This window comes from Pseudomonas sp. HP_08 (assembly GCF_055284095.1).
This window is the reverse complement of the sequence record NZ_JBTOQC010000015.1, coordinates 1-54,466: the sequence shown is the minus strand read 5'-3', so window position 1 is coordinate 54,466 and position 54,466 is coordinate 1. Positions and strand designations below refer to the sequence as shown.

Genomic DNA, 54,466 nt, shown 5'->3' with positions numbered 1-54,466 from the left:
GCGCAGAACGGACAGTGCATGGTGGCAAGCCACTGGATAAAGAGGAGCGCCATGGTAGCGCATCCCGCCGGCAAGACAAGCCATGTGGGGATGCATCAGGGGATGGACACGCGAGCACGGCGATATGAAACTGCCGCTATTGATCCATACTGCCTGCCGGAGCCGCTTTATGCTCCCTTACCGTTTCGCTGGAGCCTTCATGACACCAAGACGTATTTTGCTGCTAGGTTTTGCGGCCCTGCTGGCCGCCTGCAGCAGTAACGATGCCCCCAAACAGCCGGCGGCGCCCACGACAGTGCCGGTGATCAAGACCCCGGAAGGCCCGGGGCCGTTGCAAGCGCACCAGCGCGAGTTGAGCGGCCAGTTGCTTGGCGTACCGGCCGGTGCCGAGGTCGAGCTGGCCATGCTGGTCATCGACGAACGTAACCGCCCGCAAAAACTGCTGACCAACACGCTGCTGAAAGGCAACGGCCAGTCGCTGCCCTTTCAGTTACGTTTCAACCCTGAGGCCTTCCCGCAAGGCGCTCGGGTCGAGCTGCGCGGCCGCGCCAGCCAGTCGGGGCAGCTGATTCTGCACTTGCCGTCGCTGCGCATCGACCAGCCGGTGACCCAGGCACTGGGACCCTTGCAGTTCGTCAAGGCACCGTGAAACGGTTGCAACAGGCGCTGAGCGAGTTGCTTGGCGATGCGCAACTGGTCGCCACGCCATTGCCGGACACCGATCTGCGCCTGTGGCTGATCGATGCCGACAATATGGACCGGGCCTTCAGCCCCGAAGAAACCCGGCGCATCCTCGAAGAGCCGCCGTACTGGAGCTTCTGCTGGGCCAGCGGCCTGGCCTTGGCGCGCTTTCTGGCCGCGCAGCCTGAATGGGTGGCCGGCAAGCGCGTACTGGATTTTGGTGCCGGTTCGGGTGTGGCAGCGATTGCTGCGGTCAAAGCCGGCGCGCTGGAAGTGGTGGCCTGTGACCTGGACCCGCTGGCGCTGGCGGCGTGTCGGGCCAATGCACAACTCAATGGCGTGACGCTGGGCTATTCGACGGATTTCTTTGCCGAGGCTGACCGCTTCGATCTGATTCTGGTGGCCGATGTGCTCTACGACCGCGCCAACCTGCCGCTGCTCGACCAGTTTCTGAGCCGCGGCCGCGAAGCGCTGGTGGCCGACTCGCGGGTACGTGATTTCCAGCACCCGGCGTATCGACGGCTGGCCAGCTTGCAGGCGCTGACCCTGCCGGATCTGGCCGAGCCGTACGAGTTTCGCAATGTGAGCCTGTATCACGCCAGCCGCTAAAGCCCCGCGCCGCTTTCGGCAAAGTCTTGTGACCTTTATAGTTGGCGGCATTACGATTTTGCGAGGCGTGCAATGAACCAGGACACTTCCTATATCTACGACGTCACTGTCGCCACCTTCGATCAACAGGTCATCGAGAAGTCGTTCGAGCAACCTGTGCTGGTCGATTTCTGGGCCGAGTGGTGTGCGCCGTGCAAGGTACTGATGCCGCTGCTGGCGCAGGTGACCGAGAGTTACCAGGGCAACCTGATCCTGGCCAAGGTCAACTGCGATACCGAGCAGGACATCGTCGCTCGCTTCGGCATCCGCAGCCTGCCGACCGTGGTGCTGTTCAAGGACGGCCAGCCGGTGGACGGTTTCGCCGGTGCCCAGCCGGAATCGGAAATCCGCAAGCTGCTTGAGCCGCATGTCGCGCTGCCGGCCCCGGTCAGCGCCGACCCGCTCAAACAGGCACAGACCCTGTTTGCCGAAAGCCGCTTCGCCGAAGCCGAGGCGCAGCTCAAGGCACTGCTGAGCGAAGACAACAGCAATGCACTGGGCCTGATCCTGTATGCGCGCTGCCTGGCCGAGCGTGGCGAACTGGGTGAAGCGCGCACCGTGCTGGACGCGGTCAAGAGCGAGGACGCGCACAAGGCCGAGCTGGCCGGTGCCAAGGCACAACTGACGTTCCTGGCCCAGGCCGCGCAACTGCCTGAAAGCGCTGAGCTCAAGCGCCGCGTGGCGCAGAACCCGCAGGATGACGAGGCGGTTTACCAGTTGGCGATTCAACAACTGTCGCGCCAGCAGTACGAAGCGGCGCTGGACGGCCTGCTCAAGCTGTTTACCCGCAACCGCAGCTACAGCGAAGGCCTGCCGCACAAGACCTTGCTGCAAGTGTTCGAGTTGCTGGGCAACGATCACCCGCTGGTGACCACCTACCGGCGCAAGCTGTTTGCGGCCTTGTACTAACCCTCAGGCTTGGGCAACCCAGTGATACAGCGGTGCATCGGCGCCGCTTTCGACCTTGACGTTGGCACTATGGCGCAGGCGCACCAGCAGGCGCTTGGCGGCGGCCGCGCTGCCGGTCAGGGTCTCGAGCTGGCTCAGCAGGTCCGGGCCATTCAGGCTGCCGGCGGTTTGCAGCAATTGCTGTGCGCCCTGCCAGAGCCGGTCGTCCTGGGTAGCCGGGCTGCGCGGGGCGGGCTCGGGCGGCGTTTCAGGCGCCATTTCAGGTGCTACGGCCTTGAGGCCCGCGCCTAACTGCGCCCAGTCACTTTCATCCAGCTCAATGGTCAGATCGACCGGCCACTGGCCAATGCTTCCGCGAATCCGCAACATGCTCTGCTCCTTTGACAATCAGGCGCCCATGCTCCCATATCTGCCGTGTGCCTGCTCACGACGGTGGTTAAGGAAGCGTTCAGAAAAAAACCGGCCTCTGGCCAGCCTATTGTTATAAGATCACATTACATTTCAAGCCACCCTGTCCGGAGTCCCTTATGCGCCGTCTGCTGCTCGCCCTGCCTTTTGCCCTGCTGCCCCTGACTTTTGCCCAGGCGGCACCTGAGCACGATCACGACCATGATCACGAACACGGCAGCCTGGGCGCGCATGAACATGGTGTCGGGCGTCTGGACGTGGTGCTGGAAGGCAAGACCCTGGAAATGCAATTCGAAAGCCCGGCCATGAACATCGTCGGTTTCGAGCACGTGGCGACCAGCGACGAAGACAAGGCCAAGGTCGCCAAGGCCCGCGAGCAACTGCTCAAGCCCAACACCCTGTTCAGCATTGCCGAGGCCGCGCACTGCTCGGCGCGCTCAGTGAAGCTGGAAAGCCCGCTGTTCGGCGACAAGGACGACGACCATGACCATGAAGAAGCCGGCAAGGCGGACGAGCACGATCATGAGCACAGTGAAATCCACGGCAAATACATCTTTACCTGCGATGCACCGGCGATCCTGAAAAAGCTCGACCTGACCCAGATCTTCAAGACCTTCCCGGCCACCAAGAAGCTGCAAGTGCAGTTGATCTCGCCGGGCGGCCAGTCAGGTGCCGAAGTGATCGCCGCCAACCCGACCGTCAAGTTCTAAGACCATGAGCCAGGCACTGATCGAGCTGTCGGACCTGCGTTTCAACTGGCCGGGCCAACCCGCGTTGCTGGACATCCCGGCGTTTCGCCTGGAAGCAGGCGAGACGCTGTTTCTCAAGGGCCCCAGCGGCAGCGGCAAAACCACCCTGCTCGGCCTGCTGGGCGGTGTGCAGACGCAAGGCAGCGGCAGTATTCGCTTGCTGGGCCAAGAACTCAAAGACCTGTCGGCCAGTGCCCGCGACCGCTTTCGGGTCGATCACACCGGCTATATCTTCCAGCAGTTCAACCTGCTGCCGTTCCTGTCGGTGCGTGAAAACGTCGAGCTGCCGTGCCACTTCTCCAAAGTCCGCGCCGGCCGCGCCGGTGATCGTCATGGCTCGGTGGCAAAAGCCGCCGTCGCCCTGCTTGAGCACCTGGGCCTCAAGGACCCGGCCTTGCTGGAGCGGCGTGCCGATTCATTGTCGATCGGCCAGCAACAGCGTGTCGCGGCTGCCCGCGCCTTGATCGGCCAGCCGGAACTGGTGATCGCCGACGAGCCAACCTCGGCGCTGGACGCCGATGCCCGCGAAGCCTTTCTGCACTTGCTGTTCGCCGAATGCCGCGCCGCCGGGGCCAGCCTGTTGTTCGTCAGCCATGACCAGAGCCTGGCACCGCTGTTCGACCGCAACCTGTCGCTGGCCGAGCTGAACCGCGCCACCGTCGCCGTGGAGAATTGAGATGTATCTGTTTCGCCTGGCCATGGCCAGCCTGGCCAACCGCCGTTTCACTGCCTTTCTGACCGCCTTCGCCATTGCCCTGTCGGTGTGCCTGCTGCTGGCCGTGGAGCGGGTGCGCACCGAGGCGCGGACCAGTTTCGCCAGCACCGTCAGCGGCACCGACCTGATCGTCGGCGCCCGTTCTGGCTCGGTCAATCTGCTGCTGTATTCGGTGTTTCGCATCGGCAATGCCACCAACAATATTCGCTGGGAAAGCTTCGAGCACTTCGCCAATCACCGGCAGGTGAAATGGGCCATCCCTATTTCGCTGGGCGACTCGCATCGCGGCTACCGGGTGATGGGCACCAATGCGTCGTACTTCGAGCATTACCGCTATGGCCGCCAGCAACCGCTGGAGCTGGCGCAAGGCCGGCCGTTCCAGAGTGATCCGTTCGAGGTGGTACTGGGCGCCGAAGTGGCCGAGGCGCTGAATTACAAACTCGGCGACAAACTGGTGCTGGCCCACGGCGTGGCGGCGATCAGCCTGGTCAAGCATGACGACAAGCCGTTTACCGTGGTCGGTATCTTCAAGCGCACCGGCACGCCGGTGGACCGCACGCTGCACATCAGCCTGGGCGGCATGGAAGCCATCCATATCGACTGGCATAACGGCGCGCCGGCGCGAGGCAATGAGCGAATCAGCGCCGACCAGGCACGCAACATGGACCTGACGCCGACCGCCATCACCGCCGTCATGCTGGGCCTGAACAGCAAGATTTCGACCTTCGCCCTGCAGCGCGAGATCAACGAATACCGGGGCGAGCCGCTGCTGGCGATTCTGCCGGGTGTTGCCCTGCAAGAGTTGTGGAGCCTGATGGGCACTGCCGAGAAGGCGCTGTTCGTGATTTCGCTGTTCGTGGTGCTGACCGGCCTGATCGGCATGCTCACGGCGATCCTCACCAGCCTCAACGAGCGGCGCCGGGAAATGGCTATTTTGCGCTCGGTGGGCGCGCGGCCCTGGCATGTCGCCAGCCTGTTGATTCTGGAAGCCTTTGCCCTGGCGTTGATCGGTGTGATTGCGGGGCTGGCGCTGCTGTATCTGGGCATCGCGGTGGCGCAAGGCTACGTGCAGTCGGAATACGGCCTGTATCTGGCGCTTTCGTGGCCGAGCCAATATGAATGGACGCTGCTTGCTGGCATTCTTGGCGCTGCGCTGGTGATGGGTGTGGTGCCCGCCTGGCGCGCCTATCGACAGTCTCTGGCCGATGGGCTGTCGATTCGTTTATGAGGATGTTGACCATGCGGCGCCTGCTTTCCCTGCTGCCTGCCTTGCTGCTGTGCCTGCCCTTGTCATCCTGGGCCGCCGAGCCACGGGTGTTGACTTGGGCCGAGATGATTCCGCCGGACGCTCCGGTGGTGGCGCCGGTGACCCAGCCATTGCACGACATGTCGAAATTGTCCGATGCGCTGGCCATGGAAGCGGCGCCGGCGGCCAGCCAGGTGGCGCCCGACGCGCCGGTCGTCCAGGCGCTGGACGGCAAGCAGGTGCGCCTGCCGGGTTACATCGTGCCGCTGGAGGTCAGCGAGGAAGGCCGGGTGACGGAGTTCTTGCTGGTACCGTATTTCGGCGCCTGCATCCATGTGCCACCGCCGCCGGCCAACCAGATCGTGCATGTCACCAGCGAGCTGGGGGTCAAGGTCGAAGAGCTGTACCAGCCGTACTGGATCGAAGGGCCGATGCAGGCCAAACATACGACCAGCGAGCTGGCCGAGGCCGGTTACCAGATGGTCGCCGACAAGATTTTTGTTTATGAGTTGTCGGATTCTTAAACAGAACAGGGGCTGATCGCGATTTCATTGAGCTGAGTCAAAGCCGCGTTGCAGACGCACTTTTACTATGACTCCAGCACTTTTTAATCGCTCTGGAGCCCCCATGAACAAGTCCCTGCTGTGCGCCTCGCTGTGTGCACTTGCCCTCACCGTCCCTGTCGCCGCACAGGCTTACCAGCCGGGCGACTTCATCGTGCGCGCCGGTGTGGCGCACGTTGACCCGCACGAAGACAGCGGCGAACTGCGTCTGGACGGCACGCGGGTTTCGGGCACCAAGGCGTCGGTAGACGGTGAAAACCAGCTGGGCCTGACCTTCGCCTACATGCTCACCGAACATGTCGGCCTCGAACTGCTGGCCGCCACCCCGTTCAGCCACACCGTTTCGGTCAGCGGCCTGGGCGCCGGTCTTGACGGCAAGCTGGCCGACATCAAGCAACTGCCGCCGACCCTGTCGCTGCAGTACTACCCGATGGCTGCCTCTTCGCCCCTGCAGCCTTATGTCGGCGTAGGCATCAACTACACCAAATTCTTCGACACCGACCTGACCGGCAACCGCAAGGATCAGGGCTTCAGCAACCTGAAGCTCAAGGATTCGGTAGGCCTGGCCGGCCAGGTGGGCGTGGATTACCTGCTGACCGATAATTTCTTGCTCAACGCTTCGGTCTGGTACGTCGACATCGACACCAAGGCCACGGTTGATGGGCCTTCGGCGCTGAGCATTGGCAAGACCAAGGTCGATGTGGATATCGATCCGTGGGTATACATGGTGGGTGTGGGTTACAAGTTCTGAGTCGACAGACACGCACTGAAAAGCCCCGCACGGAGTAATGTTCGTGTGGGGCTTTTCAGTGCGGCCCAGGCGCCAGGGCAATGCGAAACGTACCGGGCGTTATGAGGGTGACTACCAAGGCCTGATCGCAATAGCGACCGTCAGGCATTTTCAGGCGCCAGGCTTGTAACAGATACGACTCGGCATCCATGGTCGGGTCGGCACGCTGGAAGCCGAGCCAGCTGCCGATCGTGATAAACAAGAAGCCAACACTGATGATCGGAGTGGAGATAATCCGGATCATATCGAAGAACGCGAGGCCATCAGGTCCAACCTGAATCGTTGAGGGCCCACTTGCTCCCGTCAAACCGACAAGAACAAACACGGCAGCGATAATATAAAAAAATCTGCCGAGGTTCTTGCTGGACGTCTCATCATCCAGAGCGGCTTGCAAATAGGCCCTGTAGTTCTCTGTAAACCATGGAACCTCATACTCACCCGGCAATTGAGTCAATACGACATTGCCGTTATAGCCGCGTATATATTTAGCTGACATGCGCCCTCCTCGCCTTGATTCATGAACATGAGTCACAAGGGAAGTTTCAGTAAAAGCTCAACTGTCCGACTCCGTTGAAATAGCAATCCGAAAAGTATCAGGCGCGATTAACTTGACCAGCAAGGCCTGCTCGCAATCGTGACCACACGACATTTTTATACGCCAGGCTCTTAACAGATATAACTCGGCATTCATCACAGGATCGGCACCTTGCATAGCGATCCAGCTGCCGATCGAGAGCAAAAAGAAACCGATGCTGATGATGGGGCCGGGGAAAATCTGAATCATCTCAAAGAAGGTAGGACCGCTTGGGCCAACCTGAATGACTGAAGGGCCGGCAAGCCCTGTAAAACCGACGAACATAATCACGACAGCGATAATCTGCAAAATCATGCCAAGGGTCTTGCTAGACTTTTCATCATCCAGAGCGGTTTGCAGATAGGCCGCGTAGTTCTCGGTAAAATCCGAAAACGTATATTCCCCCGGCAGCTCACCCAATACTATATCGCCATGATGGCCGCTGATATATTTCTGTGACATGAACATCCCCTCCTTCATTAAGGGCGGGGAATATCAGACAGATTTATGACTCTTTCAAGCGGCCACTATCCTGATTAACTTAATAAAGAAAAGTCCTACACGACTTTCTTAAAAAGATCACACCACCCTCTCTCACGGACTACCTGCACAAGGAAAGTGCGTGATGCAGAGGGTCGGTAGCGTTTCAGCGGCCCAGCAGTTTTGCCAGTCCTTCACCCAACGGTGTAGGGGTTTCCAGCGTGAAACGCTCCAGCAGGCGCTGGTTGTTGGCGCGTGAGTGGCGGATATCGCCCTGGCGTGGCGCCTGATAGGTCACTGGCGGCAGGCTGCCGAGCACCTCGTTGAGCGCGCTCAGCAACTGGTTGAGCGAGGTGGTGCGGTTCAGGCCGACATTGATTGCGCCTTGCTTCGGCGCGGGTTGCTCCAGGGCCTGGAGCAGCAGCTTGGTCAGGTCGCCGATGTAGAAGAAGTCGCGGGTCTGCTCGCCGTCGCCGAAGACAGTGATCGGCCGGCCCTGGCTTGCGTAGTCGGCGAAGATGCTGATGACGCCCGAATACGGCGAGGACGGATCCTGGCGCGGGCCGAAGATATTGAAGAAGCGAAACACCACCGGCTCAAGGCCATGCTCGCGGCGATAAAAGTCCAGGTATTGCTCGCTGGCCAGTTTATCGACCGCATAAGGCGTCAGCGGCGCCTTGGGAGTGTCTTCGCCAATCGGCTCGCCTTCGCCGTTGTTGCCGTATACCGCGGCGCTTGAGGCAAACAGCACGCGCTTGATGCCGGCCTGGCGCATGGCTTCGCAGACATTCAGGGTGCCGATGAAATTGCTCTGGTGAGTGTGCACCGGGTCGTCGACCGAGGCCTGCACCGAGGCCACGGCGGCCAGGTGCACCACGGCCTGACAGCCCTGGGCTGCACGGTTCAGCAGTCCGGCGTCGGCGACATCGCCTTCAATCAGCTCAAGCCGCGGGTTATCCAGCGGCAGGTTGCTGCGCTTGCCGGTGGACAGGTCGTCGACGATGCGCACTGCATATCCCTTGGCCAGCAGGGCGTCGGTCAGGTGCGAGCCGATGAAGCCGGCACCGCCCGTGATCAGGATTGGAGCGTCAGACATGTCGATAATACCGGTCGAGCAGAACAGGCAACCCGGCGCGCCAGGCACGCGGCTTGATGCCGAAGGTGTGGAGGATTTTCTTGCAGGCCAGTACCGCGTGCTGCGGCTCTTCGTTAGCGTCCGGCTGCGCGGCATGCGCCTGCGCCGTTGGCGACTCGATGGCCAGCGCATGCAGCAAGCGCGCCTCGGTCAGCACGGCCTGGCCCAGCGCCAGCGGCGTGGTGGCTTCGTGGCCGGCATAGTGATAAGTGCCCCACAGCGGCGCTTCGCAATCGAGTTGCTTGAGGACCGAAAGCAGCACCCGGGCGGCATCGTCGACCGGCGTCGGGTTGCCGCGCCGGTCATCGGCCAGCAGCAACTCGTGCGGGGTTTCGGCACGCTTGAGAAAGCGTCCCAGCACACCGTCGGCGCTGTCGTCGAGCAGCCAGCCAAAGCGCACCAGCACATGCTGCGGGCAGGCCGCACGCACGCTTTGCTCGATGCGCCACAGCGCCTGGCCACGCAGGCCGAGCGGCACTGGCTCGTCTTTTTCGCTATAGGCAGTGGCGCGCGAGCCGTCGAAAACCCGGTAGCTGGAAGGCTGCAGCAGCATGATGTTGTGGTGCTGGCACAGTTCGGCCAGGCGCTCTACGGCGCGCTCCTGAGCATTCAGGCGCGTCTCGCTTACGGTGCCGGCCTGGAACCAGTCGAAATAGTAGGCCAGGTTGATCAGGGCATCGGGACGGGTGTCATCGAGCAGTTGCGTCAGGCTGGCAGCATCCCAGCCATCTTGCGGCGGACGCGGGGCAAGGAAGCCAACGTCTTCCTCGGCACCCAGGCGTATCAGCGCCTGCCCAAGGGCATTCCCGCCGCCCAACAGCATAAGGCGCATTCGCATAAAGTCAGCAGGCTCGGTATCGAATTCATCAGTTCATTGGAATACAAACGCCTGCAAACATATCACGTTGCCCGCGCAGGCCCAACAGTTGCACGGTGTCGGCGCCCGCCGGGCCTTATGTCACCCTTGCATCACCCTGCACCGTTGGTTTTGGCCGGTGCCGGCGGACCTTCGATGCCGACCGGCTGAGGATTGACATGAGCGGCCCCCGGATTCATGACCACCTGTGGATAAGTCTGCGCGAAGCTGACCTTCGGATGCTGGTCGACCCGCTTCTTGAGCCGCTCGTTGAACGCCCGGCCAACGCTGTATTGCCCGCCCGACGAGGTGCGGAACTGCGCGGTAAGAACCACGCCGTTGAGGTCCATGCGGTCGACGCCGAACACTTCCAGCGGGCCTTGCAGGTTGTGCTTGAGCAGAATGTCTTCGCTGATCGAATGGCCGGTCTCGCGAATCAGCGCCAGCGCTTCGTCGATATCGGTGTCGTAGGTGAACTGCACCGAGAAGAACGCATAGGCAAACTGGCGGGACTGGTTAGTGACCGCCTTGATCTGGCCGAACGGCACCGAATGCACAAACCCCTTGCCGTCGCGCAGGCGCACGGTGCGGATGGTCAGGCTTTCGACGGTGCCGGAATGCCCGGTGCTGAGCACCACCCAGTCGCCGATCGAGAAGGTGTCTTCAATGATAATGAACAGGCCGGTGATCACGTCCTGCACCAGTTGCTGGGAACCGAAACCGATCGCCAGACCCACGACACCGGCACCCGCCAGCAGCGGCGCGACGTTGATGCCCAGGTTGGCCATGGTGGTAATCGCGCAGATCACCACCAGGATGATTTTGATCGCGTTGCGCAGCAGCGGCAGGATGGTCTTGGTCCGCGTGCTCGGCGCCCGGCCCGAGCGCTGGTTGACCGGCGGCTTGAGCGCTTCCTGAATCGCGGTGTCGAGCACCACCCAGAGCAGCCAGGTGACCAGGAAGATCAGGCCGATGCTGCTCAGCGAGTCACTGATCGCCCGGCCCAAGGTATTGCGCTGGGCGAACTCGAACAGCGAGAAGCCCCAGATCCGCCCAAGTATTTCAATGAATGTCACGGCCAGGCCAATGCGCAGGCAGGCATACAGCAAGCTGAGCAGGCGCGCCTTGTAGGCATGCTGGCGGCGCCCGTCCGGGTCGACCGGCTGCTTGAAGAAATGCTGGAACACGGTGCTGAGAAACACCGTGGCAATCAGCAGCAAGGTGGTGAACAGCGCGCAACGCAGGGTTTCCTGGCTGTCCTCGCCGGCACCGATCAGGTTGATCGCCGAGACCAGGATCATCAGCAGAATCGGCAAGTGCCACAGGTTGGAGAACACCTTGAGCGACTGTTGCAAGGCCGGCTGTTGCTGGCGGCTGCCCAGCCCGCGGTTGCGGATCAGGTGCGCGACCGGGCGGCGCATGCGGATCACCAGCATGCAGAACACCGCCGAGGCGAACAGGCCGGTGAACACCGCCACGCTGGTGGTCACGTTGCTGCCGAACTGGCGGGCGATCTGCGGGCTGGTCAGGGCATCGCTGAGGGCGGCCAGAAAACCGATGATGAACAACGGCCGCGGCGCGTACTGACGCAGAATATGCACCGCCGCACGCTTGTGGCCGCCATTGAACATGACGATGACGCACAGCACCACAGAGGTTGAGACGATACCGCTGCTGGTCGCGTAGGCAAAACACAGCGCCAGCGCCCGGCCGACCGAAGACGGCAGCATCTGGCTGATGTACAGGGTCAGCGGCAGGCAGATGATCGCCGGTATCGTGAACGGCAAGATGTAGCGCAGCAGCGCCTGAATACGCCCACGCTTGCGCATGAACTCACGTCGATTCAGGCGGCTGGCGAGAAAACGCCCGGCGAAAAACAGCACGGCGAACGCACCCATCCACACCAGCGACAACAGCAGGAAATCGCCGACCATCTCCCACGCCGAGCGCTCGGACGGCTTGTTGACCAGGCGATTCAACTCATTGGCGGCGCGATCGGTGCGTACCCGCCAGGTGTCGACCAGGTTGTCGTTGAGGTTCAGCGCCTCTTTCACATCGCCGATGCTGCTGCTCAGCGCGCCCAGCAGGCCGCCTTCAAGCAGGATCTCGGGTTGTGCGGGCTCGGCAGGCTTTTCAGCGACGTCCGGCTTGTCCTCGGCGGCGTCTTTCTTGTCTTGTGCGGTGTCTTTGTCAGACGTTTTCTCGGCAGGCCCGGAGGCGGCCTTGTCATCGGGCTTGTCGGCCGCTGCAGCCCCCATTGGCAAGGCCGGCACTTCGGCGGCTTGCAACGGCAGGCTGCCGGCAAAGGACAACACCATTAACAGAATCAAGGTTTTCAACTGAGCCGCCACGCCATTGCTCCTGTGTGCAGATTTCCAGAGAGAGGATTTCTAGGGGGTGGGTTTCGTCTACCCAGAAACTGATCCCCGTTTGTCCGCCAAAGTTCGACCGGGCAGGCAACAAATTGCCCGGTGTTCAGGTTCGCAATGTGTCTGGCCCAGGTAAAAGAGTCATCAGACGCGGCATCGTGGCGACCAGACCGAGCGCCTGACCTTGTTGCCGGAGCGCACTGAGCCGGGAGCGGGAAACGCAGTTATCCACAGGCCCGCCGCTGGCGAATTCGATCAGTTCGACGTGATGATCAATCCAGGCGCATTACCATCATGAACAGACCCCAACGCGGCACGAACGGCCACAGGATGTGTGGCTTAGCGGCGGTTTAACCACTGCGGCAGATCGGCGATTGAAGCCAGGCAGTGACTGTTATCCACGGCAATGCCTGCCGACTTGCCGGTCAGCACCCGTAACGAGTCGGCGCCGATGCTCGCGGCTCCGGCCATATCGGTCGAAGGGTCGTCGCCGATGACCAGGACCTGATGCGCCTCACAACCCAGCGCCTTGAGTGCCATGTCGAAAAACAGCCGGGACGGCTTGCCCATGACCTGAGCAGTCTGCTGGCTGGCGAACTCCAGTGCTGCGACAAACGCGCCGCAATCCAGGCTCGGGCCATCGGCGTCGAGCCAGAAGGGATTCTTCTGCAAGGCAATCAGCCGTGCGCCGTTGCGCAGCATACGGAACACCGGGTTCAGACTGTCGTAACTGAACGCCTTGCCGATATCGCCGATGACCACATTGTCCGGTTTCTGGTTGTCGGTGGGCACGCCGTCGAATAAGCCACGCACGCTGTAAGGCACCAGCAAGTAGCTGGTTTCGCCTTGCTGAGACTTGAGGTATTCCACACAGGCGCTGGTGGCGGTCTGGATATGCAGTGCAGGTACGTCCAGCCCCAATGCGCTCAACTCGGCGCTGATCATTTCAGGCGAGCGGGCGGTGATGTTGGTCAGCAGACGGTATTGCAGGCCTTGCTTGCGAACCCAGGCCAATGCCTCGGCAGCACCGTCTATAAGCTGGCCTTGATGAGTGAGGGTGCCGTCGATGTCGATCAGTAGAGCCTGGTAGTTCATGTCATGAGATCCGGTGTGAAGCGGCTGGATGTAAACACCTTCGAAACTATGCCATAAGGGTGGCCAGGACGTTTCTTGAGAGCCATTTACATGGAACATCAACACCCGCCGGTGTGGGATTGCACAGACGAAATACCCCGGGAAGGATCCTTGGGCACTGTGCTGTATGTCGTGGCGTTGCTGCTGGCCTTGCCGGTCTACGCGCTGGTAGTGATCGTGATTGATCGGTTTTATGCTGAACCCGGCACGATGAGTGCCTACCTGGATGTTATCGACAGCGCTATAGCCCTGATGGTGATAATCGTCGGTACGGTACTGGCAGGTTGTGTGCTTTGCTGGCTCGCTGGCGAGCCTGAAGGGATGGGCTTCTGCTTTGACGAGCGCCAGCAACGCTTCACCTTCACCCAGCGCCGTCCTGCCCGGGCGCCTACGCAAGGCTCAGTGCCGTACAGCGATATCGATCAGATAATGCCCTGCCAGATGACCGCCTTCTCCCCTATCTCTCATATTGAGGTGAGCTTTAAGGATGCCAATGGCACGCCGGTCTATCTGCAGTTCTCGATACATGTGTCAGAGAAGGACATGGCATTTCATGCCGCGTGGCTGAGAGAGTCGTTTGGCGAGCGGATGCATGAGGTGCTGGATCTGGATAAATAAAAAACCCCAAGCGCCAAGCGCCTGGGGTTTTTGGGGAATACGTTACAGACAGGGTCTGAAGCGTTTCCTCAGAACGGAATATCGTCATCGAAGCTGTCGAAATCCGCTGCCGGCTGAGGCGCCGGTTTTGGCGCCGGGCGCGACTGCTGCGGCTGCTGACCATAGGACTGCTGTGGCGATTGATCGTAAGACTGCTGCGGTGCCTGTTGTGGCGCCGGACGCGACTGCTGTGGACGAGGTGCGGACTGGTTGTAGTTGTTGCCGCCGCCCTGGCCTTGCTGGTCGCCCTGTGGACGGCCGCCCAGCAACTGCATGGTGCCCTGCATGTCGACGATGATTTCGGTGGTGTAGCGCTTGATACCGTCTTTTTCCCACTCGCGGGTCTGCAGCTTGCCCTCGATGTAGACCTGCGAACCCTTGCGCAGGTATTCGCCAGCGATTTCAGCGACCTTGCCGAACATGGACACGCGGTGCCATTCGGTTTTCTCGACCTTCTGGCCGCTTTGCTTGTCGGTCCACTGCTCGCTGGTTGCCAGACTCAGGTTGGTCACGGCGTTGCCGTTAGGCAGGTAACGGACTTCGGGATCCTGGCCGCATGTACCGACCAATATGACTTTGTTAACCCCACGGGCCATAACGTTCTCCTAGGCTTCGCACGTTTGAGTGGCTGGATTGTTGACCAGCCTTTCGAGCGACGCACGATCCAATAGTTTTGAATCAAGTTTGATATAGATAGCTGCTTCTTCGGCCACGACCACCGCATCGGTCACACCCGGTACGGACTTCAGGCGCTCTGCCAGGCCTGCTTCGCGCTGCGCCTGGGCCGACAACGGCAGGCGCAGGCTGGTCACGTAGGGCGGTTCGCGCATGCTCAGGGCAAAGATCAGCCAGACGCCAGCCATGGCGGCGCAGCCGAGGAACACAACGTCCAGTCCACCTTGCTGATACAGCCAGCCGCCGAGAATCCCGCCGACTGCCGAACCCAGGAATTGACTGGTGGAGTACACCCCCATCGCCGTGCCCTTGCCGCCTGCCGGTGCCACTTTACTGATCAGTGATGGCAGTGTGGCTTCCAGCAGGTTGAACGCTGTGAAGAATACCACGCTGCCGATCACCAGAGTCCGCAGCGTGTCGCCAAAAGCCCAGAAGAATATTTCAGAGAGCATCAGCACCGCGACCGCGCCCACCAGCACCCGCTTCATGCGGCGTTTCTTCTCGCCATAGATGATGAACGGCACCATGGCGAAGAACGACACCAGCAATGCTGTGAGGTACACCCACCAGTGCTGCTCCTTGGGCAGGCCGGCTTTTTCGACCAGCGCCAGCGGCAAGGCGACGAAGCTGGACATGAGCATGGCGTGCAACACGAAGATACCCAGGTCCAGGCGCAGCAGGTCCGGATGGCGCAGCGTGGCGCCCAGCGCCTGCCTGGCGACGCCCGACTCGCGGTGCATCAACGGACCGCTGGCCTTGGGCACGACGAAGGCGACAATCAGAATACCCACCAAGGCCATGACGCCGGTGGCCAGAAACAGCCCCGACAGGCCAAAGGCGCTGGTCAGCAACGGGCCGATGACCATGGCGATGGCGAACGACAGACCAATGGTCATGCCGATCATGGCCATGGCCTTGGTGCGGTGTTGTTCGCGGGTCAGGTCCGAGAGCAGCGCCATGACCGCCGCCGAGATCGCCCCGGCACCTTGCAGCACGCGGCCGAAAATCACGCCTTCGATCGAGTGTGCGTTGGCGGCCACCAGGCTGCCGAGGGCAAAGATCAGCAGCCCCAGGTAGATCACCGGGCGCCGGCCGATGCGGTCGGATATGAAGCCGAGCGGAATCTGCAGGATGGCCTGGGTCAGACCGTAGGCGCCAATGGCCAGACCGATCAGCGCAGGCGTCGCGCCGGCCAGGTCCATGCCGTAGGTCGACAGGACCGGCAGGACCATGAACATGCCAAGCATACGGAACGCGAACACCAGCGCCAGACCGCCTGCCGCGCGGGTCTCGACGCCACTCATGCGTTCGCTATGGGGATCTTGCATGGAAAAACCTCGTGTGAACCGGCGGCGATTCTACCAGTCCCATCGTCATACAGCACATACGCGGCGCTTTGCCGCGCAATGTCATGCAGCCGTATACTCCGTCGTTTATGCCCGCCAAGCGAGGCCGTAGTGGACAAAATCCTGATTCGTGGGGCTCGAACCCACAACCTGAAAAATATCGACCTGACCCTTCCTCGCGACAAACTGATCGTCATTACCGGGCTTTCGGGCTCGGGCAAGTCGTCGCTGGCGTTCGATACATTGTATGCCGAGGGCCAGCGCCGCTACGTCGAGTCGCTGTCGGCCTATGCCCGGCAATTTCTGTCGATGATGGAAAAGCCCGACGTCGATACCATCGAAGGCTTGTCGCCGGCGATTTCGATCGAGCAGAAATCCACCTCGCACAACCCGCGCTCGACGGTCGGCACCATTACCGAGATTTATGACTACTTGCGCCTGCTGTATGCGCGGGTCGGTCAGCCGCGTTGCCCGGATCACGATATCCCGCTTGAGGCGCAGACCGTCAGCCAGATGGTCGACCTGGTGCTGGCGCAACCCGAAGGCCGCCGGCTGATGCTGCTGGCGCCGGTGGTGCGCGAGCGCAAGGGCGAGCACCTGTCGGTGTTCGAAGAGCTGCGTGCCCAGGGCTTCGTGCGGGCACGGATCAACGGCAAGCTGTACGAGCTGGACGAAGTGCCGAAGCTGGATAAACAGAAGAAGCACTCCATCGATGTGGTGGTCGACCGCTTCAAGGTCCGCGCCGATCTGCAACAGCGGCTGGCCGAGTCGTTCGAGACCGCCCTGCAACTGGCCGACGGCATTGCCTGGGTCGCGCCGATGGACGACGAGCCCGGCGAAGAGATGATCTTCTCGGCGCGCTTTGCCTGCCCGATCTGCGGTCATGCCATCAGCGAGCTGGAACCCAAGCTGTTTTCGTTCAACAACCCGGCCGGCGCCTGCCCGACCTGCGATGGCCTGGGCGTGAAGCAGTTCTTCGACGTCAAACGCCTGGTCAATGCCGAACTGACCCTGGCCGAGGGCGCAATACGCGGCTGGGACCGGCGCAACGTGTATTACTTCCAGATGCTGGGCTCGATGGCCCAGCACTATGGCTTCAGCCTGGAAGTGCCGTTCAAGGAACTGCCGGCGGATATCCAGAAGGTGTTGCTCAGTGGCAGCGGCACGCACAGTGTCGAGTTCCGCTACCTCAACGACCGCGGCGACATCGTCAAGCGTTCGCACCCGTTTGAAGGCATCGTGCCGAACCTTGAGCGCCGCTACCGCGAAACCGAGTCGAGCAGCGTGCGTGAAGAGCTGGCCAAATTGCTCAGCACCCAGGCCTGCCCGGATTGCCGTGGTACGCGCCTGCGTCGTGAGGCGCGGCATGTGTGGGTCGGCGACAAGACCCTGCCGGCGGTGACCAGCCTGCCGATTGGCGATGCTACCGACTATTTTGCCGCCCTGACGCTGACCGGACGGCGCGGCGAAATCGCGGCCAAGATTCTCAAGGAAATCTGCGAGCGCTTGCAGTTTCTGGTCAACGTCGGCCTGGATTACCTGACCCTGGACCGCAGTGCCGATACGCTGTCGGGCGGTGAGGCGCAGCGGATTCGCCTGGCCAGCCAGATCGGCGCCGGGCTGGTGGGCGTCATGTACATCCTCGATGAGCCGTCCATTGGCTTGCACCAGCGTGATAACGATCGCTTGCTGGGGACGCTGAAACACCTGCGCGATATCGGCAACACGGTCATCGTGGTCGAACACGACGAGGACGCCATTCGCCTGGCCGACTACGTGGTGGATATCGGCCCGGGTGCCGGCGTGCATGGCGGGCAGATCGTGGCCGAGGGCACGCCTGACGAGGTCATGGCGCACCCTGATTCGCTGACCGGCAAGTACCTGTCGGGCCGGGTCAAGATTGCCGTGCCGGCCAAGCGCACGCCGCGCAACAAGAAGCTGTCGCTGACCCTCAAGGGCGCGCGCGGCAACAACCTGCGCAATGTGAACCTGGAGATCCCGATTGGCCTGCTGACCTGCGTGACCGGTGTTTCCGGCTCGGGCAAGTCGACGCTGATCAATAACACCCTGTTCCCGCTCAGCGCCACGGCCCTTAACGGCGCCACGACGCTGGAAGCCTCGGCGCATGACAGCATCAATGGCTTGCAGCACCTGGACAAGGTGGTCGATATCGACCAGAGCCCGATCGGGCGCACGCCACGTTCCAACCCGGCGACCTATACAGGTTTGTTCACGCCGATCCGCGAGCTGTTTTCCGGGGTGCCGGAGTCGCGTTCGCGCGGCTACGGCCCGGGCCGTTTCTCGTTCAACGTCAAGGGCGGACGCTGCGAAGCCTGTCAGGGCGACGGCTTGATCAAGGTCGAGATGCACTTCTTGCCCGACATCTATGTGCCGTGCGATGTGTGCAAGAGCAAGCGCTATAACCGCGAGACGCTGGAGATCAAGTACAAGGGCAAGAACATCCACGAGGTGCTGGAAATGACCATCGAGGATGCCCGCGAGTTCTTCGAAGCGGTGCCGGCGCTGGCGCGCAAGCTGCAAACGCTGGTCGATGTCGGGCTGTCGTACATCAAGCTGGGGCAGTCGGCGACCACGCTGTCGGGTGGTGAGGCGCAGCGGGTCAAGCTGTCGCGCGAGCTGTCCAAGCGCGATACCCGCAAGACCCTGTACATCCTCGACGAGCCGACCACCGGCCTGCACTTTGCCGATATCCAGCAATTGCTCGATGTGCTGCATCGCCTGCGCGACCACGGCAACACCGTTGTGGTGATCGAGCACAACCTGGACGTTATCAAGACCGCCGACTGGCTGGTCGACCTGGGGCCGGAAGGCGGTTCACGCGGCGGGCAGATCATTGCGGTCGGCACGCCCGAGCAGGTGGCCGAGATGGAGCAGTCGTATACCGGGCATTACCTGAAACCGCTGCTGGAGCGGGATCGCGCGTAAACCGGCGACATGAAAAAGCCCCTGTCACGGTAAGTGCAGGGGCTTTTTTACAGGCGTCGACTCAGAACTGCGATTGCAGGTAGTTCTGCAGGCCGATGGACTTGATCAGGCCCATCTGCTGCTCCAGCCAGTAGGTGTGATCTTCTTCGGTGTCGGCCAGTTGGGCGCGCAGGATGTCGCGGCTTATGTAGTCGCCATGTTGCTCGCACAGTGCGATGCCTTTGCACAGTGCGCCGCGGACCTTGTATTCCAGGCGCAGGTCACTGGCCAGCATCTCCGGCACGGTGGTGCCGACGTCCAGATCATCGGGACGCATGCGTGGAGTGCCTTCGAGCATCAGGATCCGACGGATCAACGCATCGGCGTGTTGCCCTTCTTCTTCCATCTCATGGTTGATGCGCTCGTAGAGCTTGGCGAAACCCCAGTCTTCGTACATGCGCGAATGGATGAAATATTGATCGCGGGCGGCGAGCTCGCCGGTGAGCAACGTGTTGAGATAATCGATTACGTCTGGGTGGCCTTGCATCGCCGTCCATCTCCTGCTGAAAGGCTGTATTTTGAACCAAGGCGTCTCCAAGGTCACGACCGTTGGCGCAATAATTCGATAAAAAGCAGCGAAAATCGGGCATCCAGATGCGAAAAACCGCCCAAATGCGGGCGGTTCTGTTTATCACTACGACTTAGCTCAAGGTTACGCCCAGCGCTTTGGCAACGCCTTCGCCATAAGCGGCGTCAGCCTTGTAGAAGTGCTGCAACTGACGCTGCACCACATCGCTGCTGACCCCGGCCATCGCACCGGCGATATTGTTGATCAGCAGGGCTTTCTGATCGTCGTTCATCAGGTTGAACAACTTGCCGGCATGGCTGTAATAGTCGGTGTCTTCGCGGTGATCGTGACGATCGGCCGTGCCACTGAGCGCCAGTGCAGGCTCAGCGTAGCGAGGCGCTTGCTTGGGTGCATCGGCGTAGCTGTTGGGCTCGTAGTTGGGCGCTGCACCACCGTTGTTGCCCAGGGCCATCGCGCCGTCACGCTGGTAAGTGTGCACAGGGCTTTGCGAGGCGTTGATCGGCAGGTGCTGGTGATTGGTGCCTACGCGATAGCGATGCGCATCGGCATAGGCGAATACACGGCCTTGCAGCATGCGGTCTGGCGACAGGCCAACACCCGGCACCATGTTGCTCGGCCCGAACGCCGCCTGCTCGACTTCGGCAAAGTAGTTGAGCGGGTTACGGTTGAGCTCCAGCTCGCCGACTTCGATCAGCGGGAATTCTTTCTGCGACCAGGTCTTGGTCACATCGAAAGGGTTTTCGTAGTGATTGGCCGCCTGCTCTTCAGTCATGATCTGAATGCACACCTGCCATTTCGGGAAGTCACCGCGCTCGATGGCACCGAACAGATCACGCTGGGCATAGTCCGGATCTGTACCGGCCAGGCGCGCCGCCTCGACCGGTGGCAGGTTCTTGATGCCTTGTTTGGTCTTGTAGTGCCATTTGACCCAATGACGCTCACCGGCCTCGTTGATCAGGCTGTACGTGTGGCTGCCGAAGCCGTGCATGTGGCGATAGCCATCCGGGATCCCACGGTCGGAAAACAGAATCGTGACCTGGTGCAACGCTTCAGGCGAATGCGACCAGAAATCCCACATCATCTGACCGCTTTTCAGGTTGCTCTGCGGCAAGCGCTTCTGGGTGTGGATAAAGTCGGGGAATTTCAGCGGATCGCGGATAAAGAACACCGGCGTGTTGTTACCCACGATGTCCCAGTTGCCTTCTTCGGTATAGAACTTGATGGCGAAACCACGAGGATCGCGCTCGGTATCCGCCGAGCCACGCTCGCCACCGACGGTGGAGAAACGCAGGAAGATCGGCGTCTGTTTGCCGACCGACTCGAACAGCCTGGCGTAGCTGTATTGAGTGATGTCGCGGGTGACCGTGAAAGTGCCGTGGGCACCCGAACCCTTGGCGTGTACACGACGCTCAGGGATGTTCTCGCGGTTGAAGTGCGCGAGCTTCTCGATCAGGTGAAAGTCTTCAAGCAGCAAGGGACCACGTGGGCCTGCAGAACGAGAGTTCTGGTTGTCGGCGACAGGAGCGCCGCTGGCGGTTGTAAGCGTTCTGTTCTGGCTCATCTAATTATCTTCCTCAGGCTTGGTGCAGCCGGCTAATGGGCTTGGGGAAGATTATTGTCCAAAGTCTTTACAATCGTAAATTGATTGATTGTTAAACGTTGATAGGGATTGCCAATACCAGACAACAAAAAACCGGGCACTAGGCCCGGTTTTTTGTGATCAGACTGACGTCTTATTCGGCAGCTTCTACAGCGCCGCCAACAGGACGATCAACCAGCTCGACGTACGCCATTGGCGCGTTGTCGCCAGCGCGGAAACCGCACTTCAGGATGCGCAGGTAGCCGCCCTGACGGGTGGCGTAGCGCTTGCCCAGATCGTTGAACAGTTTGCCAACCATTTCTTTCGAACGAGTACGGTCGAAAGCCAAACGGCGGTTAGCAACGCTGTCTACCTTGGCCAGGGTGATCAGCGGCTCGGCAACGCGGCGCAGTTCCTTGGCTTTCGGCAGGGTAGTCTTGATCAGCTCGTGCTCGAACAGCGACACCGCCATGTTCTGGAACATGGCTTTGCGGTGGGAGCTGGTACGGCTCAGGTGACGTCCACTTTTACGATGACGCATGGTTCATTCCTTACCAAACTCTCGTTCGGTGATTACGACGATCAGGCCGTGGCCTTGTCGTCCTTCTTAAGACTTGCCGGCGGCCAGTTGTCGAGGCGCATGCCGAGTGACAGACCACGGGAGGCCAATACGTCCTTGATCTCGGTCAGGGACTTCTTGCCCAGGTTCGGAGTTTTCAACAGCTCTACTTCGGTGCGCTGAATCAGGTCGCCGATGTAGTAGATGTTCTCCGCCTTCAGGCAGTTGGCCGAACGTACAGTCAGTTCCAAATCGTCAACCGGACGAAGCAGGATCGGATCGATCTCGTCTTCCTGTTCGACTACCACTGGCTCACTGTCACCTTTGAGGTCGACGAACGCAGCCAACTGCTGTTGCAGGATGGTTGCAGCGCGGCGAATGGCCTCTTCAGGATCCAGAGTACCGTTGGTTTCCAGATCAATAACCAGCTTGTCCAGGTTAGTACGCTGCTCGACACGGGCGTTTTCCACCACGTAAGCGATACGACGTACCGGGCTGAACGAAGAGTCAAGCTGCAAGCGACCAATGCTGCGGCTTTCGTCTTCATCGCTCTGACGCGAGTCTGCCGGCTCATAACCACGACCACGAGCTACGGTGAGCTTCATGTTCAGGACGCCGTTGGACGCCAGGTTAGCGATTACGTGATCGGGGTTGACGATCTCGACATCGTGATCCAGCTGAATATCGGCAGCGGTAACCACCCCCGAACCCTTTTTAGACAAGGTCAGCGTAACTTCGTCTCGACCGTGCAGCTTGATAGCCAGGCCCTTGAGGTTCAACAGGATTTCAATGACATCTTCCTGTACACCTTCGATCGCGCTGTACTCGTGGAGTACACCGTCGATCTCGGCCTCGACTACTGCACAGCCGGGCATGGAGGACAACAGAATGCGACGCAGCGCGTTGCCCAGGGTGTGGCCGAAGCCACGCTCGAGAGGCTCGAGCGTGATTTTGGCGCGGGTTGGACTGACAACCTGCACATCAATATGGCGGGGTGTCAGGAACTCATTTACCGAACTCTGCATGGATGCACCTATTTTCTAGCCCTTACTTGGAGTAGAGCTCGACAATCAGGCTTTCGTTGATGTCGGCGGATAGATCACTGCGAGCAGGAACGCTTTTGAAAACGCCCGATTTCTTCTCAGTGTCTACGTCTACCCATTCTACGCGGCCACGTTGGGCACACAGATCCAGAGCCTGGACAATACGCAGTTGGTTCTTAGCTTTTTCACGCACAGCAACGACGTCGCCAGCACGTACCTGATACGAAGGTACGTTAACGGTCTGACCGTTTACGCTGATGGACTTGTGCGAAACCAGTTGACGGGATTCGGCACGCGTCGAGCCGAAGCCCATGCGATATACGACGTTGTCCAGACGGCATTCGAGCAGTTGCAGCAGGTTTTCACCGGTTGCACCTTTCTTGCTAGCGGCTTGCTTGTAGTAGCCGCTGAACTGACGCTCGAGAACACCGTAGATACGACGTACTTTTTGCTTTTCACGCAGCTGGGTGCCGTAATCGGACTGACGACCGCGGCGCTGACCGTGGATGCCTGGAGCTGCTTCGATGTTGCACTTGGACTCGAGTGCGCGAACACCGCTCTTCAGAAAGAGGTCGGTGCCTTCACGGCGAGCAAGTTTGCATTTTGGACCAATGTAACGAGCCATTTCTTACAGTCTCCTGGATTACACGCGGCGCTTCTTCGGCGGACGGCACCCGTTGTGCGGGATTGGCGTCACGTCGGTGATGCTGGCGATCTTATAGCCACAACCATTCAAAGCACGAACGGCAGACTCACGACCTGGGCCTGGACCCTTGACGTTGACGTCGAGGTTCTTCAGACCGTACTCCAGCGCGGCTTGACCAGCACGCTCGGCAGCTACTTGAGCCGCGAACGGGGTGGACTTACGCGAACCACGGAAACCCGAACCGCCGGAGGTAGCCCAAGACAGCGCGTTACCTTGACGATCGGTGATGGTGACGATGGTGTTGTTAAAAGACGCGTGGATGTGGGCGATGCCATCAACCACTGTCTTTTTGACTTTCTTACGAGGACGAGCAGCAGGTTTTGCCATGACTATATTCCTGTCGAAACGCTGGAGCGATTACTTGCGGATCGGCTTGCGCGGACCTTTGCGAGTACGTGCGTTGGTCTTGGTACGCTGACCGCGTACTGGCAGACCGCGACGATGACGCAGACCGCGGTAGCAGCCCAGGTCCATCAAGCGTTTGATCTTCATGTTGATTTCGCGACGCAGGTCACCTTCAGTGGTGATCTTCGCCACTTCGCCACGCAGTTGTTCGATCTGCTCGTCGCTCAGATCCTTGATCTTTGCGGCCGGGTTTACCCCGGTAACTGCACAGATTTTCTGCGCAGTGGTGCGACCAACACCGTAGATGTAGGTCAGCGAGATAACAGTATGCTTGTTATCCGGAATGTTAACGCCTGCAATACGGGCCATTCAGTGGAACTCCAGTTGACAGCTACCTACGCCCCGGAAGCCAAGAAATAGGGCGCGAGATAATATCGCTGTAGTAACAAATAATCAACCCAGCAGCGCACTAGCTGCTGGGCTTAAACACAGCTCACAATCAGCCTTGGCGCTGCTTATGACGTGGTTCCGCGCTGCAAATTACTCGAACGACACCTTCGCGGCGAATAATCTTGCAGTTGCGGCACAGCTTTTTCACCGATGCACGAACTTTCATCACCAACTCCTCGAACCTTATGGGTCTCTCAGCGCAGCATGTTGCTGCCGCCGTAGCCCTTCAGGTTGGCTTTCTTCATCAGGGATTCATACTGGTGCGAAACGAGGTGCGATTGTACTTGCGACATGAAGTCCATCACAACCACGACCACGATCAGCAACGAGGTCCCGCCAAGGTAGAACGGAACGTTGGCCGCGACCACCAGAAACTGGGGAAGCAGACACACCGCCGTCATATAGAGAGCACCGAACAGGGTCAAACGGGTCAACACGCCATCAATGTAGCGGGCCGACTGTTCGCCTGGACGGATACCCGGAATAAAGGCACCGGACTTTTTCAGGTTTTCCGCTACGTCTTTCGGATTGAACATCAACGCCGTATAGAAGAAGCAGAAGAAAATGATCCCTGCACTAAACAGCAGAATGTTCAACGGCTGACCAGGAGCGATCGACTGCGAGATGTCCTGCAACCAGCCCATACCTTCGGACTGACCAAACCAGGAACCCAACGAAGCCGGGAACAGCAAAATGCTGCTTGCGAAGATGGCAGGAATAACGCCTGCCATGTTCACTTTCAACGGCAAGTGGCTGGTCTGCGCAGCAAAGACCTTGCGGCCCTGCTGACGCTTGGCGTAGTGCACAGCAATACGACGCTGGCCACGCTCGATGAACACCACAAAACCGATGATCGCTACAGCCAGCAACCCGATGGCGACCAACGCGAAAATGTTGATATCGCCCTGACGTGCAGACTCGAAAGACTGCCCGATCGCCCTCGGAAGACCGGCAACAATACCTGCGAAGATCAACATCGAGATACCGTTGCCAACACCGCGCTCGGTAATCTGCTCGCCCAGCCACATCATGAACATCGCCCCCGCCACAAAGGTGGTGACGGCCACGAAGTGGAAGCCGAAGTCTGCAGAGAACGCAACGCCCTGACCCGCCAGGCCGACGGACATGCCGACAGCTTGAACCAGGGCCAGGATGACGGTGAGATAGCGGGTGTATTGGCTGATCTTGCGACGACCAGCCTCACCTTCCTTCTTCAACTGCTCCAGTTGCGGACTGACGGCGGTCATCAGCTGCATGATGATCGATGCCGAGATATACGGCATGATCCCCAGTGCAAAGATGCTCATCCGTTCCAGTGCGCCACCGGAAAACATGTTGAACAAGCTAAGAATGGTCCCCTCATTCTGTCGAAACAGTTCGGCCAGCCGGTCCGGGTTGATACCTGGCACTGGGATATGCGCACCGATCCGATAGACGATAATCGCCAGGAACAGGAAACGCAGTCGAGCCCAGAGTTCGGACAACCCGCCTTTGCTGAGCGCTGAGAGAGCACCTTGCTTAGCCATTTATTCCTCGAACTTGCCGCCAGCTGCTTCGATAGCCGCACGTGCACCTTTGGTGACGGCGATACCCTTGATAGTGACAGCGCGAGTAACTTCGCCCGACAGCATGATTTTCACACGCTGTACGTTCTGGTTAATCACGTTGGCATCTTTCAAGGTCTGCACAGTAACGATGTCGCCTTCCACTTTGGCCAGCTCGGACAGACGCACTTCTGCGCGGTCCATGGCTTTCAGGGAAACGAAACCGAACTTCGGCAGACGACGATGCAGGGGCTGTTGGCCACCCTCAAAGCCCGGAGCAATGGTGCCACCGGAGCGGGAGGTTTGACCTTTGTGGCCGCGGCCACCGGTCTTGCCCAAACCGCTACCGATACCACGGCCCGGACGATGCTTCTCTGGGCGGGAACCCGGAGCAGGACTCAGATCATTGAGTTTCATCGATTAACCCTCGACGCGCAGCAGGTAGTAAGCCTTGTTGATCATCCCGCGATTCTCGGGAGTATCAAGGACTTCTACGGTGTGACCGATGCGACGCAGACCCAGACCCTTAACGCACAGTTTGTGGTTAGGGAGACGGCCGGCGGTGCTTTTGATCAGCGTTACTTTAACGGTAGCCATGATCAGACGATCTCCTCAACACGCTTGCCACGCTTGGCAGCAATGGACTCAGGAGACTGCATGCTCTTCAGACCCTTGAAAGTGGCGTGAACCACGTTTACAGGGTTAGTCGAGCCGTAGCACTTGGCCAGAACGTTCTGGACACCAGCGACTTCCAGTACGGCACGCATCGCGCCACCGGCGATGATACCGGTACCTTCGGAAGCAGGCTGCATGTACACCTTCGAAGCGCCGTGGGCGGACTTGATAGCGTACTGCAGAGTGGTGCCGTCCAGATCAACCTGGATCATGTTGCGACGAGCAGCTTCCATAGCTTTCTGGATAGCAGCAGGTACTTCGCGGGATTTGCCGCGACCGAAGCCAACACGGCCTTTGCCATCACCCACCACGGTCAACGCGGTGAAAGTGAAGATACGACCGCCTTTGACGGTCTTGGCAACGCGGTTAACCTGGACGAGCTTCTCGATGTAGCCTTCGTCGCGTTTTTGGTCGTTATTTGCCATAACTTAGAACTCCAGCCCGCCTTCACGAGCAGCATCAGCCAGCGCTTTGACACGGCCGTGGTACTTGAAGCCAGAACGGTCGAAAGCAACTTGCGATACACCAGCGGCCTTAGCACGCTCAGCAACCAACTTGCCAACCTTAGTGGCCGCCTCGATGTTGCCGGTGGCAGCATCACGCAGTTCTTTGTCCAAAGTCGAAGCGCTTGCCAGGACTTTGCTGCCGTCGGCCGAGATGACCTGGGCATAAATGTGCTGCGAAGAGCGGTGCACGCAGAGGCGCACGACTTCGAGTTCGTGCATTTTCAGGCGTGCTTTGCGAGCGCGACGCAGTCGGGTAACTTTTTTGACGGTCATTTGCTATGCCCTACTTCTTCTTGGCTTCTTTACGACGGACGACTTCGTCCGCGTAACGCACACCTTTGCCTTTGTACGGCTCAGGACGGCGGAAGTCGCGGATCTCAGCGGCCACTTGACCAACCAACTGCTTGTCGATACCACGAATAAAGATATCGGTCTGGCTGGGGGTCTCAGCGGTGATGCCATTTGGCAGTTCGTAATCCACCGGGTGCGAGAAGCCAAGTGCCAGGTTCAGGACCGAGCCTTTAACTTGCGCCTTGTAACCAACACCGACCAGCTGGAGCTTGCGCTCGAAGCCTTGGCTTACGCCTTGGACCATGTTGTTGACCAGGGCACGGGTGGTACCGGCCATTGCGCGAGTTTGTTGATCGCCGTTGCGAGCAGCAAAACGCAGCTCACCGGACTCTTCAACAATTTCAACGGACGAATGGACGTTCAGTTCAAGAGTACCCTTGGCACCCTTCACCGAAAGCTGCTGACCGACGAGTTTGACTTCGACGCCCGATGGCAGCTTGACGGGGTTCTTAGCTACGCGTGACATACCTATCCCCCCCTTAGAACACTGTGCAAAGCACTTCGCCACCGACACCGGCAGCGCGTGCAGCACGATCCGTCATCACACCTTTGTTGGTGGAGACGATAGACACACCGAGACCGCCACGAACTTTTGGCAGATCGTCGGAGGACTTGTACTGACGCAGGCCTGGACGGCTGACGCGTTTGACTTCTTCGATGACTGGACGGCCTTCGAAGTACTTCAGCTCAATAGACAGCGAAGGCTTGACTTCGCCGCTGACCTGGTAATCCGCAATGTAACCTTCGTCCTTCAGGACTTTGGCTACAGCCACCTTCAACGTGGAGGATGGCATGCTTACAACGGGCTTTTCGGCCATCTGGGCATTACGGATACGAGTTAGCATGTCCGCTAACGGGTCCTGCATACTCATGGGCTAGACGCTCCTGATACAAATAAAATTAGCCTCGCGGCTACAGCATGTCGCCGAACGACTCCGGTCATAAAAACACGGGCTCAGGCGAGCCGGCAATTCTAGACCTACGCCAGAAATGAATCAAGCCCCAAAAGGGGCTTGATTCAATCTCGGGGTTCGCGCTGACCGACGGTTTGACCCGCCGGCCTTGCGACACGAGAAAGGTATTACCAGCTGGCTTTAACCAGACCTGGTACGTCACCACGCATTGCAGCTTGACGCAGCATGTTACGGCCCAGGCCGAACTTGCGGTACACGCCGTGCGGACGACCAGTCAGGCGGCAACGGTTACGCAGGCGCGCAGCGCTGGCGTCACGTGGTTGCTTCTGCAGGGCTACGGTAGCTTCCCAACGTGCTTCTGGACTTGCGTTCAGATCCACGATGATTGCTTTCAGCTCTGCACGCTTCTTGGCGTACTTGGCAACGGTGAGCTGACGCTTCAGCTCACGGTTTTTCATGCTCTTCTTGGCCATTAGTCCTACTCCAATCAGTTGCGGAACGGGAATTTGAAAGCACGCAGCAGAGCGCGGCCTTCTTCATCGTTCTTGGCAGTGGTGGTCAGGGTAATGTCCAGACCGCGCAGAGCATCGATCTTGTCGTAATCGATTTCCGGGAAAATGATCTGCTCTTTCACGCCCATGCTGTAGTTGCCACGACCATCGAAGGACTTGGCATTCAGGCCGCGGAAGTCGCGAACCCGAGGCAGGGAGATCGACAGCAGACGATCCAGGAACTCGTACATACGATCACGGCGCAGAGTAACCTTGACGCCAATCGGCCATCCCTCACGGACTTTGAAGCCCGCGATGGATTTACGAGCGTAAGTCACAATGGCTTTCTGACCGGTGATCTTTTCCAGATCAGCCACAGCGTGTTCGATGACTTTTTTGTCGCCGATCGCTTCGCCCAGACCCATGTTCAGGGTGATTTTTGTAACGCGCGGAACTTCCATCACGTTCGCCAGCTTAAGATCTTCCTTAAGCTTGGGAGCGATTTCCTTCCGATAAATCTCTTTCAGTCGTGCCATGGTCTTCTACCTAGCAGTGTTCAAGCATCAACCGCTTTTTGGGTCGACTTGAAGACACGAATTTTTTTGCCTTCTTCAACTTTGAAGCCTACGCGATCAGCCTTGCTGGTTTCGCTGTTGAAAATGGCTACGTTGGAAGCGTGCAGTGGCGCTTCTTTCTCGACGATACCGCCCTGTACGCCCGACATCGGGTTAGGCTTGGTATGGCGCTTGACCAGGTTGATCCCACCAACGACCAGACGGTCGTCAGCGAGCACCTTCAGCACCTTACCGCGCTTACCTTTGTCTTTGCCGGCGATCACGATGATCTCGTCGTCACGACGAATCTTTTGCATGTCGGATCTCCTTACAGCACTTCAGGGGCGAGCGAGACGATCTTCATGAACTTCTCACCGCGAAGTTCACGAGTCACTGGCCCAAAGATACGGGTACCGATCGGCTCTTGCTTGTTGTTCAGCAGAACAGCAGCGTTACCATCGAAGCGAATGATCGAACCGTCGGCACGGCGAACGCCGTGACGGGTACGGACTACAACAGCAGTCATTACCTGGCCTTTCTTCACTTTACCGCGAGGAATTGCTTCCTTGACGGTTACTTTGATGATGTCACCGATACCAGCGTAACGACGATGGGAACCACCGAGCACCTTGATGCACATCACACGGCGAGCGCCACTGTTGTCGGCCACATCGAGCATGGATTGAGTCTGAATCATAAAATTTCTCCGACCCCTAGCCCTTAGACTTCCACAGCGCGTTCGAGGATCTCAACCAGCGCCCAGGACTTGGTCTTGGCTACCGGACGAGTTTCACGAATCGTGACCTTGTCGCCGATATGGCACTGATTGGTTTCGTCGTGCGCGTGCAGCTTAGTCGAACGCTTAACGTATTTACCGTAGATCGGGTGCTTTACGCGACGCTCGATCAGTACGGTGATGGTCTTGTCCATTTTGTCACTGACGACACGGCCGGTCAGCGTACGGACGGTTTTTTCAGCTTCAGCCATGATCACTTACCTGCCTGCTGGTTGAGCACAGTTTTCACGCGAGCGATGTCACGCTTAACTTGCGAGAGCAGGTGCGACTGCCCCAACTGACCAGTTGCTTTCTGCATACGCAGATTGAACTGGTCGCGCAGCAGGCCGAGCAATTGCTCATTCAGCTGCTGTGCTGATTTCTCACGAAGTTCATTCGCTTTCATCACATCACCGTCCGCTTAACAAAGGAGGTGGCGAGTGGCAGCTTTGCAGCAGCCAGGGCAAAAGCCTCACGCGCCAACTCTTCAGAAACACCCTCGATCTCGTACAGGACTTTGCCTGGCTGGATCTGGGCAACCCAGTATTCTACCGAACCCTTACCTTTACCCATCCGCACTTCAAGAGGCTTCTTGGTTACAGGCTTGTCCGGGAATACACGGATCCAGATCTTGCCGCCACGTTTTACGTGACGGGTCAGGGCACGACGTGCCGACTCGATCTGACGGGCGGTGAGACGACCGCGGGCAACAGCTTTCAGCGCGAATTCGCCGAAGCTGACTTTGCTACCGCGCAGTGCCAGACCACGGTTGTGGCCAGTCATCTGCTTGCGGAACTTCGTACGCTTTGGTTGCAACATTTGGCGTACCCCTTACTTGGCAGCTTTTTTACGAGGCGCTGGTGCTTGAGGTTTCAGCTCTTCCTGGCGACCACCAATTACTTCGCCTTTGAAGATCCAAACCTTTACACCGATCACACCGTAAGTGGTGTGAGCTTCGTAAGTGGCATAGTCGATGTCGGCACGCAGGGTGTGCAGTGGCACACGCCCTTCGCGATACCATTCAGTACGTGCGATTTCAGCACCGCCGAGACGACCGCTCACCTGGATCTTGATGCCTTTGGCACCAATGCGGATGGCGTTCTGTACGGCGCGCTTCATGGCGCGACGGAACATCACACGACGCTCCAGCTGCTGAGCAACGCTCTGGGCAACCAGCATACCGTCGAGTTCCGGCTTGCGGATCTCTTCGATATTGATGTGCACAGGCACACCCATTTGCTTGGTCAGGTCCTGACGCAGTTTTTCAACATCCTCACCCTTCTTGCCGATCACGATGCCGGGACGAGCGGTGTGGATGGTGATGCGTGCTGTCTGAGCCGGACGATGGATATCGATACGGCTTACGGACGCGCTTTTTAGTTTGTCTTGGAGATACTCACGCACTTGCAGGTCTGCCAACAGGTAGTCTGCATAAGTGCGGCCGTCTGCGTACCAGACGGAGGTGTGCTCCTTGACGATTCCCAGGCGAATGCCAATGGGATGTACTTTCTGACCCATCTCTTCGACTCCGTTACTTGTCAGCAACCTTGACAGTGATATGGCAAGACCGCTTGACGATGCGATCAGCACGGCCTTTGGCACGTGGCATGATGCGCTTCAGCGAACGCCCTTCGTTGACGAAAACGGTGGAGACCTTCAGGTCATCAACGTCTGCGCCTTCGTTATGCTCGGCGTTGGCTACGGCCGACTCCAGCAATTTCTTCAGGATCTCAGCGGCTTTTTTGCTGCTGAAAGCCAACAGGTTGAGCGCCTCGCCCACCTTCTTCCCGCGAATCTGGTCGGCGACCAAGCGGGCTTTCTGGGCGGAGATTCGAGCGCCCGACAACTTAGCGGCTACTTCCATCGTTCCTTACCCCTTAACGCTTGGCTTTCTTGTCTGCCACGTGCCCGCGATAAGTACGGGTACCGGCAAACTCGCCCAGTTTATGGCCGACCATATCTTCACTTACCAGAACTGGCACGTGTTGGCGACCGTTGTGTACTGCGATGGTCAGACCGACCATTTGTGGCAGGATGATCGAACGACGAGACCAGGTTTTAACTGGTTTGCGATCGTTCTTCTCCGCCGCCACTTCGATCTTCTTCAGTAGGTGAAGATCAATAAAAGGACCTTTTTTCAGAGAACGTGGCACTGTCGTATCCCTCTATTTACTTGCGACGACGGACGATCATTTTGTCGGTACGCTTATTACCACGAGTCTTCGCACCCTTGGTTGGGAAGCCCCATGGCGATACCGGATGACGACCACCGGAGGTACGACCTTCACCACCACCATGTGGGTGGTCAACCGGGTTCATGGCAACACCACGAACGGTTGGGCGAACGCCACGCCAGCGTTTGGCACCAGCTTTACCCAGCGAACGCAGGCTGTGCTCGGAGTTCGAGACTTCACCCAGCGTTGCACGGCATTCAGCCAGTACTTTACGCATTTCGCCGGAGCGAAGACGCAGAGTCACGTAGACACCTTCACGAGCGACCAGCTGAGCCGAAGCACCAGCGGAACGTGCGATCTGAGCGCCTTTACCAGGCTTGAGCTCGATAGCGTGAATGGTGCTACCTACCGGGATACTGCGAAGCTGCAGAGTGTTACCAGGCTTGATTGGAGCCAGGGCACCCGAGATCAGCTGGTCGCCGGCACTCACGCCTTTAGGGGCGATGATGTAACGACGCTCGCCGTCTGCATAACGCAGCAGGGCAATGTGAGCAGTACGGTTTGGATCGTATTCGATACGCTCAACGATGGCAGCGATGCCATCCTTGTCGTTGCGACGGAAGTCGACCAGACGGTAATGCTGCTTGTGACCACCACCGATGTGACGAGTAGTGATACGACCATTGTTGTTACGACCACCAGACTTCGATTTTTTCTCGAGCAGCGGTGCGTGAGGAGCGCCTTTATGCAGCTCCTTGTTGACCACCTTGACCACAAAACGGCGGCCAGGGGAAGTCGGTTTGCATTTAACGATTGCCATGATGCACCCCTTCCTTACTCAGCACTGCTGCTGAAATCGAGATCTTGGCCTGGCTGAAGGGAGATTACTGCCTTCTTCCAGTCATTACGCTTGCCCAGACCGCGAGCAGTGCGCTTAGTCTTACCCAGAACATTCAGGGTAGTGACGCGCTCTACCTTCACGCTGAACAGCGCTTCGACAGCCTTCTTGATTTCAAGCTTGGTTGCGTCGGTCGCCACCTTGAATACGAACTGACCTTTCTTGTCAGCCAGAACTGTGGCCTTCTCGGATACATGCGGGCCAAGCAGAACTTTAAATACGCGTTCCTGGTTCATCCCAGCAGCTCCTCGAATTTCTTCACGGCCGACACGGTAATCAGAACCTTGTCGTATGCGATCAGACTGACCGGATCGGAACCCTGTACGTCACGTACATCGACGTGCGGCAGGTTACGAGCAGCCAGGTACAGATTCTGGTCAACGGCATCGGACACGATCAGAACATCGGTCAGACCCATGTCGTTCAGCTTGCCCAGCAGGTCTTTGGTTTTCGGCGCTTCAACAGCGAAGTCCTGAACCACAACCAGGCGATCAGTACGTACCAGCTCGGCGAGGATGGAGCGCAGTGCTGCGCGATACATCTTCTTGTTGAGCTTTTGCGAGTGATCCTGAGGACGCGCTGCGAAAGTGGTGCCGCCGCCGCGCCAGATTGGGCTGCGGATAGTACCGGCACGAGCACGGCCAGTACCTTTCTGACGCCAAGGGCGCTTACCGCCACCGGATACGTCGGAACGGGTCTTTTGCTGCTTGCTGCCCTGACGACCGCCAGCCATGTAGGCCACGACTGCCTGGTGCACCAGCGTCTCGTTGAATTCGCCGCCAAATGTCAGTTCGGAAACTTCGATTGCCTGAGCGTCATTTACGTTTAATTGCATGTCAGCTTCCCCTTAACCGCGAGCCTTGGCTGCTGGACGTACAACCAGATTGCCGCCAGTAGCGCCAGGAACGGCACCCTTGACCAGCAGCAGGTTGCGTTCAGCGTCCACGCGCACTACTTCGAGGGACTGCACGGTCACGCGCTCAGCGCCCATATGACCGGACATTTTTTTGCCCTTGAATACACGACCAGGAGTCTGGCACTGGCCGATAGAGCCCGGGACACGGTGGGAAACCGAGTTACCGTGGGTGTTATCTTGGCCGCGGAAATTCCAGCGCTTGATAGTACCCGCGAAGCCTTTACCCTTCGACTGACCGGTAACGTCTACCAGTTGGCCTGCGGCAAAGATTTCGGCATTGATCAGATCGCCAGCCTTGTATTCGCCTTCTTCAAGACGGAATTCCAGGACGGTACGACCTGCAGCAACGTTAGCCTTGGCGAAGTGACCCGCCTGAGCTGCGGTCACACGCGAAGCGCGACGCTCGCCGACAGTGACTTGCACTGCACGATAGCCATCGGTTTCTTCGGTTTTGAACTGAGTGACGCGATTCGGCTCGATCTCAATGACCGTGACCGGAATGGAGACACCTTCTTCGGTGAAAATGCGGGTCATCCCACACTTACGCCCGACTACACCAATAGTCATGTTATAAACCTCATGAGTGTACGGGGCTTTCACCCGCTATGGCCGCCCATTTCAGAGCGTTACACGACTAAGACCCGAGTCTTAGCCGAGGCTGATCTGTACTTCCACACCGGCCGCAAGATCAAGCTTCATAAGAGCGTCAACGGTTTTATCCGTTGGCTGGACGATGTCCAGAACGCGCTTGTGAGTGCGGATTTCGTACTGGTCGCGCGCGTCTTTGTTGACGTGCGGGGAAACCAGAACGGTGAACCGCTCCTTACGGGTAGGCAGTGGAATAGGACCACGCACCTGTGCACCAGTACGTTTCGCGGTTTCCACGATTTCCTGGGTCGATTGGTCGATCAGGCGATGGTCAAAAGCCTTCAACCTGATACGGATTTGTTGATTTTGCATTGGATTCCAGACTCCGATTGCTATTCCCACCGAGCGCAATAGGCCCGATTAAAGGAGGCGCAATTCTATAGATGCCCTTTAGTAGTGTCAACCAAATAAAAAAGCCCCCGCAAGGCGGGGGCTTCTTCTTCAAATCAACGCTTAGGCGATGATTTTGGCCACGACGCCGGCGCCGACGGTACGACCGCCTTCACGAATGGCGAAACGCAGACCATCTTCCATAGCGATTGGCTTGATCAGGGTAACGGAAACTTTCACGTTATCACCTGGCATTACCATCTCTACGCCTTCCGGCAGTTCGCAGCTACCAGTTACGTCGGTAGTACGGAAGTAGAACTGAGGACGGTAGCCTTTGAAGAATGGAGTGTGACGACCACCTTCTTCTTTGCTCAGAACGTAGATTTCAGCTTCGAACTGAGTGTGCGGCTTGACGGTGCCTGGCTTGACCAGAACCTGACCACGCTCAACGTCGTCACGCTTGGTGCCACGCAGCAGAACGCCGCAGTTCTCACCGGCACGACCTTCGTCCAGCAGCTTGCGGAACATCTCGACGCCAGTGCAAGTAGTTTTGGTGGTGTCACGCAGACCCACGATTTCTACTTCTTCCTGGATCTTGATGATGCCACGCTCAACACGACCGGTAACAACGGTACCGCGACCCGAGATCGAGAACACGTCTTCGATAGGCATCAGGAACGGCTTGTCGATAGCGCGCTCAGGCTCTGGGATGTAAACGTCCAGAGTCTCAACCAGCTTCTTGACAGCAGTGGTGCCCATTTCGTTGTCGTCTTGGCCGTTCAGAGCCATCAGAGCCGAACCGATGATGATTGGAGTGTCATCACCTGGGAACTCGTAAGTGCTCAGCAGGTCACGGACTTCCATCTCGACCAGTTCCAGCAGCTCAGCGTCGTCAACCATGTCAGCCTTGTTCAGGAAGACAACGATGTACGGAACGCCAACCTGACGGGACAGCAGGATGTGCTCACGGGTTTGTGGCATCGGGCCGTCGGCAGCCGAGCAAACCAGGATCGCGCCGTCCATCTGGGCAGCACCGGTGATCATGTTTTTGACGTAGTCGGCGTGACCTGGGCAGTCAACGTGCGCGTAGTGACGTACGGACGAATCGTACTCAACGTGCGCAGTGTTGATGGTGATACCACGAGCTTTTTCTTCTGGTGCGCTGTCGATCTTGTCGAAGTCAACTTTTGCCGAACCGAAAACTTCGGAGCAAACGCGAGTCAGAGCAGCAGTCAGAGTGGTTTTACCGTGGTCGACGTGACCGATGGTGCCAACGTTGACGTGCGGTTTGTTACGTTGAAATTTTTCTTTAGCCACGACAGTGAACTCCTAGCTAGCCTAAAGGGGATTAACTCAGCCAATCAGCCTTGTTTTTTGGTTACAGTTTCGACGATGTGCGACGGAGCTGTATTGTATTTTTTGAATTCCATAGAGTAGCTTGCGCGACCTTGGGACATGGAACGAACGTCGGTCGCATAACCGAACATTTCACCCAACGGAACCTCGGCACGAATAACCTTGCCGGACACCGTATCTTCCATACCCAGGATCATGCCGCGACGACGGTTAAGGTCGCCCATCACGTCACCCATATAGTCTTCAGGCGTAACAACCTCTACCGCCATGATCGGCTCAAGCAACTCACCACCGCCCTTCTGGGCCAGTTGCTTGGTCGCCATGGAAGCAGCCACCTTAAACGCCATCTCGTTCGAGTCGACGTCGTGGTAGGAACCATCGAACACAGTAGCCTTCAGGCCGATCAGCGGATAGCCGGCAACGACGCCGTTCTTCATCTGCTCTTCGATACCCTTCTGGATAGCCGGGATGTATTCCTTAGGAACCACACCACCCACGACTTCGTTCACGAATTGCAGACCTTCCTGACCTTCGTCAGCAGGAGCAAAACGGATCCAGCAATGGCCGAACTGACCACGACCGCCGGACTGACGAACGAACTTGCCTTCGATTTCACAGTTCTTCGTGATGCGCTCACGATAGGAAACCTGAGGCTTACCGATGTTGGCTTCGACGTTGAACTCGCGGCGCATCCGGTCAACCAGGATGTCCAGGTGCAATTCGCCCATGCCAGAGATGATCGTTTGACCAGTCTCTTCATCAGTCTTGACGCGGAAAGAAGGGTCTTCCTGAGCAAGCTTGCCCAGTGCGATACCCATTTTTTCCTGGTCATCCTTGGTTTTTGGCTCAACGGCAACCGAAATAACCGGCTCCGGGAAGTCCATGCGAACCAAGATGATTGGCTTGTCAGAGTTGCACAAGGTTTCGCCAGTGGTGACGTCCTTCATGCCGATCAGAGCCGCGATGTCACCAGCGCGAACTTCTTTGATCTCTTCACGGGCGTTTGCGTGCATTTGCACCATACGGCCCACGCGCTCTTTCTTGCCCTTGACCGAGTTGATCACACCGTCGCCGGATGCCAACACGCCCGAGTAAACGCGGACGAAGGTCAGAGTACCCACGAATGGGTCGGTAGCGATCTTGAACGCCAGAGCCGAGAACGGCTCGTTGTCGTCTGCATGACGCTCCATTTGAATTTCCTCGTCATCCGGGTCAGTACCCTTGATGGCAGGAATGTCGGTTGGAGCCGGCAGGTAGTCGATAACGGCGTCGAGAACCAGGGGAACGCCCTTGTTCTTGAAGGAAGAACCGCAAACAGCCAGAACGATCTCACCAGCGATAGTACGCTGACGCAGAGCGGCCTTGATTTCCTCGTTGGTGAGTTCTTCACCTTCGAGGTACTTGTTCATCAGCTCTTCGTTGGCTTCGGCCGCAGCCTCAACCATGTTGCTGCGCCACTCGTCAGCCAGTTCCTGCAGCTCGGCAGGGATAGGCTCGCGACGTGGAGTCATGCCTTTGTCGGAATCGTTCCAGTAGACCGCTTCCATGGACATCAGGTCGATCTGACCCTGGAAGTTGTCTTCAGCACCGATAGCCAGCTGGATCGGCACCGGAGTGTGACCCAGACGCTGCTTGATCTGCGCAATTACGCGCAGGAAGTTGGCGCCGGCACGGTCCATCTTGTTCACGTAAACAATACGTGGAACGCCGTACTTGTTGGCTTGACGCCATACGGTTTCAGACTGAGGCTCAACACCCGAAGTACCACAGAACACAACGACCGCGCCGTCGAGTACACGCAGGGAACGTTCAACTTCAATGGTGAAGTCAACGTGGCCCGGGGTGTCAATGACGTTGAAGCGGTATTGGTCTTTGTGCTGCTTCTGAGAACCCTGCCAGAAGGCGGTAATAGCAGCAGAAGTAATGGTAATACCACGCTCCTGCTCCTGCACCATCCAGTCTGTGGTCGCGGCGCCGTCATGCACCTCGCCCATCTTGTGGCTTTTGCCAGTGTAAAAAAGGACGCGCTCGGTGGTGGTGGTTTTACCAGCATCCACGTGAGCGACGATACCAATGTTACGGTAGCGGTTGATCGGTGTAGTACGAGCCATAAAGCCCTCGCAAAAATGTTGATGCGGCGATTAGAAGCGGTAGTGCGAGAAAGCCTTGTTGGCTTCGGCCATACGGTGAACGTCTTCACGCTTCTTCACTGCAGCACCCTTGCCTTCGGCAGCGTCCAGCAGTTCGCCAGCCAAACGCAGAGCCATAGACTTCTCGCCACGCTTACGGGCGAAGTCTACCAGCCAGCGCATTGCCAGCGCGTTACGGCGAGACGGACGCACTTCAACAGGAACCTGGTAGGTCGCACCGCCAACACGGCGCGACTTCACTTCGACCAGCGGAGCGATGGCGTCGAGAGCTTTCTCGAAGATTTCCAGGGGGTCGCTGTTCTTGCGCTCTTTAACCTTGTCCAGGGCGCCATAAACGATACGCTCGGCAACGGCTTTCTTGCCGCTTTCCATCACGTGGTTCATGAACTTGGCCAGGATCTGGCTTCCGTATTTTGGATCGTCAAGCACTTCGCGCTTGGCTGCTACGCGTCTTCTCGGCATGGATAAGCCCTCAAACGGTCTTCAGGTTAGCTCGGAACAGGCATTCGATGAATGCGTCCGACCTTACTCTTATCGACTCAAAAAAATGAAATTCTGCAAAATCAATCAAAAACCGAAAGCACTTAGGCCTTAGGTTTTTTAGTACCGTATTTCGAACGGCCTTGGTTACGACCTTTGACGCCGGAAGTATCCAGGGAACCGCGAACGGTGTGGTAACGAACACCTGGCAAGTCTTTTACACGACCGCCGCGGATCAGGACCACGCTGTGCTCTTGCAGGTTGTGGCCTTCACCGCCGATGTACGAGGAAACCTCGAAACCGTTGGTCAGACGCACGCGGCATACTTTACGCAGTGCCGAGTTAGGTTTTTTCGGCGTGGTGGTGTACACGCGAGTGCACACGCCACGACGTTGCGGGCAGTTCTGCAGCGCAGGAACGTCGGATTTCTCGACGATACGCTTGCGCGGCTGACGTACCAGCTGGTTGATAGTTGCCATCTACTAGCTCCACTGTTGTCTTGCGACGCTATTGTCGACAAGAAAGCAAATGACAGAGCTTCAAGCCCTGCCAAATTTAGGGGTACAAGAGTCTAAAGAGGATCGAGCTCTCAGTCAAGGCAAAGCCCCGACCTCTTCCTGCGATTGCCGGCAAACAATTGTTCGCCGGAAATCACTGAAAAAGATCGGGGCCTTATCTTCAGTTACCGCTGGAGTTCAACGCCTCGGTCAGAGCGGCTTCGACTTCGCTCGCGCTTACGCGCTGAGGCTTGTCGATTTCACGGCGACGCTTGCGCTCGCTGTGGTAAGCCAGACCTGTACCGGCCGGGATCAGACGACCCACGACGACGTTTTCTTTCAGGCCGCGCAGGTAGTCGCGCTTGCCGGTTACCGCCGCTTCGGTCAGTACGCGGGTTGTCTCCTGGAAGGAGGCCGCGGAAATGAACGACTCGGTCGACAGCGATGCCTTGGTGATACCCAGCAACACACGGGCGTATTTGGCGACGAATTTGTCTTCGCTCGACAGACGCTCGTTTTCAACCAGTACGTGCGTGAGCTCGACCTGGTCGCCTTTGATGAAGCTGGAATCGCCGACTTCGCTCAGCTCAACCTTACGCAGCATCTGACGCAGAATGGTCTCGATGTGCTTGTCGTTGATCTTCACGCCTTGCAGACGGTAAACGTCCTGAATCTCGTTGACGATGTACTTGGCCAGCGCGCTTACACCCAGCAGACGCAGGATGTCGTGCGGATCGCTCGGACCGTCGGAGATTACTTCGCCACGGTTTACCTGTTCGCCTTCGAAGACGTTCAGGTGACGCCATTTCGGAATCAGCTCTTCGTACGGCTCGCTGCCATCGACAGGTGTAATCACCAGGCGACGCTTGCCCTTGGTTTCCTTGCCGAAGGCAATGGTGCCGCTGACTTCTGCCAGAATCGACGCTTCTTTCGGGCGACGGGCTTCGAACAGGTCGGCTACGCGCGGCAGACCACCGGTGATGTCACGGGTCTTCGACGTTTCTTGCGGGATACGCGCGATAACGTCACCGATCGCGATCTGGGCACCGTCAGCGACGTTGACCAGGGCATTCGCCGGCAGGAAGTACTGGGCCGGTACGTCAGTACCTGGCAGCAGCAGATCCTTGCCATCGAGGCCGACCATCTTGACCGCAGGACGAATGTCCTTGCCGGCTGCCGGACGATCCTTGGCATCGAGTACTTCGATGTTGGTCATACCCGTCAATTCGTCGGTCTGACGCTTGATGGTGATGCCTTCTTCCATGCCCACGTAGGTCACGGTACCTTTCATTTCGGTAACGATCGGGTGGGTGTGCGGGTCCCACTTGGCCACGATGGAGCCAGCGTCGACCTTGTCGCCTTCCTTCACCGAAATCACGGCACCGTATGGCAGCTTGTAGCGCTCGCGCTCACGACCGAAGTCGTCGGCGATAGCCAGCTCACCGGAACGGGAAACCGCAACCAGGTGACCATCGACACGCTCAACGTGCTTCAGGTTATGCAGACGAACGGTACCGCCATTCTTGACCTGAACGCTGTCGGCAGCAGAAGTACGGCTTGCCGCACCACCGATGTGGAACGTACGCATGGTCAGCTGGGTACCCGGCTCACCGATGGACTGGGCAGCGATAACGCCGACCGCTTCACCGATGTTGACCTGGTGACCGCGAGCCAGGTCGCGACCGTAGCAGCTCGAGCAGATACCGAAACGGGTTTCACAGCTGATCGGCGAACGAACGATCACTTCGTCGATGCTGTTGAGTTCGATGAACTCGACCCACTTCTCGTCGACCAGCGTACCGGCCGGAACGATAACGTCTTCGGTGCCAGGCTTGAACACGTCACGGGCGATGACACGACCCAGTACGCGCTCACCCAACGGCTCGACCACGTCGCCGCCTTCGATGTGCGGAGTCATCAGCAGACCGTGCTCGGTACCGCAGTCGACTTCGGTCACAACCAGGTCTTGCGCCACGTCTACCAGACGACGCGTCAGGTAACCGGAGTTCGCAGTCTTCAAGGCGGTATCCGCAAGACCCTTACGAGCACCGTGCGTCGAGATGAAGTACTGCAGAACGCTCAGACCTTCGCGGAAGTTCGCGGTGATCGGCGTTTCAATGATGGAACCGTCCGGCTTGGCCATCAGACCACGCATACCGGCCAGCTGACGAATCTGGGCCGCGGAACCCCGGGCGCCGGAGTCGGCCATCATGTACATCGAGTTGAACGATTCCTGGTCCACTTCAACGCCGTGACGGTCGATGACCTTCTCTTTCGAGAGGTTCGACATCATGGCCTTGGAGACCTCATCGTTCGCCTTGGACCACAAGTCGATAACCTTGTTGTACTTCTCGCCCTGGGTGACCAGGCCGGAAGCGTACTGGCTTTCGATCTCTTTCACTTCGTCGGTGGCCGCATCGATGATGCGTGCTTTTTCATCAGGGATAACGAAGTCGTTAACACCGATGGAAACACCCGAAATGGTCGAGTACGCGAAACCTGTGTACATCAACTGGTCAGCGAAGATCACGGTCTCTTTCAAACCAACCACGCGGTAGCATTGGTTGATCAGCTTGGAGATCGCCTTCTTCTTCATCGGCTGGTTGACGACGTCGTAGGACAGGCCTGGCGGAACAACCTGGAACAGCAGCGCACGGCCGATAGTGGTATCGACGATACGGGTGTTCTTGACGCTGCCACCGTCACGATCGTTGACGGTCTCGTTGATACGGACCTTGACCTTGGCGTGCAGCGCGGCTTCGCCGGCGCGGAATACGCGGTCGACTTCCTGCAGGTCCGCGAACACACGACCTTCGCCCTTGGCGTTGATCGCTTCACGCGTCATGTAGTACAGACCCAATACAACGTCCTGGGAAGGAACGATGATCGGCTCACCGCTCGCAGGCGACAGGATGTTGTTGGTCGACATCATCAGCGCACGGGCTTCGAGCTGGGCTTCCAGCGTCAGCGGTACGTGAACGGCCATCTGGTCGCCGTCGAAGTCGGCGTTGTAGGCCGCACAGACCAGCGGGTGCAGCTGGATAGCCTTACCTTCGATCAGAACCGGTTCGAACGCCTGGATACCCAGACGGTGAAGGGTCGGTGCACGGTTGAGCAGCACGGGGTGTTCGCGAATCACTTCGGCGAGAACGTCCCACACCTCAGGCAGCTCGCGCTCGACCATCTTCTTGGCAGCCTTGATGGTCGTGGCCAGGCCACGCATTTCCAGCTTGCCGAAGATGAACGGCTTGAACAGCTCCAGAGCCATCTTCTTCGGAAGACCGCACTGGTGCAGGCGCAGGGTCGGGCCTACGGTAATTACCGAACGACCGGAGTAGTCAACGCGCTTACCGAGCAAGTTCTGACGGAAACGACCTTGCTTACCCTTGATCATGTCAGCCAGGGATTTCAGAGGACGCTTGTTGGAACCGGTGATGGCGCGACCGCGACGACCGTTGTCGAGCAGGGCATCGACCGCTTCCTGCAGCATGCGCTTTTCGTTGCGCACGATGATGTCAGGGGCAGACAGATCCAGCAGACGCTTCAGACGGTTGTTACGGTTGATGACGCGACGATACAGATCGTTCAGATCGGAAGTCGCGAAACGGCCGCCGTCCAGTGGAACCAGTGGACGCAGGTCTGGCGGCAGAACCGGCAGAACGGTCAACACCATCCACTCAGGCAGGTTGCCGGAGCCCTGGAAGGCTTCCATCAGTTTCAGACGCTTGGACAGCTTCTTGATCTTGGTTTCCGAGTTGGTTTGCGGAATTTCTTCGCGCAGACGGCCAATCTCGTGCTCCAGATCGATAGCGTGCAGCAGTTCGCGGACAGCCTCGGCACCCATGCGGGCATCGAAGTCGTCACCGAACTCTTCGAGGGCTTCGAAGTACTGCTCGTCGTTCAGCAGCTGACCTTTTTCAAGGGTGGTCATGCCTGGGTCGATGACGACGTAGCTCTCGAAATAGAGTACGCGCTCGATATCACGCAGGGTCATGTCCATCAGCAAGCCGATACGCGACGGCAGCGATTTCAGGAACCAGATGTGAGCAACCGGCGAAGCCAGTTCGATGTGAGCCATGCGCTCACGACGGACCTTGGCCAGGGCAACTTCAACGCCGCACTTCTCGCAGATCACACCGCGATGCTTGAGGCGCTTGTACTTGCCGCACAGGCACTCGTAATCCTTGACCGGGCCAAAGATCTTGGCGCAGAACAAGCCGTCACGCTCAGGCTTGAACGTACGGTAGTTGATGGTTTCCGGCTTTTTAACTTCACCGAACGACCACGAACGGATCATCTCAGGCGATGCCAATCCGATACGGATGGCGTCGAACTCTTCGACTTGACCCTGGTTTTTCAGCAAATTCAGTAGGTCTTTCAAGGCCTTTCCTCCTGGCGGAGCAAGGAGCAGGCATTACAGCCCTGCTCCCATTCGCGTCACGTGTTATTCGGTTTCCAGATCGATATCGATACCGAGGGAACGAATCTCTTTGATCAACACGTTGAAGGACTCGGGCATGCCCGGCTCCATACGGTGATCGCCGTCCACGATGTTTTTGTACATCTTGGTACGACCGTTCACATCGTCCGACTTGACTGTGAGCATTTCTTGCAGAGTGTACGCGGCACCGTATGCTTCCAGTGCCCACACTTCCATCTCCCCGAAACGCTGACCACCGAACTGCGCCTTACCACCCAGCGGCTGCTGGGTAACCAGGCTGTAGGAACCAGTGGAACGCGCGTGCATCTTGTCGTCCACCAAGTGGTTCAGCTTCAGCATGTACATGTAGCCAACGGTTACATGGCGCTCAAACTTGTTGCCGGTGCGGCCATCGAACAGTTGCATCTGGCCGCTTTCCGGCATGTCTGCCAGCTTGAGCATCGCCTTGATTTCGCTTTCTTTGGCACCGTCGAACACCGGAGTGGCCATCGGCACGCCGTTGCGCAGGTTCTTCGCCAGATCCAGGATTTCCTGGTCGGTGAATTCGTCCAGGCTTTCCTGACGACCGCCGATCTCGTTGTAGATCTCGGTCAGGAACTTGCGCAGTTCGATAACCTTGCGCTGCTCTTCGAGCATGCGGTTGATCTTCTCGCCCAGACCTTTGGCCGCGAGGCCCAGGTGGGTTTCAAGGATCTGACCGACGTTCATACGCGAAGGTACGCCCAACGGGTTCAGTACGATGTCGACCGGCGTACCGTTGGCATCGTGCGGCATGTCTTCGACCGGCATGATCACCGAGACCACACCTTTGTTACCGTGACGACCGGCCATCTTGTCGCCTGGCTGGATACGACGACGGATAGCCAGGTAGACCTTGACGATTTTCAGCACGCCTGGAGCCAGGTCATCGCCTTGCTGCAGTTTGCGCTTCTTGTCTTCGAACTTGTCATCCAGCAGACGGCGACGATCAACGATATAGGCCTGGGCCTTTTCCAGCTGCTCGTTCAGCGCGTCTTCGGTCATGCGCAGTTTGAACCACTGACCGTGCTCAAGACCGTTGAGGATTTCGTCGGTGATGTCCTGACCTTTGCGCAGACCAGCACCGCCTTCGACGGTACGGCCAACCAGCGCTGCACGCAGACGCTCGAAGGTTGCACCTTCAACGATACGGAACTCTTCGTTGAGGTCCTTACGGATCTCGTCGAGCTGAGACTTCTCGATCGACAGGGCGCGCGCGTCACGCTCAACGCCATCGCGGGTGAAGACCTGGACGTCGATGACCGTACCCTTGGTGCCGGTTGGCACGCGCAGGGAAGTGTCCTTAACGTCGCTGGCCTTCTCACCGAAGATCGCACGCAGCAGTTTTTCTTCTGGTGTCAGTTGGGTCTCGCCTTTCGGAGTGACCTTGCCGACCAGAATGTCGCCGGCGCCGACTTCGGCACCTACGTAAACGATACCGGCTTCGTCCAGTTTGTTCAGCGCAGCTTCACCCACGTTCGGGATGTCTGCGGTGATTTCCTCTGGCCCCAGCTTGGTATCACGCGCCACACAGGTCAGTTCCTGGATGTGGATCGTGGTGAAGCGGTCTTCTTGAACGACACGCTCGGACAGGCAGATGGAGTCTTCGAAGTTGAAGCCGTTCCATGCCATGAACGCGATGCGCATGTTCTGACCCAGAGCCAGTTCACCCATATCGGTGGACGGACCATCGGCCATGATGTCGTGACGTTTGACAACGTCGCCACGGCTTACCAGCGGACGCTGGTTGATGCAGGTGTTCTGGTTCGAACGGGTGTATTTGGTCAGGTTGTAGATATCTACACCTGCCTCACCGGTTTCGACTTCGTCGTCTGCAACACGAACAACGATACGGCTGGCATCAACAGAGTCGATCACGCCGCCACGACGAGCCACGACGCAAACGCCGGAGTCGCGAGCCACGTTACGCTCCATACCGGTACCCACCAGCGGCTTGTCGGCGCGCAGTGTAGGAACGGCTTGACGCTGCATGTTCGAACCCATCAACGCGCGGTTGGCGTCGTCGTGCTCGAGGAACGGAATCAGCGAGGCTGCGACCGAAACTACCTGCTTGGGCGAAACGTCCATCAGGGTTACGTCGGCAGGCGCCTTGACGGTGAATTCGTTCAAGTGACGAACAGCAACCAGCTCGTCGATCAGGATCTTCTCGTCGTTCATTGCCGCAGAAGCCTGGGCGATGACGTGATCCGCTTCTTCGATGGCCGACAGGAACACGATCTCGTCGGTGACCAGAGCGTCCTTCACCACACGGTACGGGCTCTCGAGGAAGCCGTACTGGTTGGTGCGGGCGTAAGCGGCCAGCGAGTTGATCAGACCGATGTTCGGACCTTCAGGGGTCTCGATCGGGCAAACGCGACCGTAGTGGGTCGGGTGCACGTCACGAACTTCGAAGCCTGCGCGCTCACGGGTCAGACCGCCAGGGCCGAGGGCCGAAACGCGACGTTTGTGAGTGATCTCGGACAGCGGGTTGTTCTGGTCCATGAACTGGGAAAGCTGGCTGGAACCGAAGAACTCTTTCACCGCCGCCGCAACCGGCTTGGCGTTGATCAGGTCCTGCGGCATCAGGCCTTCGCTTTCGGCCATCGACAGACGTTCTTTGACCGCACGCTCGACACGCACTAGACCGACCCGGAACTGGTTCTCGGCCATCTCGCCTACGCAACGTACGCGACGGTTACCCAAGTGGTCGATGTCGTCGACGATGCCTTTGCCGTTACGGATATCGACCAGCGTCTTGAGGACGGCAACGATATCTTCCTTGCACAGCACGCCCGAACCTTCGATCTCGGTGCGACCGATACGACGGTTGAACTTCATGCGGCCAACGGCCGACAGGTCGTAACGCTCGGCGCTGAAGAACAGGTTGTTGAACAGGGTCTCGGCAGCATCCTTGGTTGGCGGCTCGCCAGGACGCATCATGCGGTAGATCTCGACCAGCGCTTCGAGTTGATTGCTGGTGGAATCGATCTTCAGCGTGTCGGAGACGAACGGACCGCAGTCGATGTCGTTGGTGTACAACGTTTCGATGCGTACAACCTGGGCCTTGGCGATTTTCACCAGCAGGTCGGTGGTCAGTTCAGTGTTGCACTCGGCGATGATTTCGCCGGTAGCCGGATGCACGATGACCTTGGCGGTAGTACGACCCAGGACGTAGTCCAGAGGTACTTCCAGCTCTTTGATACCGGCTTTTTCCAGCTGGTTGATGTGACGGGCAGTGATACGGCGACCCTGCTCGACAATAACCTTGCCGTTTTCGTCCTGAATGTCCAGGGCAGCAACTTCGCCACGCAGGCGTTGTGGCACCAGCTCAAGGCTCAGGCCCTGATCACGGACATGGAAAACGTTGGTGGTGTAGAACGTATCGAGTACTTGCTCGGTGGTATAACCGAGCGCGCGCAGCAATACGGACGCCGGCAGCTTGCGACGACGGTCGATACGGACGAATACGCAGTCCTTTGGATCGAACTCGAAGTCCAGCCAGGAGCCACGGTACGGAATGATGCGCGCGGAGTAGAGCAGCTTGCCGGAGCTGTGAGTCTTGCCACGGTCGTGGTCGAAGAACACACCAGGCGAACGGTGCAGCTGGGATACGATAACGCGCTCGGTACCGTTGATGACGAAGGTACCGTTTTCAGTCATCAGGGGGATTTCACCCATGTAGACTTCTTGCTCTTTGATGTCCTTGATCGCTTTGTTCGACGACTCTTTGTCGAAAATGATCAGACGGACCTTGACCCGCAGAGGTACAGCGTAAGTCACACCACGCAACACGCACTCTTTGACATCAAATGCCGGTTCGCCCAAGCGATAACCTACATACTCCAGCGCAGCATTGCCGGAGTAGCTGATGATCGGGAAAACGGATTTGAAGGCTGCGTGAAGACCGACGTCGCGGAACTGATCTTTGGTCGCTCCTGCTTGCAGGAATTCACGATAAGAATCCAGCTGGATGGCCAGGAGATACGGCACATCCATTACGTCCGGCAACTTGCTAAAGTCCTTGCGGATACGTTTTTTCTCAGTATATGAGTAAGCCATCAGCGTTCCCCAGCTTGGTCACCTGCTTGTTTGGCTCCCCCCCGACGGAAGCAGCCAGAAAATCTTGCAAACCCCTTGGTTTGCGCCACCGTAATAGGTGGTACCTGCGCGCTACAGCGATGGCCCGGCCAGTCGTCTATAACGGAAAAAAGGCCGGTGGCAAAAGCCACCAGCCATCAGCCTTCTGCTTAACGCTTGGGCTGGACGCTCAAGGTCGATGCTTATTTCAGCTCGACTTTGGCGCCTGCTTCTTCCAGAGCAGCCTTGGCTTTTTCTGCTGCGTCTTTGGCAACGCCTTCCAGCACGGTGCTTGGAGCGCCGTCGACAACAGCCTTGGCTTCTTTCAGGCCCAGACCGGTCAGTTCACGTACAGCCTTGATGACGTTGACTTTCTTCTCGCCAGCTTCAACCAGGTTTACGTTGAACTCGGTTTGCTCTTCAACAACGGCAGCAGCGGCAGCTGGACCAGCAGCGGAAGCGGCAGCAGCAGTAACGCCGAATTTTTCTTCGAAAGCTTTGATCAGCTCAACGACTTGCAGAACCGACATTTCGGCAACGGCGTTAAGGATATCTTCTTGAGAGATGGACATGACTCAATTTCCTGAATTGGGGGACGGCCTCTGCGGCCATCGAAATAAACAAAAATACGCGAAAAGAGCTACCGAGCCTTAGGCTGCAGCCGCTTCCTTCTGATCGCGAATAGCCGCCAGAGTACGAGCCAGCTTGCTGGTAGCGCCTTGGATCACGCTCATCAGCTGTGCAATGGCTTCGTCACGAGTCGGCAAGGTTGCCAGCACGTCGATCTGGTTAGCTGCGAGGAACTTGCCCTCGAACGCAGCTGCCTTGATCTCGAACTTGTCCTGACCTTTGGCGAACTCTTTGAACAGACGGGCAGCAGCGCCCGGGTGTTCATTGGAGAACGCGATCAAGGTCGGGCCGGTGAACGCATCGCTGAGGACACTGTATTCAGTGTCAGCAACAGCGCGCTTGAGCAGGGTGTTACGTACTACACGTACGTAAACGCCAGCTTCACGAGCCTCTTTACGGAGTCCGGTCATCGCGCCTACTGTCACACCACGGGCATCAGCCACGACAGCGGACAGAGCGACTTTGGCAGCCTCGTTGACTTCAGCGACGATGGCCTTCTTGTCTTCGAGTTTAATTGCCACGGGTTTAACTCCTGCTTGTTACCGTTTCATCCAACCGGGGCCGGATGTCGTTTTGGTGTCTGATTCGGTAAGGAACCGGGAGCACCATCTGCGTAGGCTTTCGGTTTAAGGCTTGCGCCGCCTACGGTCTTGGACAGCCCCCGCCAGGCAGGGACCCCAATATGTCAATGGCACGGCATACCGTGCCATTTTTGTCTTACGCGTCGAGCGAGCTCTGATCGATGACCAGACCTGGGCCCATAGTGGTGCTCAGGGTAACGCGCTTGACGTAGATACCTTTCGAGGAAGCAGGCTTGATACGCTTCAGGTCAGCGATCAGGGCTTCAACGTTTTCCTTCAGCTTGACGGCGTCGAAACCGACCTTGCCAACGGAGGTGTGGATGATGCCGTTTTTGTCGGTGCGGTAGCGAACCTGACCAGCCTTGGCGTTACGAACAGCGTTGGCAACGTCCGGGCTGACAGTACCAACCTTCGGGTTAGGCATCAGGCCACGAGGACCGAGGATCTGACCCAACTGACCTACAACGCGCATGGCATCCGGGGATGCGATAACCACGTCATAGTTCAGGTCGCCGGCTTTCATTTCGGCAGCCAGGTCGTCCATACCAACGCGATCAGCGCCGGCAGCCAGAGCAGCTTCAGCAGCTGGACCCTGGGTGAACACAGCAACGCGAACGGTCTTGCCAGTGCCGTGCGGCAGCACGGTAGCGCTACGTACGACCTGGTCGGATTTACGAGGATCGACGCCCAGGTTAACGGCAACGTCGAAAGACTCGTTGAACTTGACAGTCGACAGTTCGACCAGCAGGCCAGCTGCATCGACGAAATTGTAGGACTTGCCAGCTTCAATCTTGCCGGCGATTGCCTTTTGACGCTTGGTCAGCTTAGCCATTACACACCCTCCACGTTAAGGCCCATGCTACGAGCAGAACCTGCGATGGTGCGCACGGCAGCATCGAGGTCAGCAGCTGTCAGATCCGCACTTTTGGTCTTTGCGATTTCTTCGAGCTGAGCACGGGTAACGGTGCCGACCTTAACGGTGTTAGGACGGGCAGAACCGCTGGTCAGGCCTGCGGCTTTCTTCAGCAGAACCGAAGCAGGGGTGCTTTTGGTTTCAAAGGTGAAGCTACGGTCGCTATAGACAGTGATGATCACTGGAGTCGGCAGACCTGGCTCAAGACCCTGAGTACGGGCGTTGAAGGCCTTGCAGAATTCCATGATGTTCACGCCGTGCTGACCCAGAGCAGGACCAACAGGTGGGCTTGGGTTAGCCTGAGCGGCTTTCACTTGCAGCTTGATGTATGCAGATATCTTCTTGGCCATGAGGCACTCCAGTTACGGGTTCAAGCGCCAGTTAAGGCTCCCCGGTGTGTTACGCATATATCCTAGTGACGCAAAAACCCCACAGCCTTGGGCTGCGGGGTGTAGGATCGCGGTTTGATCAGACCTTTTCGACCTGACTAAACTCAAGCTCTACTGGCGTAGCGCGACCGAAAATCAGCACAGCCACCTGAATACGACTCTTCTCGTAGTTGACTTCTTCGACAGTGCCGTTGAAATCAGCAAACGGGCCGTCGGTGACGCGAACAACCTCACCCGGCTCGAACAGAGTCTTCGGCTTCGGCTTGTCGCTACCATCGGCAACGCGACGCAGGATAGCTTCAGCTTCCTTGTCGGTAATCGGTGCAGGCTTGTCAGCCGTGCCACCAATGAAGCCCATTACACGAGGAGTATCCTTGACCAAGTGCCAGGTACCCTCGTTCATTTCCATCTGTACAAGCACGTATCCTGGGAAGAATTTACGCTCGCTTTTGCGCTTCTGGCCATTGCGCATCTCTACCACTTCTTCAGTGGGGACCAGAATTTCGCCGAAGCCTTCTTCCATGCCTGCCAGTTTCACACGCTCGATCAGCGAGCGCATGACATGCTTCTCGTAACCCGAGTAAGCATGCACTACGTACCAACGCTTAGCCACGGGACACCCTTAGCCAACTATCAAGGAAACAAGCCAACCGAGCAGGGAATCAAGCCCCCACAACAGCAGCGCCATAACAAGAACCACAGCCACGACAATCAGCGTGGTCTGGCCGGTTTCCTGACGCGTAGGCCATACGACTTTACGAATCTCTGTACGGGCTTCTTTAGCAAGCGTAAAGAAAGCCTTGCCCTTGCCGGTCTGCAGCGCGACAAACGCAGCGACAGCAGCGATAACAAGGAGAACGAGAACGCGATACAGGATAGGTTGCGCCGAGTAATATTGATTACCGACAACACCCACGACGACCAGAACGACTACCAGGAGCCACTTCAGCAAGTCAAAGCGAGAGTCTGATGCTTCAGCCTTGGGATTCATCTACGGGGACCCTGTGAAAAGAAAGCCAGATATCGAAGGAATCTGGCAGGTCAGGAGGGAATCGAACCCCCAACCTACGGTTTTGGAGACCGTCGCTCTGCCAATTGAGCTACTGACCTAAAAGCAAAATCAGGCCGACCATTATGCTGACCCGACAAGATTTTTACAACACCTTATTCGCAGCAATGACACCACCGGCATCACAACACCCCGAATAGAGGCTTAAGCGACGACTCACAGGAGAGACCGATCGCTTAAAACAAAGGCAGATATTTGCATATCTGCCTCTGATATTGGAGCTCTTGAGCGGATTTGAACCGCTGACCTCACCCTTACCAAGGGTGTGCTCTACCAACTGAGCTACAAGAGCGAAACACTTTGCACAACCTGCAATCTTGGAGCGGGTGGCGGGAATCGAACCCGCATCATCAGCTTGGAAGGCTGAGGTTCTACCACTAAACTACACCCGCAAAGCTTGCAACTTTCGCTAAATCTGGTGGAGGGAGAAGGATTCGAACCTTCGAAGTCGTAGACGTCAGATTTACAGTCTGATCCCTTTGGCCGCTCGGGAACCCCTCCTGATGTGGCCGGCATTTTCAACTCTTGCCAACCTCTTGTCAACCATTTTCTCAATAAAATCTTGAGGTTACATGCGTTGACCAGCTTTGCTTCACTTTAGAGACTTGCGTCTCACTGTGGAGCGGGCGCCATTCTATGCAAACTACTCAGTGCCTGCAACCCCTTCGCACGACATTATTCTGTTTTTTAACTGAGGGAAGTCTTGAGCCAACTGCGCAAGCAACCCCTCCCCCACCAAACGGCGACTTTCCGGCGTTACAGCCAGCCAATAGATGGTGCCACCGCCTGATTGCCGCGCCTGGAATCGCGAATGTATATCCAGGCTGTTCAAACGCTGCTCGACAGCTCTGGCATCTTCCGGTCGCGAAAAACCACCCAGGTACAGGCACTCTGTCTTTTCTTCTCGCCCAGCCATCATCTCGGACTCACTGAGCAAGCGAATATCCTGCTGTGCGGGTCGCGCCAGGGATAACGGCAGAACTTCCTTGGCCCGCAAGGGCGCTTCCTGCTGATGCCATACAAAGTAGAAAACATTAAGCATCAACAACAGAAGAAATAACCAACGCATATAAACCTCAGCGCAGAGGACAAGCCAATGCCAGGCCGATGAAAACCAGATCGGGCACAACCCGAGCACCGGGAATAACATCTTCGACCAGAGCTGCATCACCACCGGTCACGAACACGACAAAGTCATCTGCCCACTGATCCCGGGCAAGCTCCAATTGTGTCTGAACAAACCCGCGCAGCATCCAGGAGCAACCACGCTCGACAGCCTCGGCCGTCGACCGTCCAGGCTGGAAACCCGTCAATGCACGCGCTGCGGTATCTGTGTCATAACGAATACGGCGAGTATGAGTGCGCAACTGATTGCGCATGAGTGGCATACCCGGACAGATGAAACCGCCCAGGTGCCGGCCATCGGCATCGACGAAGTCAGAGGTCACCGCCGTTCCAAGATCAATCACCAGGCACGCCTTGCGAACCAGATGGTATCCACCCACCAAGGCCAGCCAGCGATCGAGCCCAAGACGCTCATGATCCTCATAGCCGTTGATGACACCCGCCAATTCTCGGGCAGGCACAGCGCAAACTGCAGACAATGAAAAAGCCTGTCGCAGATCGGCAACCAGCTTCTCGGTCTCTTCACAGGTACGCACGCTGACAAGCCGGCAGTGATTCAACTCCAGATCAGGCAGCTGAGCCAATTGCTCCAGCAAGGCCTCATCAGAGCCCACCACGCCACCCGCCTTGATTGAGTCCTCCCCCTTCTCAGTGACACGCCACTTGATAAAGCTATTGCCACAGTCGAGTTCAAGTATCATCACGCAACCTCAGGCTGAGCTCTCCGCCGTTAAAGCTTTTTTCCACACCATTCACTTCCAGACGTAAAGCGCCAAGTGCATCAATACCCAAGACGCGTCCTTCTATCTTTTCAGACCCGCTCAACAACAACACCTCACAACCCTGCCACAGATGATTGTTCTCCCAATCAGACTGAAAGGCCGAAAAACCCTGTTGCTGGTGCCGAATCAGATACGCCTGCAGGGTCTGCGCAAGTCGCGCAGCCAATTGATTACGATCACAAGCCTGCCCCGTCTCCAGGCGTACGGACGTCCAGGACTGATCCACCTCTGTTGCCATCTGCATATTGACGTTGACGCCAATACCAATCACTACATGACAGACATCCGCCGGATCACCCATTAACTCAAGCAGTACACCTGCAAGCTTTTGACGCCCGACAAGGACGTCATTGGGCCACTTCAGCCCCGCGCCCGTAACCCCGACGTCTCGAAGAACCTCAACCACAGCAAGCCCCACCAGCAGACTCAAGCCTTCAAGCTGGCGCATACCGCCATCGACACGAAGCAGCAAGCTGAAATAAAGATTTTCACCGAAAGGACTGACCCACTTCCTGCCGCGACGCCCTCTACCCGCCGTCTGGCGCTCAGCCAAAACCAGGGCAGGGAGTGCCGTATCCGTTGAGATCAAGCGTGCAGCTTCAGCATTGGTGGAGTCGACACTTTCCAGAACCTTCACCGACCAGCCTGCCGGGAGACCCATATCGGTGATTGCCTGAGTGTCATGGAGCGAAAGAGGGCTTGCGAGCTTGTATCCGCGTCCACGCACCTTATGAACTTCAATCCCCAACTCTGCCTCCATCTGCTGCAACTGCTTCCAGACAGCACTGCGGCTGACGCCCAGTACATCACCTAAAACCTGTCCGGAGTGGAAGCTACCATCAGCAAGAAGTCTTAGCAGCGTCAGCATGAACGTATCACCAGGTAAAGAGGCACGCATAATAGCCATGCGAACCAACGGTGCATAGAAAACAGAAAAGGTTTTTCTTTCGCGCAAAGCAAAACCCCCGATCGCAGTGCGATCAGGGGTTCTGGGTTTGAATCTTGACGATGACCTACTCTCACATGGAGAAGCTCCACACTACCATCGGCG

The 54,466-nt window shown here is 57.9% G+C and carries 65 protein-coding genes and 4 tRNA genes (1 of these 69 cut by a window edge); 10 read left to right on the top strand and 59 right to left on the bottom strand.

The features are described 5' to 3' along the window. Positions 1 to 20 carry the beginning of a transcriptional regulator NrdR gene (gene nrdR, locus ACYAS9_RS15620; RefSeq protein ID WP_463569231.1) on the bottom strand. 445 nt of this gene lie to the left of the window's left edge, so the window shows 20 of its 465 coding nt (coding positions 1–20); it begins with the start codon at positions 18 to 20; the stop codon falls past the left edge of the window. Between the two features lie 179 nt (positions 21 to 199). On the opposite strand from nrdR, the gene ACYAS9_RS15615 reads away from it, so the two are divergent. The 3 genes from ACYAS9_RS15615 to trxA all read left to right on the top strand — a co-directional run bounded on the left by ACYAS9_RS15615 (position 200) and on the right by trxA (position 2,238). Beyond that, entirely contained in the window at positions 200 to 649 is a 450-nt protein-coding gene (locus ACYAS9_RS15615; RefSeq protein WP_463569176.1) for a YbaY family lipoprotein, read from the top strand. After that, complete coding sequence (locus tag ACYAS9_RS15610; protein WP_463569175.1) at positions 646 to 1,290, top strand: class I SAM-dependent methyltransferase; 645 nt, start codon at positions 646 to 648, stop codon at positions 1,288 to 1,290. Before ACYAS9_RS15615 ends, ACYAS9_RS15610 begins: the two co-directional genes overlap by 4 nt. Positions 1,291 to 1,362: 72 nt before the next feature. Beyond that, complete coding sequence (trxA, locus tag ACYAS9_RS15605) at positions 1,363 to 2,238, top strand: thioredoxin (RefSeq protein ID WP_463569174.1); 876 nt, start codon at positions 1,363 to 1,365, stop codon at positions 2,236 to 2,238. A 3-nt stretch (positions 2,239 to 2,241) separates the two neighbouring features. Here trxA and ACYAS9_RS15600 read toward each other — a convergent pair whose 3' ends face one another. Further along, positions 2,242 to 2,607: a hypothetical protein gene (locus tag ACYAS9_RS15600; RefSeq protein ID WP_463569173.1), complete on the bottom strand. Its 366-nt coding sequence runs from the start codon at positions 2,605 to 2,607 to the stop codon at positions 2,242 to 2,244. 158 nt (positions 2,608 to 2,765) lie between these two features. Here ACYAS9_RS15600 and ACYAS9_RS15595 point away from each other — a divergent pair, with 158 nt between their 5' ends. The 5 genes from ACYAS9_RS15595 to ACYAS9_RS15575 all read left to right on the top strand — a co-directional run bounded on the left by ACYAS9_RS15595 (position 2,766) and on the right by ACYAS9_RS15575 (position 6,670). Continuing rightward, positions 2,766 to 3,356 (top strand): DUF2796 domain-containing protein, encoded by a 591-nt coding sequence (locus ACYAS9_RS15595; RefSeq protein WP_463569172.1) that lies wholly within the window; start codon positions 2,766 to 2,768, stop codon positions 3,354 to 3,356. A 4-nt stretch (positions 3,357 to 3,360) separates the two neighbouring features. Further along, on the top strand, positions 3,361 to 4,071 hold the full coding sequence (locus ACYAS9_RS15590) for an ABC transporter ATP-binding protein (protein ID WP_463569171.1): 711 nt from the start codon (positions 3,361 to 3,363) through the stop codon (positions 4,069 to 4,071). Between the two features lies 1 nt (position 4,072). Beyond that, positions 4,073 to 5,338 (top strand): ABC transporter permease, encoded by a 1,266-nt coding sequence (locus tag ACYAS9_RS15585; RefSeq protein WP_463569170.1) that lies wholly within the window; start codon positions 4,073 to 4,075, stop codon positions 5,336 to 5,338. A gap of 11 nt (positions 5,339 to 5,349) precedes the next feature. Then, positions 5,350 to 5,880: a DUF3299 domain-containing protein gene (locus tag ACYAS9_RS15580; protein WP_463569169.1), complete on the top strand. Its 531-nt coding sequence runs from the start codon at positions 5,350 to 5,352 to the stop codon at positions 5,878 to 5,880. Positions 5,881 to 5,983: 103 nt separating this feature from the next. After that, entirely contained in the window at positions 5,984 to 6,670 is a 687-nt protein-coding gene (locus ACYAS9_RS15575) for an OmpW/AlkL family protein (RefSeq protein WP_463569168.1), read from the top strand. Between the two features lie 55 nt (positions 6,671 to 6,725). Here ACYAS9_RS15575 and ACYAS9_RS15570 read toward each other — a convergent pair whose 3' ends face one another. The 6 genes from ACYAS9_RS15570 to ACYAS9_RS15545 all read right to left on the bottom strand — a co-directional run bounded on the left by ACYAS9_RS15570 (position 6,726) and on the right by ACYAS9_RS15545 (position 13,218). Then, on the bottom strand, positions 6,726 to 7,205 hold the full coding sequence (locus tag ACYAS9_RS15570) for a hypothetical protein (RefSeq protein ID WP_463569167.1): 480 nt from the start codon (positions 7,203 to 7,205) through the stop codon (positions 6,726 to 6,728). A 57-nt stretch (positions 7,206 to 7,262) separates the two neighbouring features. Beyond that, positions 7,263 to 7,745 (bottom strand): hypothetical protein, encoded by a 483-nt coding sequence (locus ACYAS9_RS15565; RefSeq protein WP_463569166.1) that lies wholly within the window; start codon positions 7,743 to 7,745, stop codon positions 7,263 to 7,265. 184 nt (positions 7,746 to 7,929) lie between these two features. Further along, a complete protein-coding gene (locus ACYAS9_RS15560; protein ID WP_463569165.1) occupies positions 7,930 to 8,859 on the bottom strand; it encodes an NAD-dependent epimerase/dehydratase family protein in 930 nt (309 codons plus the stop codon). After that, positions 8,852 to 9,736, bottom strand: coding sequence for a sugar nucleotide-binding protein (locus ACYAS9_RS15555; protein ID WP_463569164.1), 885 nt, complete (start codon positions 9,734 to 9,736; stop codon positions 8,852 to 8,854). The genes ACYAS9_RS15560 and ACYAS9_RS15555 overlap by 8 nt, the downstream gene beginning before the upstream one ends. Positions 9,737 to 9,867: 131 nt before the next feature. Continuing rightward, a complete protein-coding gene (locus ACYAS9_RS15550) occupies positions 9,868 to 12,105 on the bottom strand; it encodes a mechanosensitive ion channel domain-containing protein (RefSeq protein WP_463569163.1) in 2,238 nt (745 codons plus the stop codon). Positions 12,106 to 12,462: 357 nt separating this feature from the next. Next, on the bottom strand, positions 12,463 to 13,218 hold the full coding sequence (locus ACYAS9_RS15545; protein WP_463569162.1) for an HAD-IIA family hydrolase: 756 nt from the start codon (positions 13,216 to 13,218) through the stop codon (positions 12,463 to 12,465). Between the two features lie 150 nt (positions 13,219 to 13,368). Here ACYAS9_RS15545 and ACYAS9_RS15540 point away from each other — a divergent pair, with 150 nt between their 5' ends. Further along, complete coding sequence (locus tag ACYAS9_RS15540; protein ID WP_463569161.1) at positions 13,369 to 13,875, top strand: hypothetical protein; 507 nt, start codon at positions 13,369 to 13,371, stop codon at positions 13,873 to 13,875. A gap of 68 nt (positions 13,876 to 13,943) precedes the next feature. On the opposite strand, the gene ACYAS9_RS15535 is transcribed toward ACYAS9_RS15540, so the two are convergent. Beyond that, positions 13,944 to 14,510, bottom strand: a complete 567-nt coding sequence (locus tag ACYAS9_RS15535) for a single-stranded DNA-binding protein (RefSeq protein ID WP_459748179.1) — start codon at positions 14,508 to 14,510, stop codon at positions 13,944 to 13,946. 9 nt (positions 14,511 to 14,519) lie between these two features. Beyond that, entirely contained in the window at positions 14,520 to 15,917 is a 1,398-nt protein-coding gene (locus ACYAS9_RS15530; protein WP_463569160.1) for an MFS transporter, read from the bottom strand. A gap of 129 nt (positions 15,918 to 16,046) precedes the next feature. Here ACYAS9_RS15530 and uvrA point away from each other — a divergent pair, with 129 nt between their 5' ends. Then, entirely contained in the window at positions 16,047 to 18,881 is a 2,835-nt protein-coding gene (uvrA, locus tag ACYAS9_RS15525; RefSeq protein WP_463569159.1) for an excinuclease ABC subunit UvrA, read from the top strand. 61 nt (positions 18,882 to 18,942) lie between these two features. Here uvrA and bfr read toward each other — a convergent pair whose 3' ends face one another. The 49 genes from bfr to birA all read right to left on the bottom strand — a co-directional run bounded on the left by bfr (position 18,943) and on the right by birA (position 54,283). After that, entirely contained in the window at positions 18,943 to 19,407 is a 465-nt protein-coding gene (gene bfr / locus ACYAS9_RS15520) for a bacterioferritin (protein ID WP_463569158.1), read from the bottom strand. Between the two features lie 154 nt (positions 19,408 to 19,561). Next, positions 19,562 to 21,010 carry a catalase gene (locus tag ACYAS9_RS15515; protein ID WP_463569157.1) on the bottom strand — a complete coding sequence of 483 codons (1,449 nt, stop codon included), beginning with the start codon at positions 21,008 to 21,010 and terminating at the stop codon, positions 19,562 to 19,564. Positions 21,011 to 21,182: 172 nt separating this feature from the next. After that, on the bottom strand, positions 21,183 to 21,569 hold the full coding sequence (gene rplQ / locus ACYAS9_RS15510) for a 50S ribosomal protein L17 (protein ID WP_056836247.1): 387 nt from the start codon (positions 21,567 to 21,569) through the stop codon (positions 21,183 to 21,185). A 41-nt stretch (positions 21,570 to 21,610) separates the two neighbouring features. Then, the gene (locus tag ACYAS9_RS15505) at positions 21,611 to 22,612 is read right to left on the bottom strand and encodes a DNA-directed RNA polymerase subunit alpha (protein WP_056836250.1); all 1,002 of its coding nucleotides are present in this window, start codon (positions 22,610 to 22,612) and stop codon (positions 21,611 to 21,613) included. A 22-nt stretch (positions 22,613 to 22,634) separates the two neighbouring features. Next, positions 22,635 to 23,255, bottom strand: a complete 621-nt coding sequence (rpsD, locus tag ACYAS9_RS15500) for a 30S ribosomal protein S4 (RefSeq protein WP_056836251.1) — start codon at positions 23,253 to 23,255, stop codon at positions 22,635 to 22,637. Between the two features lie 18 nt (positions 23,256 to 23,273). Further along, entirely contained in the window at positions 23,274 to 23,663 is a 390-nt protein-coding gene (gene rpsK / locus ACYAS9_RS15495; protein ID WP_002555466.1) for a 30S ribosomal protein S11, read from the bottom strand. Positions 23,664 to 23,693: 30 nt separating this feature from the next. Next, positions 23,694 to 24,050: a 30S ribosomal protein S13 gene (gene rpsM, locus ACYAS9_RS15490; RefSeq protein WP_459748184.1), complete on the bottom strand. Its 357-nt coding sequence runs from the start codon at positions 24,048 to 24,050 to the stop codon at positions 23,694 to 23,696. A gap of 130 nt (positions 24,051 to 24,180) precedes the next feature. After that, the gene (gene rpmJ, locus ACYAS9_RS15485; protein ID WP_002555468.1) at positions 24,181 to 24,297 is read right to left on the bottom strand and encodes a 50S ribosomal protein L36; all 117 of its coding nucleotides are present in this window, start codon (positions 24,295 to 24,297) and stop codon (positions 24,181 to 24,183) included. Positions 24,298 to 24,325: 28 nt separating this feature from the next. After that, positions 24,326 to 25,657, bottom strand: a complete 1,332-nt coding sequence (gene secY / locus ACYAS9_RS15480; protein WP_459748185.1) for a preprotein translocase subunit SecY — start codon at positions 25,655 to 25,657, stop codon at positions 24,326 to 24,328. Next, complete coding sequence (gene rplO, locus ACYAS9_RS15475) at positions 25,658 to 26,092, bottom strand: 50S ribosomal protein L15 (RefSeq protein ID WP_459748186.1); 435 nt, start codon at positions 26,090 to 26,092, stop codon at positions 25,658 to 25,660. Positions 26,093 to 26,095: 3 nt separating this feature from the next. After that, positions 26,096 to 26,272 carry a 50S ribosomal protein L30 gene (gene rpmD, locus ACYAS9_RS15470; RefSeq protein ID WP_459748187.1) on the bottom strand — a complete coding sequence of 59 codons (177 nt, stop codon included), beginning with the start codon at positions 26,270 to 26,272 and terminating at the stop codon, positions 26,096 to 26,098. A 2-nt stretch (positions 26,273 to 26,274) separates the two neighbouring features. Continuing rightward, positions 26,275 to 26,775, bottom strand: coding sequence for a 30S ribosomal protein S5 (gene rpsE / locus ACYAS9_RS15465; protein WP_056836263.1), 501 nt, complete (start codon positions 26,773 to 26,775; stop codon positions 26,275 to 26,277). A 3-nt stretch (positions 26,776 to 26,778) separates the two neighbouring features. Further along, positions 26,779 to 27,129 (bottom strand): 50S ribosomal protein L18, encoded by a 351-nt coding sequence (gene rplR, locus ACYAS9_RS15460; protein WP_056836265.1) that lies wholly within the window; start codon positions 27,127 to 27,129, stop codon positions 26,779 to 26,781. 10 nt (positions 27,130 to 27,139) lie between these two features. After that, positions 27,140 to 27,673, bottom strand: coding sequence for a 50S ribosomal protein L6 (gene rplF, locus ACYAS9_RS15455; protein WP_459748189.1), 534 nt, complete (start codon positions 27,671 to 27,673; stop codon positions 27,140 to 27,142). 13 nt (positions 27,674 to 27,686) lie between these two features. Next, the gene (gene rpsH, locus ACYAS9_RS15450) at positions 27,687 to 28,079 is read right to left on the bottom strand and encodes a 30S ribosomal protein S8 (protein ID WP_056836269.1); all 393 of its coding nucleotides are present in this window, start codon (positions 28,077 to 28,079) and stop codon (positions 27,687 to 27,689) included. A gap of 209 nt (positions 28,080 to 28,288) precedes the next feature. Then, positions 28,289 to 28,594, bottom strand: a complete 306-nt coding sequence (gene rpsN, locus ACYAS9_RS15445) for a 30S ribosomal protein S14 (protein ID WP_056836271.1) — start codon at positions 28,592 to 28,594, stop codon at positions 28,289 to 28,291. A gap of 14 nt (positions 28,595 to 28,608) precedes the next feature. Then, positions 28,609 to 29,148 carry a 50S ribosomal protein L5 gene (gene rplE, locus ACYAS9_RS15440; RefSeq protein WP_459748191.1) on the bottom strand — a complete coding sequence of 180 codons (540 nt, stop codon included), beginning with the start codon at positions 29,146 to 29,148 and terminating at the stop codon, positions 28,609 to 28,611. A gap of 20 nt (positions 29,149 to 29,168) precedes the next feature. After that, the gene (rplX, locus tag ACYAS9_RS15435) at positions 29,169 to 29,483 is read right to left on the bottom strand and encodes a 50S ribosomal protein L24 (protein ID WP_056836274.1); all 315 of its coding nucleotides are present in this window, start codon (positions 29,481 to 29,483) and stop codon (positions 29,169 to 29,171) included. 11 nt (positions 29,484 to 29,494) lie between these two features. Further along, the gene (gene rplN, locus ACYAS9_RS15430) at positions 29,495 to 29,863 is read right to left on the bottom strand and encodes a 50S ribosomal protein L14 (protein ID WP_045484118.1); all 369 of its coding nucleotides are present in this window, start codon (positions 29,861 to 29,863) and stop codon (positions 29,495 to 29,497) included. Between the two features lie 23 nt (positions 29,864 to 29,886). Beyond that, the gene (rpsQ, locus tag ACYAS9_RS15425) at positions 29,887 to 30,153 is read right to left on the bottom strand and encodes a 30S ribosomal protein S17 (protein ID WP_056836323.1); all 267 of its coding nucleotides are present in this window, start codon (positions 30,151 to 30,153) and stop codon (positions 29,887 to 29,889) included. Between the two features lie 2 nt (positions 30,154 to 30,155). Then, positions 30,156 to 30,347, bottom strand: a complete 192-nt coding sequence (gene rpmC / locus ACYAS9_RS15420; protein ID WP_002555481.1) for a 50S ribosomal protein L29 — start codon at positions 30,345 to 30,347, stop codon at positions 30,156 to 30,158. Further along, a complete protein-coding gene (rplP, locus tag ACYAS9_RS15415) occupies positions 30,347 to 30,760 on the bottom strand; it encodes a 50S ribosomal protein L16 (RefSeq protein WP_009397508.1) in 414 nt (137 codons plus the stop codon). The genes rpmC and rplP overlap by 1 nt, the downstream gene beginning before the upstream one ends. Before the next feature lie 12 nt (positions 30,761 to 30,772). After that, a complete protein-coding gene (rpsC, locus tag ACYAS9_RS15410; RefSeq protein ID WP_045484124.1) occupies positions 30,773 to 31,459 on the bottom strand; it encodes a 30S ribosomal protein S3 in 687 nt (228 codons plus the stop codon). A 13-nt stretch (positions 31,460 to 31,472) separates the two neighbouring features. After that, positions 31,473 to 31,805: a 50S ribosomal protein L22 gene (gene rplV, locus ACYAS9_RS15405; protein ID WP_045484127.1), complete on the bottom strand. Its 333-nt coding sequence runs from the start codon at positions 31,803 to 31,805 to the stop codon at positions 31,473 to 31,475. Positions 31,806 to 31,818: 13 nt separating this feature from the next. Then, positions 31,819 to 32,094 carry a 30S ribosomal protein S19 gene (rpsS, locus tag ACYAS9_RS15400; protein ID WP_082481376.1) on the bottom strand — a complete coding sequence of 92 codons (276 nt, stop codon included), beginning with the start codon at positions 32,092 to 32,094 and terminating at the stop codon, positions 31,819 to 31,821. 16 nt (positions 32,095 to 32,110) lie between these two features. Next, complete coding sequence (gene rplB, locus ACYAS9_RS15395) at positions 32,111 to 32,935, bottom strand: 50S ribosomal protein L2 (protein ID WP_459748193.1); 825 nt, start codon at positions 32,933 to 32,935, stop codon at positions 32,111 to 32,113. Between the two features lie 14 nt (positions 32,936 to 32,949). Continuing rightward, on the bottom strand, positions 32,950 to 33,249 hold the full coding sequence (rplW, locus tag ACYAS9_RS15390; protein ID WP_056836280.1) for a 50S ribosomal protein L23: 300 nt from the start codon (positions 33,247 to 33,249) through the stop codon (positions 32,950 to 32,952). Continuing rightward, entirely contained in the window at positions 33,246 to 33,848 is a 603-nt protein-coding gene (gene rplD, locus ACYAS9_RS15385; protein WP_463569156.1) for a 50S ribosomal protein L4, read from the bottom strand. The genes rplW and rplD overlap by 4 nt, the downstream gene beginning before the upstream one ends. 12 nt (positions 33,849 to 33,860) lie before the next feature. Then, positions 33,861 to 34,496 carry a 50S ribosomal protein L3 gene (rplC, locus tag ACYAS9_RS15380; protein ID WP_045484141.1) on the bottom strand — a complete coding sequence of 212 codons (636 nt, stop codon included), beginning with the start codon at positions 34,494 to 34,496 and terminating at the stop codon, positions 33,861 to 33,863. An 81-nt stretch (positions 34,497 to 34,577) separates the two neighbouring features. Then, positions 34,578 to 34,889 (bottom strand): 30S ribosomal protein S10, encoded by a 312-nt coding sequence (gene rpsJ / locus ACYAS9_RS15375; RefSeq protein ID WP_003186070.1) that lies wholly within the window; start codon positions 34,887 to 34,889, stop codon positions 34,578 to 34,580. A 141-nt stretch (positions 34,890 to 35,030) separates the two neighbouring features. After that, positions 35,031 to 36,224, bottom strand: a complete 1,194-nt coding sequence (gene tuf, locus ACYAS9_RS15370) for an elongation factor Tu (RefSeq protein WP_459748194.1) — start codon at positions 36,222 to 36,224, stop codon at positions 35,031 to 35,033. 44 nt (positions 36,225 to 36,268) lie between these two features. Then, a complete protein-coding gene (fusA, locus tag ACYAS9_RS15365) occupies positions 36,269 to 38,374 on the bottom strand; it encodes an elongation factor G (RefSeq protein ID WP_463569155.1) in 2,106 nt (701 codons plus the stop codon). A 30-nt stretch (positions 38,375 to 38,404) separates the two neighbouring features. Then, positions 38,405 to 38,875: a 30S ribosomal protein S7 gene (gene rpsG / locus ACYAS9_RS15360; protein WP_010490886.1), complete on the bottom strand. Its 471-nt coding sequence runs from the start codon at positions 38,873 to 38,875 to the stop codon at positions 38,405 to 38,407. Positions 38,876 to 38,997: 122 nt separating this feature from the next. Beyond that, positions 38,998 to 39,372, bottom strand: coding sequence for a 30S ribosomal protein S12 (gene rpsL, locus ACYAS9_RS15355; protein WP_056836288.1), 375 nt, complete (start codon positions 39,370 to 39,372; stop codon positions 38,998 to 39,000). 199 nt (positions 39,373 to 39,571) lie between these two features. Beyond that, the gene (rpoC, locus tag ACYAS9_RS15350; RefSeq protein ID WP_463569154.1) at positions 39,572 to 43,771 is read right to left on the bottom strand and encodes a DNA-directed RNA polymerase subunit beta'; all 4,200 of its coding nucleotides are present in this window, start codon (positions 43,769 to 43,771) and stop codon (positions 39,572 to 39,574) included. Between the two features lie 63 nt (positions 43,772 to 43,834). Next, positions 43,835 to 47,908 (bottom strand): DNA-directed RNA polymerase subunit beta, encoded by a 4,074-nt coding sequence (rpoB, locus tag ACYAS9_RS15345; protein WP_463569153.1) that lies wholly within the window; start codon positions 47,906 to 47,908, stop codon positions 43,835 to 43,837. Positions 47,909 to 48,129: 221 nt separating this feature from the next. Further along, positions 48,130 to 48,498, bottom strand: a complete 369-nt coding sequence (rplL, locus tag ACYAS9_RS15340) for a 50S ribosomal protein L7/L12 (protein ID WP_459748198.1) — start codon at positions 48,496 to 48,498, stop codon at positions 48,130 to 48,132. 78 nt (positions 48,499 to 48,576) lie between these two features. Then, positions 48,577 to 49,077 (bottom strand): 50S ribosomal protein L10, encoded by a 501-nt coding sequence (rplJ, locus tag ACYAS9_RS15335; RefSeq protein WP_459748199.1) that lies wholly within the window; start codon positions 49,075 to 49,077, stop codon positions 48,577 to 48,579. Positions 49,078 to 49,273: 196 nt separating this feature from the next. Then, entirely contained in the window at positions 49,274 to 49,969 is a 696-nt protein-coding gene (rplA, locus tag ACYAS9_RS15330) for a 50S ribosomal protein L1 (RefSeq protein WP_463569152.1), read from the bottom strand. Further along, the gene (gene rplK, locus ACYAS9_RS15325; RefSeq protein ID WP_459748201.1) at positions 49,969 to 50,400 is read right to left on the bottom strand and encodes a 50S ribosomal protein L11; all 432 of its coding nucleotides are present in this window, start codon (positions 50,398 to 50,400) and stop codon (positions 49,969 to 49,971) included. Before rplK ends, rplA begins: the two co-directional genes overlap by 1 nt. Positions 50,401 to 50,518: 118 nt before the next feature. Further along, entirely contained in the window at positions 50,519 to 51,052 is a 534-nt protein-coding gene (gene nusG, locus ACYAS9_RS15320; protein ID WP_459748202.1) for a transcription termination/antitermination protein NusG, read from the bottom strand. Between the two features lie 9 nt (positions 51,053 to 51,061). Next, on the bottom strand, positions 51,062 to 51,430 hold the full coding sequence (gene secE / locus ACYAS9_RS15315; protein WP_463569151.1) for a preprotein translocase subunit SecE: 369 nt from the start codon (positions 51,428 to 51,430) through the stop codon (positions 51,062 to 51,064). Between the two features lie 43 nt (positions 51,431 to 51,473). Beyond that, positions 51,474 to 51,549: transfer RNA gene (locus ACYAS9_RS15310), tRNA-Trp, on the bottom strand. Between the two features lie 175 nt (positions 51,550 to 51,724). Further along, positions 51,725 to 51,800, bottom strand: a tRNA-Thr gene (locus ACYAS9_RS15305). A 26-nt stretch (positions 51,801 to 51,826) separates the two neighbouring features. Further along, positions 51,827 to 51,900 (bottom strand) — tRNA-Gly (locus tag ACYAS9_RS15300). A 24-nt stretch (positions 51,901 to 51,924) separates the two neighbouring features. Next, a tRNA-Tyr gene (locus tag ACYAS9_RS15295) sits at positions 51,925 to 52,009 on the bottom strand. A 142-nt stretch (positions 52,010 to 52,151) separates the two neighbouring features. Further along, a complete protein-coding gene (locus tag ACYAS9_RS15290) occupies positions 52,152 to 52,577 on the bottom strand; it encodes an SPOR domain-containing protein (protein ID WP_463569150.1) in 426 nt (141 codons plus the stop codon). Between the two features lie 7 nt (positions 52,578 to 52,584). Continuing rightward, positions 52,585 to 53,334, bottom strand: a complete 750-nt coding sequence (locus tag ACYAS9_RS15285; RefSeq protein WP_463569149.1) for a pantothenate kinase — start codon at positions 53,332 to 53,334, stop codon at positions 52,585 to 52,587. Beyond that, positions 53,324 to 54,283, bottom strand: a complete 960-nt coding sequence (birA, locus tag ACYAS9_RS15280) for a bifunctional biotin--[acetyl-CoA-carboxylase] ligase/biotin operon repressor BirA (protein ID WP_463569230.1) — start codon at positions 54,281 to 54,283, stop codon at positions 53,324 to 53,326. Before birA ends, ACYAS9_RS15285 begins: the two co-directional genes overlap by 11 nt. Positions 54,284 to 54,466 lie beyond the last annotated feature (183 nt).

Bases quoted from the DNA above. Each gene is read 5' to 3' on its own strand.
- ACYAS9_RS15615 (WP_463569176.1), top strand. From the start codon at position 200: ATGACACCAAGACGTATTTTGCTGCTAGGTTTTGCGGCCCTGCTGGCC.
- trxA (WP_463569174.1), top strand. From the start codon at position 1,363: ATGAACCAGGACACTTCCTATATCTACGACGTCACTGTCGCCACCTTC.
- ACYAS9_RS15600 (WP_463569173.1), bottom strand. From the start codon at position 2,607: ATGTTGCGGATTCGCGGAAGCATTGGCCAGTGGCCGGTCGATCTGACC.
- ACYAS9_RS15595 (WP_463569172.1), top strand. From the start codon at position 2,766: ATGCGCCGTCTGCTGCTCGCCCTGCCTTTTGCCCTGCTGCCCCTGACT.
- ACYAS9_RS15590 (WP_463569171.1), top strand. From the start codon at position 3,361: ATGAGCCAGGCACTGATCGAGCTGTCGGACCTGCGTTTCAACTGGCCG.
- ACYAS9_RS15585 (WP_463569170.1), top strand. From the start codon at position 4,073: ATGTATCTGTTTCGCCTGGCCATGGCCAGCCTGGCCAACCGCCGTTTC.
- ACYAS9_RS15580 (WP_463569169.1), top strand. From the start codon at position 5,350: ATGCGGCGCCTGCTTTCCCTGCTGCCTGCCTTGCTGCTGTGCCTGCCC.
- ACYAS9_RS15575 (WP_463569168.1), top strand. From the start codon at position 5,984: ATGAACAAGTCCCTGCTGTGCGCCTCGCTGTGTGCACTTGCCCTCACC.
- ACYAS9_RS15570 (WP_463569167.1), bottom strand. From the start codon at position 7,205: ATGTCAGCTAAATATATACGCGGCTATAACGGCAATGTCGTATTGACT.
- ACYAS9_RS15565 (WP_463569166.1), bottom strand. From the start codon at position 7,745: ATGTCACAGAAATATATCAGCGGCCATCATGGCGATATAGTATTGGGT.
- ACYAS9_RS15560 (WP_463569165.1), bottom strand. From the start codon at position 8,859: ATGTCTGACGCTCCAATCCTGATCACGGGCGGTGCCGGCTTCATCGGC.
- ACYAS9_RS15555 (WP_463569164.1), bottom strand. From the start codon at position 9,736: ATGCGAATGCGCCTTATGCTGTTGGGCGGCGGGAATGCCCTTGGGCAG.
- ACYAS9_RS15545 (WP_463569162.1), bottom strand. From the start codon at position 13,218: ATGAACTACCAGGCTCTACTGATCGACATCGACGGCACCCTCACTCAT.
- ACYAS9_RS15535 (WP_459748179.1), bottom strand. From the start codon at position 14,510: ATGGCCCGTGGGGTTAACAAAGTCATATTGGTCGGTACATGCGGCCAG.
- ACYAS9_RS15530 (WP_463569160.1), bottom strand. From the start codon at position 15,917: ATGCAAGATCCCCATAGCGAACGCATGAGTGGCGTCGAGACCCGCGCG.
- bfr (WP_463569158.1), bottom strand. From the start codon at position 19,407: ATGCAAGGCCACCCAGACGTAATCGATTATCTCAACACGTTGCTCACC.
- ACYAS9_RS15515 (WP_463569157.1), bottom strand. From the start codon at position 21,010: ATGAGCCAGAACAGAACGCTTACAACCGCCAGCGGCGCTCCTGTCGCC.
- rplQ (WP_056836247.1), bottom strand. From the start codon at position 21,569: ATGCGTCATCGTAAAAGTGGACGTCACCTGAGCCGTACCAGCTCCCAC.
- ACYAS9_RS15505 (WP_056836250.1), bottom strand. From the start codon at position 22,612: ATGCAGAGTTCGGTAAATGAGTTCCTGACACCCCGCCATATTGATGTG.
- rpsD (WP_056836251.1), bottom strand. From the start codon at position 23,255: ATGGCTCGTTACATTGGTCCAAAATGCAAACTTGCTCGCCGTGAAGGC.
- rpsK (WP_002555466.1), bottom strand. From the start codon at position 23,663: ATGGCAAAACCTGCTGCTCGTCCTCGTAAGAAAGTCAAAAAGACAGTG.
- rpsM (WP_459748184.1), bottom strand. From the start codon at position 24,050: ATGGCCCGTATTGCAGGCGTTAACATTCCGGATAACAAGCATACTGTT.
- rpmJ (WP_002555468.1), bottom strand. From the start codon at position 24,297: ATGAAAGTTCGTGCATCGGTGAAAAAGCTGTGCCGCAACTGCAAGATT.
- secY (WP_459748185.1), bottom strand. From the start codon at position 25,657: ATGGCTAAGCAAGGTGCTCTCTCAGCGCTCAGCAAAGGCGGGTTGTCC.
- rplO (WP_459748186.1), bottom strand. From the start codon at position 26,092: ATGAAACTCAATGATCTGAGTCCTGCTCCGGGTTCCCGCCCAGAGAAG.
- rpmD (WP_459748187.1), bottom strand. From the start codon at position 26,272: ATGGCTACCGTTAAAGTAACGCTGATCAAAAGCACCGCCGGCCGTCTC.
- rpsE (WP_056836263.1), bottom strand. From the start codon at position 26,775: ATGGCAAATAACGACCAAAAACGCGACGAAGGCTACATCGAGAAGCTC.
- rplR (WP_056836265.1), bottom strand. From the start codon at position 27,129: ATGACCGTCAAAAAAGTTACCCGACTGCGTCGCGCTCGCAAAGCACGC.
- rplF (WP_459748189.1), bottom strand. From the start codon at position 27,673: ATGTCACGCGTAGCTAAGAACCCCGTCAAGCTGCCATCGGGCGTCGAA.
- rpsH (WP_056836269.1), bottom strand. From the start codon at position 28,079: ATGAGTATGCAGGACCCGTTAGCGGACATGCTAACTCGTATCCGTAAT.
- rpsN (WP_056836271.1), bottom strand. From the start codon at position 28,594: ATGGCCAAGAAGAGCATGAAAAACCGTGAGCTGAAGCGTCAGCTCACC.
- rplE (WP_459748191.1), bottom strand. From the start codon at position 29,148: ATGGCACGACTGAAAGAGATTTATCGGAAGGAAATCGCTCCCAAGCTT.
- rplX (WP_056836274.1), bottom strand. From the start codon at position 29,483: ATGCAAAAGATTCGTCGTGACGACGAGATCATCGTGATCGCCGGCAAA.
- rplN (WP_045484118.1), bottom strand. From the start codon at position 29,863: ATGATTCAGACTCAATCCATGCTCGATGTGGCCGACAACAGTGGCGCT.
- rpsQ (WP_056836323.1), bottom strand. From the start codon at position 30,153: ATGGCTGAAGCTGAAAAAACCGTCCGTACGCTGACCGGCCGTGTCGTC.
- rpmC (WP_002555481.1), bottom strand. From the start codon at position 30,347: ATGAAAGCGAATGAACTTCGTGAGAAATCAGCACAGCAGCTGAATGAG.
- rplP (WP_009397508.1), bottom strand. From the start codon at position 30,760: ATGTTGCAACCAAAGCGTACGAAGTTCCGCAAGCAGATGACTGGCCAC.
- rpsC (WP_045484124.1), bottom strand. From the start codon at position 31,459: ATGGGTCAGAAAGTACATCCCATTGGCATTCGCCTGGGAATCGTCAAG.
- rplV (WP_045484127.1), bottom strand. From the start codon at position 31,805: ATGGAAGTAGCCGCTAAGTTGTCGGGCGCTCGAATCTCCGCCCAGAAA.
- rplB (WP_459748193.1), bottom strand. From the start codon at position 32,935: ATGGCAATCGTTAAATGCAAACCGACTTCCCCTGGCCGCCGTTTTGTG.
- rplW (WP_056836280.1), bottom strand. From the start codon at position 33,249: ATGAACCAGGAACGCGTATTTAAAGTTCTGCTTGGCCCGCATGTATCC.
- rplD (WP_463569156.1), bottom strand. From the start codon at position 33,848: ATGCAATTAAACGTAAATGACGCTCAGGCAATCGAAGTTTCCGAACTG.
- rplC (WP_045484141.1), bottom strand. From the start codon at position 34,496: ATGACTATTGGTGTAGTCGGGCGTAAGTGTGGGATGACCCGCATTTTC.
- rpsJ (WP_003186070.1), bottom strand. From the start codon at position 34,889: ATGCAAAATCAACAAATCCGTATCAGGTTGAAGGCTTTTGACCATCGC.
- fusA (WP_463569155.1), bottom strand. From the start codon at position 38,374: ATGGCTCGTACTACACCGATCAACCGCTACCGTAACATTGGTATCGTC.
- rpsG (WP_010490886.1), bottom strand. From the start codon at position 38,875: ATGCCGAGAAGACGCGTAGCAGCCAAGCGCGAAGTGCTTGACGATCCA.
- rpsL (WP_056836288.1), bottom strand. From the start codon at position 39,372: ATGGCAACTATCAACCAGCTGGTACGTCAGCCGCGCAAGCGTATCGTC.
- rpoB (WP_463569153.1), bottom strand. From the start codon at position 47,908: ATGGCTTACTCATATACTGAGAAAAAACGTATCCGCAAGGACTTTAGC.
- rplL (WP_459748198.1), bottom strand. From the start codon at position 48,498: ATGTCCATCTCTCAAGAAGATATCCTTAACGCCGTTGCCGAAATGTCG.
- rplA (WP_463569152.1), bottom strand. From the start codon at position 49,969: ATGGCTAAGCTGACCAAGCGTCAAAAGGCAATCGCCGGCAAGATTGAA.
- rplK (WP_459748201.1), bottom strand. From the start codon at position 50,400: ATGGCCAAGAAGATATCTGCATACATCAAGCTGCAAGTGAAAGCCGCT.
- secE (WP_463569151.1), bottom strand. From the start codon at position 51,430: ATGAATCCCAAGGCTGAAGCATCAGACTCTCGCTTTGACTTGCTGAAG.
- ACYAS9_RS15290 (WP_463569150.1), bottom strand. From the start codon at position 52,577: ATGCGTTGGTTATTTCTTCTGTTGTTGATGCTTAATGTTTTCTACTTT.
- ACYAS9_RS15285 (WP_463569149.1), bottom strand. From the start codon at position 53,334: ATGATACTTGAACTCGACTGTGGCAATAGCTTTATCAAGTGGCGTGTC.
- birA (WP_463569230.1), bottom strand. From the start codon at position 54,283: ATGCTGACGCTGCTAAGACTTCTTGCTGATGGTAGCTTCCACTCCGGA.